The organism is Acinetobacter sp. CFCC 10889 (assembly GCF_003268395.1).
Classification (GTDB): Bacteria; Pseudomonadota; Gammaproteobacteria; order Pseudomonadales; family Moraxellaceae; genus Acinetobacter.
On record NZ_LQXQ01000024.1, the window covers coordinates 1 to 57,671 of the forward strand.

The 57,671-nt window shown below is 37.2% G+C and carries 49 protein-coding genes and 2 pseudogenes (1 of these 51 running past the window's edge); 28 read left to right on the forward strand and 23 right to left on the reverse strand.

Going from position 1 to position 57,671, the window contains the following annotated elements:
- Positions 1-125 precede the first annotated feature (125 nt).
- Both AVJ19_RS10705 and gloB read right to left on the reverse strand, forming a co-directional pair.
- Positions 126-329, reverse strand: coding sequence for a hypothetical protein (locus AVJ19_RS10705; RefSeq protein WP_065991968.1), 204 nt, complete (start codon positions 327-329; stop codon positions 126-128).
- A 523-nt stretch (positions 330-852) separates the two neighbouring features.
- Positions 853-1,584, reverse strand: coding sequence for a hydroxyacylglutathione hydrolase (gene gloB, locus AVJ19_RS10710; protein WP_111859753.1), 732 nt, complete (start codon positions 1,582-1,584; stop codon positions 853-855).
- 215 nt (positions 1,585-1,799) lie between these two features.
- On the opposite strand from gloB, the gene AVJ19_RS10715 reads away from it, so the two are divergent.
- The 7 genes from AVJ19_RS10715 to AVJ19_RS10745 all read left to right on the forward strand — a co-directional run bounded on the left by AVJ19_RS10715 (position 1,800) and on the right by AVJ19_RS10745 (position 10,115).
- Positions 1,800-4,313, forward strand: coding sequence for a TonB-dependent receptor plug domain-containing protein (locus tag AVJ19_RS10715; protein ID WP_111859700.1), 2,514 nt, complete (start codon positions 1,800-1,802; stop codon positions 4,311-4,313).
- A gap of 16 nt (positions 4,314-4,329) precedes the next feature.
- Positions 4,330-4,722: a DUF4951 domain-containing protein gene (locus tag AVJ19_RS10720; protein ID WP_111859701.1), complete on the forward strand. Its 393-nt coding sequence runs from the start codon at positions 4,330-4,332 to the stop codon at positions 4,720-4,722.
- A gap of 190 nt (positions 4,723-4,912) precedes the next feature.
- Positions 4,913-6,670 carry a GspE/PulE family protein gene (locus AVJ19_RS10725; RefSeq protein WP_111859702.1) on the forward strand — a complete coding sequence of 586 codons (1,758 nt, stop codon included), beginning with the start codon at positions 4,913-4,915 and terminating at the stop codon, positions 6,668-6,670.
- A gap of 179 nt (positions 6,671-6,849) precedes the next feature.
- Positions 6,850-7,251, forward strand: a complete 402-nt coding sequence (locus AVJ19_RS10730; RefSeq protein WP_111859703.1) for a NirD/YgiW/YdeI family stress tolerance protein — start codon at positions 6,850-6,852, stop codon at positions 7,249-7,251.
- Positions 7,252-7,379: 128 nt separating this feature from the next.
- Positions 7,380-8,039: a response regulator transcription factor gene (locus AVJ19_RS10735; RefSeq protein WP_111859704.1), complete on the forward strand. Its 660-nt coding sequence runs from the start codon at positions 7,380-7,382 to the stop codon at positions 8,037-8,039.
- A 14-nt stretch (positions 8,040-8,053) separates the two neighbouring features.
- A complete protein-coding gene (locus AVJ19_RS10740) occupies positions 8,054-9,409 on the forward strand; it encodes a sensor histidine kinase (protein ID WP_111859705.1) in 1,356 nt (451 codons plus the stop codon).
- A 394-nt stretch (positions 9,410-9,803) separates the two neighbouring features.
- Complete coding sequence (locus tag AVJ19_RS10745; RefSeq protein ID WP_111859706.1) at positions 9,804-10,115, forward strand: hypothetical protein; 312 nt, start codon at positions 9,804-9,806, stop codon at positions 10,113-10,115.
- 153 nt (positions 10,116-10,268) lie between these two features.
- Here AVJ19_RS10745 and hemP read toward each other — a convergent pair whose 3' ends face one another.
- Positions 10,269-10,439 carry a hemin uptake protein HemP gene (hemP, locus tag AVJ19_RS10750; RefSeq protein WP_111859707.1) on the reverse strand — a complete coding sequence of 57 codons (171 nt, stop codon included), beginning with the start codon at positions 10,437-10,439 and terminating at the stop codon, positions 10,269-10,271.
- Positions 10,440-10,576: 137 nt separating this feature from the next.
- Here hemP and AVJ19_RS10755 point away from each other — a divergent pair, with 137 nt between their 5' ends.
- A complete protein-coding gene (locus AVJ19_RS10755) occupies positions 10,577-11,479 on the forward strand; it encodes an NUDIX domain-containing protein (RefSeq protein ID WP_111859708.1) in 903 nt (300 codons plus the stop codon).
- A 47-nt stretch (positions 11,480-11,526) separates the two neighbouring features.
- Here the strand turns inward: AVJ19_RS10755 and AVJ19_RS10760 are convergent, their stop codons facing one another.
- Both AVJ19_RS10760 and mrcB read right to left on the reverse strand, forming a co-directional pair.
- Positions 11,527-12,045: a tetratricopeptide repeat protein gene (locus AVJ19_RS10760; RefSeq protein ID WP_111859754.1), complete on the reverse strand. Its 519-nt coding sequence runs from the start codon at positions 12,043-12,045 to the stop codon at positions 11,527-11,529.
- 76 nt (positions 12,046-12,121) lie between these two features.
- Positions 12,122-14,521: a penicillin-binding protein 1B gene (gene mrcB, locus AVJ19_RS10765; RefSeq protein WP_111859709.1), complete on the reverse strand. Its 2,400-nt coding sequence runs from the start codon at positions 14,519-14,521 to the stop codon at positions 12,122-12,124.
- Between the two features lie 427 nt (positions 14,522-14,948).
- Here mrcB and AVJ19_RS10770 point away from each other — a divergent pair, with 427 nt between their 5' ends.
- Together AVJ19_RS10770 and AVJ19_RS10775 are read left to right on the forward strand one after the other, a co-directional pair.
- Complete coding sequence (locus AVJ19_RS10770; protein ID WP_111859710.1) at positions 14,949-15,863, forward strand: NAD(+) kinase; 915 nt, start codon at positions 14,949-14,951, stop codon at positions 15,861-15,863.
- Between the two features lie 2 nt (positions 15,864-15,865).
- Positions 15,866-16,132 carry a YeaC family protein gene (locus tag AVJ19_RS10775; protein WP_065991988.1) on the forward strand — a complete coding sequence of 89 codons (267 nt, stop codon included), beginning with the start codon at positions 15,866-15,868 and terminating at the stop codon, positions 16,130-16,132.
- A gap of 62 nt (positions 16,133-16,194) precedes the next feature.
- Here the strand turns inward: AVJ19_RS10775 and AVJ19_RS10780 are convergent, their stop codons facing one another.
- Positions 16,195-17,190 (reverse strand): glycosyl transferase family protein, encoded by a 996-nt coding sequence (locus tag AVJ19_RS10780; protein WP_111859711.1) that lies wholly within the window; start codon positions 17,188-17,190, stop codon positions 16,195-16,197.
- 422 nt (positions 17,191-17,612) lie between these two features.
- On the opposite strand from AVJ19_RS10780, the gene AVJ19_RS10785 reads away from it, so the two are divergent.
- Positions 17,613-18,959, forward strand: coding sequence for a dicarboxylate/amino acid:cation symporter (locus AVJ19_RS10785; RefSeq protein ID WP_111859712.1), 1,347 nt, complete (start codon positions 17,613-17,615; stop codon positions 18,957-18,959).
- Between the two features lie 318 nt (positions 18,960-19,277).
- The gene (locus tag AVJ19_RS10790) at positions 19,278-20,420 is read left to right on the forward strand and encodes an acyl-CoA dehydrogenase family protein (protein WP_111859713.1); all 1,143 of its coding nucleotides are present in this window, start codon (positions 19,278-19,280) and stop codon (positions 20,418-20,420) included.
- Positions 20,421-20,523: 103 nt separating this feature from the next.
- On the opposite strand, the gene AVJ19_RS10795 is transcribed toward AVJ19_RS10790, so the two are convergent.
- Positions 20,524-21,573 (reverse strand): NADP(H)-dependent aldo-keto reductase, encoded by a 1,050-nt coding sequence (locus tag AVJ19_RS10795; RefSeq protein ID WP_111859714.1) that lies wholly within the window; start codon positions 21,571-21,573, stop codon positions 20,524-20,526.
- Positions 21,574-21,755: 182 nt separating this feature from the next.
- On the reverse strand, positions 21,756-22,460 hold the full coding sequence (crp, locus tag AVJ19_RS10800; RefSeq protein WP_111859715.1) for a cAMP-activated global transcriptional regulator CRP: 705 nt from the start codon (positions 22,458-22,460) through the stop codon (positions 21,756-21,758).
- 149 nt (positions 22,461-22,609) lie between these two features.
- Between crp and AVJ19_RS10805 the strand changes: the two genes are divergently transcribed.
- Positions 22,610-23,029, forward strand: coding sequence for an OsmC family protein (locus tag AVJ19_RS10805; protein ID WP_111859716.1), 420 nt, complete (start codon positions 22,610-22,612; stop codon positions 23,027-23,029).
- A gap of 219 nt (positions 23,030-23,248) precedes the next feature.
- Here AVJ19_RS10805 and AVJ19_RS10810 read toward each other — a convergent pair.
- A pseudogene (locus AVJ19_RS10810) lies at positions 23,249-24,050 on the reverse strand (peptidoglycan DD-metalloendopeptidase family protein).
- 136 nt (positions 24,051-24,186) lie between these two features.
- Positions 24,187-24,570 (reverse strand): winged helix-turn-helix transcriptional regulator, encoded by a 384-nt coding sequence (locus tag AVJ19_RS10815; protein WP_111859717.1) that lies wholly within the window; start codon positions 24,568-24,570, stop codon positions 24,187-24,189.
- Between the two features lie 213 nt (positions 24,571-24,783).
- Between AVJ19_RS10815 and AVJ19_RS10820 the strand changes: the two genes are divergently transcribed.
- Positions 24,784-25,485, forward strand: a complete 702-nt coding sequence (locus tag AVJ19_RS10820; protein WP_111859718.1) for an SDR family NAD(P)-dependent oxidoreductase — start codon at positions 24,784-24,786, stop codon at positions 25,483-25,485.
- A gap of 44 nt (positions 25,486-25,529) precedes the next feature.
- A pseudogene (locus tag AVJ19_RS10825) lies at positions 25,530-26,083 on the forward strand (flavodoxin family protein).
- A gap of 133 nt (positions 26,084-26,216) precedes the next feature.
- Here the strand turns inward: AVJ19_RS10825 and AVJ19_RS10830 are convergent.
- The 3 genes from AVJ19_RS10830 to AVJ19_RS10840 all read right to left on the reverse strand — a co-directional run bounded on the left by AVJ19_RS10830 (position 26,217) and on the right by AVJ19_RS10840 (position 29,802).
- Positions 26,217-28,163, reverse strand: coding sequence for a family 2A encapsulin nanocompartment cargo protein cysteine desulfurase (locus AVJ19_RS10830; RefSeq protein WP_111859719.1), 1,947 nt, complete (start codon positions 28,161-28,163; stop codon positions 26,217-26,219).
- A complete protein-coding gene (locus tag AVJ19_RS10835; protein WP_111859720.1) occupies positions 28,138-29,070 on the reverse strand; it encodes a family 2A encapsulin nanocompartment shell protein in 933 nt (310 codons plus the stop codon). The genes AVJ19_RS10830 and AVJ19_RS10835 overlap by 26 nt, the downstream gene beginning before the upstream one ends.
- Before the next feature lie 243 nt (positions 29,071-29,313).
- Positions 29,314-29,802, reverse strand: a complete 489-nt coding sequence (locus tag AVJ19_RS10840; protein ID WP_111859721.1) for a rhodanese-like domain-containing protein — start codon at positions 29,800-29,802, stop codon at positions 29,314-29,316.
- 372 nt (positions 29,803-30,174) lie between these two features.
- On the opposite strand from AVJ19_RS10840, the gene epsC reads away from it, so the two are divergent.
- Together epsC and clpB are read left to right on the forward strand one after the other, a co-directional pair.
- Positions 30,175-31,083 (forward strand): serine O-acetyltransferase EpsC, encoded by a 909-nt coding sequence (gene epsC, locus AVJ19_RS10845; RefSeq protein ID WP_111859722.1) that lies wholly within the window; start codon positions 30,175-30,177, stop codon positions 31,081-31,083.
- Between the two features lie 356 nt (positions 31,084-31,439).
- Complete coding sequence (gene clpB, locus AVJ19_RS10850; protein ID WP_111859723.1) at positions 31,440-34,019, forward strand: ATP-dependent chaperone ClpB; 2,580 nt, start codon at positions 31,440-31,442, stop codon at positions 34,017-34,019.
- A gap of 655 nt (positions 34,020-34,674) precedes the next feature.
- Here clpB and trmB read toward each other — a convergent pair.
- Positions 34,675-35,391 (reverse strand): tRNA (guanosine(46)-N7)-methyltransferase TrmB, encoded by a 717-nt coding sequence (gene trmB / locus AVJ19_RS10855; RefSeq protein ID WP_111859724.1) that lies wholly within the window; start codon positions 35,389-35,391, stop codon positions 34,675-34,677.
- A 127-nt stretch (positions 35,392-35,518) separates the two neighbouring features.
- Complete coding sequence (locus AVJ19_RS10860; RefSeq protein ID WP_111859725.1) at positions 35,519-36,472, reverse strand: ribonuclease Z; 954 nt, start codon at positions 36,470-36,472, stop codon at positions 35,519-35,521.
- Positions 36,473-36,688: 216 nt separating this feature from the next.
- On the opposite strand from AVJ19_RS10860, the gene AVJ19_RS10865 reads away from it, so the two are divergent.
- Positions 36,689-38,233: a hypothetical protein gene (locus AVJ19_RS10865; RefSeq protein ID WP_111859726.1), complete on the forward strand. Its 1,545-nt coding sequence runs from the start codon at positions 36,689-36,691 to the stop codon at positions 38,231-38,233.
- 65 nt (positions 38,234-38,298) lie between these two features.
- Positions 38,299-39,891, forward strand: a complete 1,593-nt coding sequence (gene rtcR, locus AVJ19_RS10870) for an RNA repair transcriptional activator RtcR (RefSeq protein ID WP_111859727.1) — start codon at positions 38,299-38,301, stop codon at positions 39,889-39,891.
- 31 nt (positions 39,892-39,922) lie between these two features.
- Here rtcR and AVJ19_RS10875 read toward each other — a convergent pair whose 3' ends face one another.
- From AVJ19_RS10875 to AVJ19_RS10885, 3 genes are all read right to left on the reverse strand, one after another.
- Entirely contained in the window at positions 39,923-40,540 is a 618-nt protein-coding gene (locus AVJ19_RS10875) for an FMN-binding negative transcriptional regulator (RefSeq protein ID WP_111859728.1), read from the reverse strand.
- 89 nt (positions 40,541-40,629) lie between these two features.
- The gene (locus AVJ19_RS10880; RefSeq protein WP_111859729.1) at positions 40,630-41,880 is read right to left on the reverse strand and encodes a TerD family protein; all 1,251 of its coding nucleotides are present in this window, start codon (positions 41,878-41,880) and stop codon (positions 40,630-40,632) included.
- A 205-nt stretch (positions 41,881-42,085) separates the two neighbouring features.
- Positions 42,086-42,718 carry an alpha/beta hydrolase gene (locus AVJ19_RS10885; protein WP_111859730.1) on the reverse strand — a complete coding sequence of 211 codons (633 nt, stop codon included), beginning with the start codon at positions 42,716-42,718 and terminating at the stop codon, positions 42,086-42,088.
- A 120-nt stretch (positions 42,719-42,838) separates the two neighbouring features.
- On the opposite strand from AVJ19_RS10885, the gene yaaA reads away from it, so the two are divergent.
- From yaaA to AVJ19_RS10900, 3 genes are read left to right on the forward strand one after another with little or no spacing between them, the layout of a single operon-like run.
- Positions 42,839-43,618 carry a peroxide stress protein YaaA gene (gene yaaA, locus AVJ19_RS10890; protein ID WP_111859731.1) on the forward strand — a complete coding sequence of 260 codons (780 nt, stop codon included), beginning with the start codon at positions 42,839-42,841 and terminating at the stop codon, positions 43,616-43,618.
- Between the two features lie 23 nt (positions 43,619-43,641).
- Positions 43,642-43,899 (forward strand): hypothetical protein, encoded by a 258-nt coding sequence (locus AVJ19_RS10895; RefSeq protein WP_111859732.1) that lies wholly within the window; start codon positions 43,642-43,644, stop codon positions 43,897-43,899.
- Between the two features lie 56 nt (positions 43,900-43,955).
- Positions 43,956-44,576 (forward strand): metal-dependent hydrolase, encoded by a 621-nt coding sequence (locus AVJ19_RS10900; protein ID WP_111859733.1) that lies wholly within the window; start codon positions 43,956-43,958, stop codon positions 44,574-44,576.
- Positions 44,577-44,612: 36 nt separating this feature from the next.
- Here AVJ19_RS10900 and AVJ19_RS10905 read toward each other — a convergent pair whose 3' ends face one another.
- Positions 44,613-44,855: a hypothetical protein gene (locus tag AVJ19_RS10905; protein ID WP_111859734.1), complete on the reverse strand. Its 243-nt coding sequence runs from the start codon at positions 44,853-44,855 to the stop codon at positions 44,613-44,615.
- A 417-nt stretch (positions 44,856-45,272) separates the two neighbouring features.
- Here AVJ19_RS10905 and AVJ19_RS10910 point away from each other — a divergent pair, with 417 nt between their 5' ends.
- Positions 45,273-45,728 (forward strand): hypothetical protein, encoded by a 456-nt coding sequence (locus AVJ19_RS10910; protein ID WP_111859735.1) that lies wholly within the window; start codon positions 45,273-45,275, stop codon positions 45,726-45,728.
- Between the two features lie 14 nt (positions 45,729-45,742).
- Here AVJ19_RS10910 and rlmKL read toward each other — a convergent pair whose 3' ends face one another.
- Positions 45,743-47,947: a bifunctional 23S rRNA (guanine(2069)-N(7))-methyltransferase RlmK/23S rRNA (guanine(2445)-N(2))-methyltransferase RlmL gene (gene rlmKL, locus AVJ19_RS10915; RefSeq protein WP_111859736.1), complete on the reverse strand. Its 2,205-nt coding sequence runs from the start codon at positions 47,945-47,947 to the stop codon at positions 45,743-45,745.
- 201 nt (positions 47,948-48,148) lie between these two features.
- On the opposite strand from rlmKL, the gene AVJ19_RS10920 reads away from it, so the two are divergent.
- The 3 genes from AVJ19_RS10920 to rpmE all read left to right on the forward strand — a co-directional run bounded on the left by AVJ19_RS10920 (position 48,149) and on the right by rpmE (position 49,943).
- Entirely contained in the window at positions 48,149-48,757 is a 609-nt protein-coding gene (locus AVJ19_RS10920) for a LysE family translocator (protein WP_111859737.1), read from the forward strand.
- Between the two features lie 111 nt (positions 48,758-48,868).
- Positions 48,869-49,210, forward strand: coding sequence for a hypothetical protein (locus AVJ19_RS10925; RefSeq protein ID WP_111859738.1), 342 nt, complete (start codon positions 48,869-48,871; stop codon positions 49,208-49,210).
- Between the two features lie 505 nt (positions 49,211-49,715).
- A complete protein-coding gene (gene rpmE / locus AVJ19_RS10930) occupies positions 49,716-49,943 on the forward strand; it encodes a 50S ribosomal protein L31 (protein WP_111859739.1) in 228 nt (75 codons plus the stop codon).
- Between the two features lie 108 nt (positions 49,944-50,051).
- Here the strand turns inward: rpmE and AVJ19_RS10935 are convergent, their stop codons facing one another.
- The 3 genes from AVJ19_RS10935 to epmB are packed head-to-tail and all read right to left on the reverse strand — an operon-like array spanning position 50,052 to position 55,072.
- A complete protein-coding gene (locus AVJ19_RS10935; RefSeq protein ID WP_111859740.1) occupies positions 50,052-52,292 on the reverse strand; it encodes an EAL domain-containing protein in 2,241 nt (746 codons plus the stop codon).
- Positions 52,274-54,028, reverse strand: coding sequence for a GTPase (locus AVJ19_RS10940; protein ID WP_111859741.1), 1,755 nt, complete (start codon positions 54,026-54,028; stop codon positions 52,274-52,276). Before AVJ19_RS10940 ends, AVJ19_RS10935 begins: the two co-directional genes overlap by 19 nt.
- A gap of 27 nt (positions 54,029-54,055) precedes the next feature.
- Positions 54,056-55,072, reverse strand: a complete 1,017-nt coding sequence (gene epmB, locus AVJ19_RS10945; protein WP_111859742.1) for an EF-P beta-lysylation protein EpmB — start codon at positions 55,070-55,072, stop codon at positions 54,056-54,058.
- A gap of 375 nt (positions 55,073-55,447) precedes the next feature.
- On the opposite strand from epmB, the gene efp reads away from it, so the two are divergent.
- A complete protein-coding gene (gene efp, locus AVJ19_RS10950) occupies positions 55,448-56,017 on the forward strand; it encodes an elongation factor P (protein WP_111859743.1) in 570 nt (189 codons plus the stop codon).
- A 327-nt stretch (positions 56,018-56,344) separates the two neighbouring features.
- Positions 56,345-57,671, forward strand: the 5' portion of a protein-coding gene (locus tag AVJ19_RS10955; protein ID WP_111859744.1) for a carbon starvation CstA family protein. It continues 776 nt past the right edge of the window; only the first 1,327 of its 2,103 coding nucleotides appear in the window; the start codon lies at positions 56,345-56,347; the stop codon falls past the right edge of the window.

Genomic DNA, 57,671 nt, shown 5'->3' on the forward strand with positions numbered 1-57,671 from the left:
TATTCAAAAAAGAGCAGGGCTGATAAGTCTTGCTTTTTTTATATCTAAAAAATGACAAAAAATTTTAGGCATCTGAAGTAGATGCCTTTTATATTTATTTAAAGCAATAAAAAATATTTAAAATTTTACGCTTTTAAATGATCTTCAAATTCTTCACCTAGTTGGAAAGCCAAGTTGTTGCCTGCAAGGTCGCAAGTCACTAAACCATATTCTTTTTTAAAGCTAAATGTAAAGCCTTTGCCATCTGCTAAATTTTTTACTGAGTATCCAAGTTTTTCTAACCAAATACGAAATGCAATCAGATTCTTAGCTTTAACTACCTTTTTCATGGAAGGCTCTCCTTAATTCCTGTCTATAAAAATTAATAGGGATGACTTGCAAATTTTTAAAGGGGGAAATATTGAAATATTTTTTTTTATAGCAATTTTTGATCAATTTAGAAAATGACTTTTTTAAATATCTAAGCTAATTTTTTATCAGAGAAAGTTTATTATGAAGCTTAAGTTTTTAAAAAATATGAAATTATTAAAAGGGTGCTTTAGAAGTTTAAGCCAAATTTGAGATAATTTGTCTTGTACTTTTTGCAGTTAAATTTTTCATCAATCTGTAAGAAAATATATCATGATGTTTATAAATTCAGCATTATTGATCAATATAATTATGGGAATAAAAATATTGTTCCATTAGCATCAGTTTCAATTTATATGTAGCAGATTTCCATACATTTGAAAAAGACGAATACCTCATTCAGCTCGTACTGTGCTGCTATAGGAATGTAAAAGCAGCACGGCATTCAGTTGAAGCTGGTAAATAAATAGGCTGTGGTGGTTTTAAACGCATGGATTTATATAACTAAAAATTATCTTTCATGGCACGAATTTTGGCAAACTCCTCAACACTGTCTACACGTAAGAATGGATTGGTTTCCAATTCGAGTTCAATCGTACTTGGCAGCGTAATTTCGCCTTGTGCACGTAATTGGCGAACTTTTTCTGCACGTTGTTGCAGTGCTAAATTATCAGGTTCAACATGTAAGGCAAATTCTGCATTCGACAAGGTATATTCGTGTGTGCAATATACTTTGGTACGTGGTGGTAAGGCTGCCAAACGGTTTAAAGAATGATAGAACTGCTCAGGTGTACCCTCAAACATGCGTCCACAGCCCATGGCAAATAAGGTATCACCACAAAAAACACTGTCTAATTTATCAATAAAATACACAATATGCCCCAGTGTATGTCCGGGAACTGCAATAATTTCAATATTTAAGCCGTGAAATTCAAATTGATCATCATGTTGTAAAGGATGGTTGATAAAAGGTAGATGGCTGAGTTCATCTCTTGGTCCATAGACTGGTAGATTTTGTGTTGTAATGAGGGCTGGAACACCCCCTACATGATCTTTATGCCAATGGGTGAGCCAAATTTGGCTTAAATTGAGTTGATTTTCTTGGCAATAGTCTTGTACCAAATGAGCCTCAGTGGGGTCAATGACCACAACATCACGGCTTTCTGTATGTTCAAGTAACCAAATATAATTTTGTAGTTGATTTTTAACATCAATGACATGAATTTTAAATGACATTTTTTGGCTTCCCTTGCTATGGTTGATTTGATTGTATGTAAATTTAATTGTGAATGGTAGCCAAAGCATATTTGCTTTTGATATTTGCAGAATTTTTGCAAGAATCATTTTGCACAACAAAGCGTTAGTTTTTAAGCAAACGCTCCAGTTACATCTTGTAATATTTCAATAAATATAAATAATAGTGATTCTTATTTAGGTTTACCTATTTTGTTATGCCATTTTCACATTCTCCTATTTCCTTTGCTGTGGCAATGGCTTTGGCTTGCACAACACTTCAGGCAGCAGAGCAATTCAATCTAAATGAGCAGGATATTGCTCAGTTAGCGCCTGTGGTATTGCAGGCAAATCCAAGTTTTGTGGTGGGTAAAACGCAGTATTCTAAACAGGATTTAGAAAATACACCGAATACGCAAAAAACCATCACGGATTTTTTAAAAGTAAATCCAAATGTGCAATTTTCCAATGAGGCATTAGCGGCAGGCAAATCAGGTGAGCTGTCTGCGGCAGATGTCAGCATCAATGGTGCATTATTTTATGACAATAAATTTTTGCTCAATAATGTCAATATTGGCAATGCGCTAAATCCTGCGGAAGGTCAGAATGACACAGCAATAGATTCAATAGGTGGTCGTTCTTTGTCTGCAACAGTAAATACGGATTTGCTTTGTGGGCTGGAAGTTTTAGACAGCAATGTCAGCGCTGAATACGGTGAATTTGCAGGTGGTGTAGTCAAGGCGAAAACTTGTGCATCGCAAACTGAAGTAGGTAAGATTCATGGTTCATTAAGTTATGATTTTACCAGCAGTGATTGGAGTAAATATCATTTTATTGATGATGATGAATTTGAGCTTTTTGCAGATAATAATGATGCAAGTTATCAAAAAGCTTTTAATAAGCAAGGCATCAGCAGTAGTATTTATGGCAAAGCCAATGAGCAACTAGGCTTAAGTTTATCAGCATCAAGACGTTGGTCAGACATTGATTTGAACGCAAAGCATTCAGCACAAGAAAATACCTCACAAACTCGTCAAGCCGATAATATTGCAGCCAATATTTATTATGATTTGAATGAAAATAATCAGTTAAAAGTCGGTATGTATTACCAAACTGAGGACAATAAGAAAAATAATCCATCTTTGGCAAATAGCTCATTTCAATCACAAAGTGAAAATTTAGCTTTGGATGTTGAGTTTGTACATGATTTTGATTTAGCAAAACTTACTCAAAATTTGGTTTTACAATCACAAAAAAATGCACGTGATGCACAAAGTACCGAAATGCTGGTGTGGAATACATCGCCTGGCAAAGACTGGGGAACGGCAACACTCGCTTCTGAGGGTGGGTATGGGGATTTAGAAACCAGTCAAAAGAATTGGCAATACAATTTAAAATCAGAATTTAAAGCTTTTGAATGGGTAGGTATACAACATCAAATCAAAGCGGGTGCGGGCTATGCACATTATGCCGCCGATTGGCAGCGTCTTGATGATGCCTATATGTACTATATGCCAAGCAAAGCCAATGGTGGTTTAGGGACGAGCAGTTGTACTTTGGCGAATGGAAGTATCGATCCACACTGTGATTTAAGTTATAGCAATGGCGATGTTTCTGGGCAATATTTAGCGAGACGTAAACATTATCAACAAGGTCAAATTGAGTTACAGCAAGACCGTTGGCATGCATTTATTGAAGATGAAATGAATTGGAATAATCAAGTGAAATTGCGACTTGGTTTAAGGCAGGATTATGACAGTTTATCCAAGAAAAATACTCTAGCACCACGCAGCAATATTCAATTTATGCCGTTCGCTGATGATCGTTTAAGTTTAACAGTGGGATGGAATCGTTATTATGCCAATAATGCTTTTGCTTATGATTTACAAGATGGAAAAAATGCACTAAGCATTGAAGAACGCCGTAATAGCATATTACAAGATTGGAAAATCAGTACATCAAGTACATCTGCAAATACTGTTCGTAGCCAGCTTGATGTGCCTTATAGTGATGAAACGGTTTTTGCGTTAAGTGGTGTATTGGGTAATTGGCGTTCGCAACTGAAATTTGTAGATCGTGAAAATAAGGATCAAGTACGCAAAGATAAAATTGATACAACAAGTCTCGATTATATTTACACCAATCATGGGAAAAGTGTTGCAAAAACCTACACCTTTCAACTTGATAACTTACAACCGATTCAATGGTTCAATAGTAAAAACCGTTTTAGCTTAGCGGCTGATTATAACGAAATTGAGCGTAATTTTAATCATTATGATGATTCAATGTATAACGAAGATGTTTATATTGAATACGATGGTAAGGTCATCGCCAATATCGAAAAGCCTGCTGATAACTTTGCTCGACCTTGGACGATTCGTGCCATGTGGGATATTAAGTTTGATCATTTGCCTGTAACGTTTAGCAACTTTTTACGTTATCGCTCTGCCTATGATGTGATGAATAAATCCTCGATTGCCAAAGCAGATCGCTATGAATATCAAGGGGAAATCGTCAAAAATCGCTTCGATCCTGAACACTTAGCTGCTGCATTTTCTTGGGATACACGTGCCAGTTATGCGCTGAAATTAGGACGAGATTATGATTTAAATCTTGGCTTAACTGTGAACAACGTTTTTGATCGACATAATAAATATTATGACAGTGCAAAAAGTCGGATTCTCTCAGAAATAGGTCGTCAATTCGTTGTCGATATTACGTTAAAATTTTAATCACGAGACTTTGAAAATGAAAATATTTCCACTTATTTTGCTTAGTGTATGCGGACTAAGTGCTTGTTCAACTTCGCAAACGCAACAGCAAAATACGGTGCAGAAACAATGTAAAGTTGATGAGAATATTCAGCGTCATGCGATTCCAGCAACACCAAATAACATGAGTTTACCTGTATTTGGACAAGGCGTTATTGGTTGGGCAACAGGTGAAGAGGGGGCAAAACAGCGTTTACAGAGTGTTGAAAAGCAAGATATTGCAAGCTTTAAAAAACAGGGGGTGACTTTGGCAATGCTACAAGAGTGGCAAGCATTTTATGAAAATGAACAGAAGCGGAATCCATGTAATCCCACTGCAGCATATCGTGCGCAATTGATGCAGAAAATTGTGATGTTGTGGACTGAGTAATCTCGATATTTTGCCATCAGTCAAAGTTAAAGGCATTTAAGGTAAGACATTTAAAATATTGTAAATTTAATAAAGATAGATGTTGTATTGGATTTTATAAAAATTAAACATCTGCTAGAAAAATATGATTGGATTAACCTCATCACAAAGCATTATTTGTTATAGTGAGTGCATGATTGGGGAAACAATAATGCAATTTAACTTTGAAATTGATACCACTTGGTGTTTAGAACAACTATTAAAAGATCAACGGATTACAGAGCGTGACAAACTGTTAGTGCAAACTACACATCGGCAACGTGATCAACTGAAATGGCATCCATTACAATGGATTGCGAGTTTTAATTTAACAGATCAAAAAGAAGCACCAAAACGCTTAACTTTAAATGTGTTATGCCAATGGTTGGCGGATAAAAACAATTTACCATTGTATATCATTGATCCATTAAAAGCTGATGTGGCAAATTTAACAGCGATCATGTCACAAGAGTTCGCTTTGCGTAATCGCATTTTGGCGGTGGAAATTCAGCCTGATCAAGTGCTGATTGGAACAGATCAACCTTTTATTCGTGATTGGATACAAAATCTTGAAAGCAGTTTAAAGCCGAAAAAAATTCAACGGGTATTACTAAACCCTGAGCAATTACAACGTTATTTGGTGGAATATTACCAAGTCAGTCGTGCAGTTATTTCCTCTCAAAAGTCAGGTGCACATCAAAAAGAAAATAAGGGTGTAGAAGCACTTTTACAGTTAGGCGATACGCAAAATCCTGATGCTAATGATCAACATATTGTAAAATTGGTCGATTGGGTTTTACAGTTTGCTTTTGAACAACGTGCCAGTGATATTCATTTAGAACCTCGTAAAGACAATGGGAAAATCCGTTTCCGTATCGATGGTGTTTTACATACCATTTATAACATGCCTGCAAATACTTTAACTGCAGTAATTTCTCGAATTAAAATTTTAGGACGTATGAATGTTGCGGAAAAACGTAAACCGCAAGATGGGCGTTTAAAAACCCGTACACCCAAAGGACAAGAAACAGAGCTGCGTTTAGCCACATTGCCAACTGCTTTTGGTGAAAAATTGGTGATGCGTATTTTTGATCCCGAAGTGTTGGTACGAAGCTTTAAACAGCTTGGATTCGATGGAAAATTACTCCAAGATTGGCATGCTATTACCCAACATAGTCACGGTATTATTTTGGTGACAGGACCGACAGGTTCGGGGAAAACCACAACCTTATATTCCTCGCTGAAACAGCTTGCCACCGAGCAAGTCAATGTCTGTACCATTGAAGATCCTATTGAAATGTTAGAGCCAAGTTTTAACCAAATGCAGGTCAATCATGGTATTGAACTGGGTTTTGCTGATGGTATTCGTGCATTGATGCGTCAAGACCCTGACATTATCATGGTGGGGGAAATCCGAGATTCGGATACTGCCAATATGGCGATTCAAGCAGCTTTGACAGGTCATCTCGTATTGTCCACCTTACATACCAATGATGCGCCATCAAGTTTGACCCGTTTACATGATTTGGGGGTGCAGCCATTTTTAACTGCCGCAACCATTTTAGGGGTTTTAGCACAACGTTTAGTTCGTCAACTTTGCCCACATTGTAAACAGGAAACGTTTATTAATGACCAAGAATGGAAACATTTAACATTTGGTTATCAGCTGCAAATGCCTGATTTTGTGTTCAAAGCAGTGGGCTGTGAAGAATGTCGGCATACTGGTTATCAAGGGCGAGTCGGGATTTATGAATTCATGCCAATTAGCTTAGAGGCGAAACAAAAAATCTCAGCCAATGCGACACTGGATGAGTTAAGGGCTCAAGCCAAACATGAAGGCATTGATCCGCTACGTATTGCAGGTGCACGGAAAGTGTTAGAGGGATTAACGACTTTAGAAGAAGTACTGCGAGTTGTGCCGTTGAATTGATTGAAATAATTTTATCATTCATTTCTATATTTATTTTTGATTGGTTTTGTTGTTCATCAAACATTGTTTGCAATCACCGTGCTTATGTAAAAAACGAATAATTTTGAATTCCTCAGATTCACCTCATCTTCATTTGTTTAAATAGCGTTATCGAAACAAATGAACTTGAGGATTGAATCATGAAATTGATCACAAAAACGGCTTTGCTTACAACTTTATTTGCAACCACTACATTTGCAATCGCCAATAATACGGCACTTAACAATGCTGCTATAAATAACACTGCTGTAAATAGTACAGTCAACCAAAGTGCCTTGTATTCGCCAAGCACAGTAAAACAAGCATTAACATTGAAAGATGATACAAAAGTGCAGTTACGTGGGCATGTCGTTAAAGCAATCGGTGATGAAAAATATCAATTCCGAGATCAAACAGGCACGATCACTGTAGATATTGATGATGATTTATGGAATGGAAAAGCCATCTCAGCAACAACACTGATCACAATTTCAGGTGAAGTCGATGTGGATTATCAGCCGACCAAACGTGTGGAAATTGATGTGGATGCAGTAAAATTCTAATCTGTACAGATTCAATGATAAAAACCACATGAGCAATCGTGTGGTTTTTTCATATGCTTTTCTATACAGCGATCAGCTGTAAATACATGTTAAATTATTTCATTCACTGAGCAAATAGAGCCTAAAACATGCGAATTTTGTTGGCGGAAGATGATCGTTCACAAGCTGAAAGTATAAAAACATGGTTGGAAATGGATGGCTATGTCGTGGATTGGGTCGAGCGTGGCGATCATGCGATTTTGGCTGTTGAGCAACATCAGTATGATTGTGTGTTGCTTGATCGTGGATTGCCCAACAAAAGTGGCGATGAGATTTTAAAAGCCATTCAAAAATCAGCAATTTTACCACCTGTAATTTTTATTACAGCTCGGGACAGTATCCAAGATCGTGTACAAGGTTTGGATTTGGGGGCAAATGATTATTTGGTAAAGCCTTTTAGTTTGGAAGAATTATCTGCCCGAGTTCGTAGCCAATTTCGGCAAAAGCATACGCATGGACAAGATCATTTAACCTTTGCAAATTTAAGCTTGGATGTGCAAGGCAAAACGCTCACGCAAGATGGACAACAGGTAAATTTGACAGCAAAAGAGTTTCAGATTTTGTATAAATTAATGCAAAAAACCGAGCAGATCGTGACACGTGAACAGCTTGAAGAATCACTTTATGCATGGGGGGATGAAATTGAAAGCAATGCCATCGAAGTCTATATTTATCAATTGCGTAAGAAAATCGGCAGTCATTTGATTAAAACCATACGTGGTATGGGCTATCGTATGAATCAGCCATAATTGGTATTGAAATAATGAAAAATCAAAATGTTAAAGTCATTTCTTTACAGCAAAGACTGATTAAAACTGCGATGCTTGGTTCAATATTTGCAGGATTAATTGCATTGTTGAGCTTGCTTGGTTTTTCAATTTATCAAACGATGTCAGTACAAGACAAAATTATGGATGAAATTTCTGACATGCTGTTGGTGTCAGATTTAAACCATTATTCAGGTACGCAATTAGATGAATTGAGTGAAGAGTTTGATATTCAATATCAGCTTAAATTTCAACAACAAACTTTAACCCAATCCACTGAATTTGAATTAAGCGATTTTCAACAGGTTCAACATTTGACTGACACTTCTGAATATGGCTTTTTTTGGGCAAATTCACAACTTTGGCGTAGCCATTATGTTGAAAAAGAACAAGGAAAAATCACAGCATGGGTCGTACAACCCTTAACACAACGTTTTGAACATGTATGGCAAAGTTTTTTGATTTATTCAGGTGTTTTAATTTTTTTGTGGTTATTACAATGGTTGATTTCACATTTTTTAATCAAAAAACAGTTTCGTTATTTTCAGTCATTATCACAAGAAATTTCTGCTAAAAATGCCCAAGATTTAGCCCCGATTCAAACACAAAATGTAGAATTTAAAGAGTTACAACCTTTACTTAATCAGTTGAATTCATTATTGCAGCGTTTAGATCAATCCTTGATGGCAGAACAACGTTTCACTGCTGATGCATCACATGAACTGCGTTCACCACTGTCTGCGATTCAAATGCGTTTGCAGGTATTAAAGCGGCAATATCAAAATCTGCCTGAATTACAGCCTTATTTGGATAATATTCAACAGGATGTGCAACGAGGGACGCAAGTGTTGGAAAATTTATTATTGCTTGCACGACTTGATCCTACTCAAGCATCTCAATTGCCGATGGAAAGCGTTAATCTAAGGTTGATCATTGAAGAGGTAATGCAATCTTTTGCTGTACATCTACAACAAAAACAACTGCAATTACAGGTGAAATATCAGGATTTTAATCATACTGTAAATGCAGAACTGTTCTCTATCGTAATCAGAAATTTAATGGACAATGCAATTCGTTATACCCCTGTAGGCGGATGTATCGTTTTCACAATGCAGCATGACTTAAATAGTGAAAATGTCATAATGATTGTAGAAAATTCAGGTGACAATCTGAACGAGGATGTGATTGCCCAATTGGGGCAGCGTTTTTATCGTGTTTTGGGGACGAAAACACAAGGTTCGGGTTTGGGCTTGTCTATTGCAAAAAAAATTATGAATTTACATGGAGGGGCATTGGTATTTTCAGTGTCAGCATTGGGTGGTTTAAAAGTTGTATTAAAATTTGATCAATAATATTTCTATCAATAAAACCTTTTATTAATAACTGATGTTACGCAGTAACATCAAAATCATAGATCGAACCTCGATAAAAAGATGATACGCGATAATGTCATCCGCAATTGTTTGAGGCGGGACTAATTCTGATTAGGAATGTTTCTGCGATTATTTTGATAAATTTTGGTATTCGGCGAGTTTTGCGGTGAGGAGCAACGCTCCGCAAGGTGGTTTTCTTGCGAAGCTTCGCTTCTCATTTTGCCGAAACAAAAGTGTGGTCGAGCCGAAGGCTAATCCTGAAATCAAAACTTCTGATGTAAGACTCCGTCAAGTAAGCTTAAAGCTCTTTAAAAAAAGATGCATTTCTTTTGAAGTGCGTAACATCAGTTAATAAATAAATTATGGATTTGTAATGACACTAGAGGACATTATTCAAAATAGTGCAGAAAGTGAGTTGCTTTCAGTTGAGATCGTTGCAAAACAAATTGTTTTTAAAATCTATCATGATGGCATGGATCGAATGTTAAGCTTAAAATTGCCTCATATTTCATTTTATTCAACATTTAGCAATCAAGCACCTGAAGTTTGCTTCATGAATATCGAAAAAATCGCTTCGAAACTCACAGTCAAGAACGGTGTCTATGTTGCCGCAGAAGATTTTCCTACTTTTATGTCAGAAGTAAGACAAGGCTTGCATCTCGCTTATGGTTTAAGAGTGAGTTAATATATTTATATTTTTCAATTAATTGGGAGTTCTAGAGTGGTTGTGCCATTAAAAAGCTTAGACAATGTAGAATATGCTTGGACTTAAAAAAGCAGTATGCGCTGATTCATACTGCTTGTTCCCACAATTTTTGTTTTATTAAATTATTGTTTGTTATTTGGTTAAAATAAGACGATTGTTACGTGTTAGGCGTAAACGGTATTCTTCACCTGCATGCATGATACGGATTTCACGTCCGAGCGCAAATAAATTGTTAGAATGTAGCATAGGCAATGCATTGCTTGATTCATTGTTACGTGTAAATAAGCTAAAAGGTGCGTTCATTGTTGTTACTCCGTGTGGGACGTCATCTAGTGATTTAAATGATAATCATTATCGAATAGACCTGTCAACGATAATTATTATTATTTTCAAAAAAAATTGATTTACTTACATTCTGTAAAATATGCTGTGGAAAAGTTATGACAAAACCAGTGGTAAATGTGGCAATTGCGTTGTTATTCCATCAAACAAAAGTATTGGTGGGGTGGAGAACAGCAGAGCAGCATCAAGGAAATAAGCATGAATTTCCAGGGGGTAAAGTCGAAGATGGAGAAACACCTGAACAGGCATGCCGTAGAGAGGTATTTGAAGAAGTTGGTGTAGACATTCAAAACTGGCATATCTTCGATGTGATCTGTCATGAATATGACGATATTATTGTAAATTTACATTTGTTTCATGCCGAAGTAGATATAGAAAAATTGGAAAATATTCAATCGCCGTGGGCATGGTATACACGTGATCAACTTACAGCATTGAATTTTCCAAAAGCCAATAAAGCCATCATTGCACGTTTATCTTGGCAGCATTTGATCAAGATTTCAGCGCATATTCAGGATATTGAACAGTTAAATCTCAATAGTTTAATGTACTGGCGTGTGGATGAACTACTTGTTGAAGACCTACAATATTTAATGCAACTAGAGCCAACAAAATTGGCACGTGTAATCATGAATGTTGATCTTTGGCAAAAGCTACCAGAGCAGATTAAAGATCAAATATTCACAGTACATTTCAAACAATCTCAAGTGATGCAAGCACAGCAACATGATTTAAATATCAGTGTGCGTTGTATTGCGGCTTGTCATGATTTGCCATCTTTAAAAAAAGCGCAACAGCTAGGTTTTGAAGCGTTGTTATTGAGTCCTGTTTTGCCCACACAAACACATCCTGAAAGCCATGCTTTAGGATGGGAGAATTTTGCACTATGGGCAAAAGAATGTGCTGTTCCTGTGTTTGCTTTGGGAGGAGTGAAGCCTGAGGATTTAGTGTTTGCACAACAGCATTTTGCTTATGGTGTTGCAGGAATTCGGGCGTTTTGATTTGATTAGAAAAATAGATTGAAAAGTAATTATTAAAAGATCAAGGCTTAAAGTGCCTTGATCTTTGCTTGTGCTTCAGCAATAGCTTTTGCATTTTGTTGCTGTTGGGCGGACTTTAAAATAGCACTCCATAATTGCTTACGCATTGCATCACTTTGTGCGAAACTCAAACCACGTCTTGCAAGCGATTCGGCATTTTTTGCTTGATTTTTATGATTGGCGATTAATGCTAACCATAAATAAGTTTCCGCAGACTGTGGTGCTAACCGTTGTGCTTGTAATGCAAAACTTTCAGCCTGATCCCATTGACTTGCACGAAATGCTGTTTCCGTTTTTTTAATCAACTGATTAAAAGCAGGAATGTTATGTCCATCATCAAACTGTTGTGGCTGAGCTTTTTGTTCGGGCACAATCACTTGCATGGATTCACGTTTGATCTCTGGGCGATCATAGGGAATAATTTTTACTCCATCAGGCGTTTCCACTTTTGGTTTTGGATTTTGTGGTACAGGTTCAGGCTTTTTACCTGATCCTGTTTGAATTGGATTTGACTCACAACCTGCCATAGCCAAGACGATGGTTAACACAGCAAGATATTTTATTTGCCTAGTTTTGGGTTTAGTGATTTGCATAACAACACTCTTAATTTTGATAACGACCACTTGAAATCACACGACCTTGACCATTTAAATCTTGATCCATGTTGCTTTCACTTTCACGAATGTAATTTTCAATACTATCGTTGGAGTTGTCTGCAGGTGGGTTATTTTGCGTATCAGGAATGTAAGTAGGCTCAACTTGATAATGTGGCATACCACATGCTGTTGCTTGACGTGGTACAGAGTTACGTAATAAAGGAATATACATGGCACCACTACAACCTTGTGCTGAAAGTTGACCGCTTTCACTATCGATCCATTGCCATTGTACATTGTCTGTTTGGCGAAGATTGACTGGTTTTTGGCGCAATTGCTTCATGACATTGGTCCATACAGGTAATGCACCCGATGAGCCTGTTAAGCCTGTGACTTTATTATCATCTAGTCCGAGCCAAACCACTGCCAAATGATTGCCTGAATAGCCTGCAAACCAAGAATCACGAGTATCATTGGTCGTACCTGATTTACCTGCAAGTTTTAGCTCAGAAGAGAGGCTAGCATAAGCGGACTGACCCGTACCCGATGACATGACTTGTTGTAAACCATAATTCAAAATATACGCAGCCGATGGATCAATGGTTTGTTGTACATTTAAACTATAACGTTCAAGTAAACGACCATCAGCATCTACAACTGAGCGAATCGCTTTGGTTGGGTATTTAAAACCGCCTGTGGCAAAGTTGCCATAAATGCTCATCACTTCCATTGGTGACATATCCACTGCACCAAGGAAAATAGACGGGTAGTTTGGAATATTGGACTCGACACCAAACTTGGTGAGTTGGTTTTTAAATGTTGATAAACCAAACTCTTGTCCTAAGCGTACTGCTGATAAATTATAAGAGCTAGCCAATGCTTGCACCATGGGTACATAACCATGTCCACCACCACTATAATTTTTTGGTGTCCATGATTTATTACCATCTACAGTAATGCTGATTGGGCTGTCTTCAATTTGACTTGCCCAAGTATAGCGACCTGATTCTAAAGCACTTAAATAAATCACAGGTTTTAGCAACGATCCAACTTGACGTTTTGCATCAATGGTACGGTTAAAACCTGTAAAATCTTGGGTCGAACCTACTGCGGCAATCAGTTCACCATTTTCAGGTTGTGTAACTAGAACAGCACCTTGTAAATTCTTTAAACGAGATGGATTAGCACGAGATAAACGACTTACAGTGTCACGGAAACTGTTTTGTACTTTGGTTTGAGCAATTGGATCAAGTGTGGTGAAGATACGCAAACCTTGATTGGTTAAATCAGATTCTTGGTATTCCTTTTTCAGCTGACGGCGCACGATGTCTAAAAAGTCAGGGAATTTTGAAGGTCCTGTAGTTGGTTTTTTCACCACATTTAACGGACGAGCAGTTTCACGCTCATATTCTTCTTGGGTTAAATAGCCCATCACTAACATATTATTTAGGACAATATCACGGCGTTTTTTTGCACCTTCAGGATTTTTCCAAGGATTGTATAAGGTTGGACCTTGTACTAAGCCAACAAGATAAGCTTGTTGTGCGATATTTAGTTCACGTAAAGGTAAACCAAAATAAAACTGCGATGCTAAACCATAACCATTGATTGAATAGTTGCCATTTTGCCCTAAATTTACTTCATTTAAATAAGCTTCTAAAATTTCGTCTTTGTCATAATGAAACTCAAGTAACAAAGACATAAATGCTTCATTTACCTTACGTTTTAAAGTTTTTTCAGGTGAAAGATAAAAGTTTTTAATAAGCTGTTGTGTGAGGGTTGAACCACCTTGACGCTTACCACCTGTGACATTGCTGACGATAGCACGTGCAGTACCACGGAATGAAATGCCATGATGATGATAAAAATTACGATCTTCGGTTGCCACTAAGGCTTCAATCAATGTTTTTGGAACTTTATCAAGTTTAATCAGTACACGGTCTTCATTATGCTGTGGGAAAATACCACCCACCAACATGGGTTCTAAACGTGCAATACCTGTACTTGATGGTTTAGTCGCTTTGATGTCTGCAACAGTATTGTCATTAAATGAAACTTGTAAAATTTGCTCAGGGTCTACACTATCGCCATAGTCAAAACCACGTGTATGGACATAATAGCTATTATTTTGAACGACATAACTACCTGATTTATCATAGCTATCTTTTTTACTGTAGCCTAAAAGTTTCAATTCTTGTTCAAAATCATTGGCAGCGACAGGTGCATTGGCATAAAGTTCTAATGGACGTGCAAAAACTTTGGCAGGAATATCCCAGCGATTTCCCTCAAATTTATCTCGAATAATGGTGTCTAATCGAACCAAATAAATGCTAAAAGCTAAAAATGCAGCAATAATGAGCACACAGAAAATTAGTGCAATGATGCCTATTCCACGTTCTGACTTCATAAAAATATGCAAAAAACCTGAGAAATTTTGTCAATCATGCGAAGCTTTTTCAGAATTTGCAATAATTAAACTGTGAAATTAAGCAATTTCACTATGAAACCATGCAATAAATTGTAAAACAACAAATTTAAGTCAATTTTTTGTGAAAAATGAATGATTTTAAAATATAATAATTTTTTCTATATAAGATTTTGAAATTTAAATATATTATTTATATTTCGTGTGAGTGCTTTTCTTACATTTTTGATGATTCAGTTAAAATTGCAAAATAAATAAAGCATTGCAATAAAAGTTTAAGCCTTGATATTTAATATGTATAATTCATTGTGTAGTTTAGAATTACAATACAATCTAAAGAAATGCTTTGCGGCGATTTTGCTTTGCACGATTTGCATGCAGTTTTGTTAGGTTGTTATAAAGGAAATTGATGAACCCAACACATATCTCGTCAAAAGCATTTAGAAATATTGGTCTGATTGGTCGCCCTGATAAATCCTCGGTGGTCGATACCTTGTGTCTGATCCATGATCACTTGCTCGGCTTAGGTTTACATCCAGTTTTTGATTCTGAAACAGCAGAATTAGTCCCTTATACCAATACGCAAACGGTCAGCCGACACTTGTTGGGCGAGGTTGTGGACTTAGTCATCGTCGTTGGTGGCGATGGTTCATTGCTACATGCTGCACGAGCTCTGGTCAAATACAGCACACCTGTACTGGGTGTCAACCGAGGGCGCTTGGGCTTTTTAACTGATATCAAACCCACTGAAGTGATCTTTAAATTAGATCAAGTGTTAAAAGGTGAGTTTCAAATTGATCGCCGTTTCTTATTGGAAATGGAAATTCGCAGTCAAAATCAAGCGATTTATGAAGCGATCGCACTGAACGATGTAGTATTACATTCAGGTAAGTCTGTACATATGATCGACTTTGACCTGAAAATAGATGGTCAATATGTCTATCGTCAACATAGTGATGGCTTGATTGTGTCAACGCCAACAGGTTCTACGGCTTATGCGCTCTCTGGTGGCGGTCCGATTTTACATCCAAGTATGGATGCGATCGCTTTAGTTCCGATGCATCCACATACATTATCTTCTCGCCCAATCGTGGTGGGTGGACAAAGCGAAATTAAAATTGAAATTCGGGAAAACCGTGTTTTACCAATGGTGAGTGCTGATGGGCAGAGTAGTGTTTCATTAAATGTTGGTGATTGTTTGCATATTCGTAAACATCCCTTTAAATTAACACTCATACATCCACCAGGTTATGACTTCTATATGGCATGTCGTACCAAATTGGGTTGGAACCAAGATTTTGATTCATTGCAACAGCAGGATTAATCATGAATATTGAACAAATGCTTTCTATGCTTGACGCAGATGTCGTAGCACGTTTGAAAACTGCCGTTGAAATTGGCAAATGGCCAAATGGTGTAGTCTTGACCAAAGAGCAACGTGAAATCTGTATGCAGGCTGTGATTGCTTGGGAACATCAAAATTTAGATGAAAAGGAACGTTCAGGTTATATTGATAAAGGACATAAGGAAGAAGGTGAAGAATGTGATTCTCATGTACCTGAACCTGAATTTAAACCGATTCGTTTTGTATAAGTAAGAAAAGGACGAGATATTCGTCCTTTTCTTTTATTAAAATACAGCTAAAAATATCAAACTTAAAAGCGTGTATTCCACAATTCTTCGGCTTTGAGCATTGCCTCAGTATAGTCACTGACAGCACCCATGGTATAAAGTGCAATACCCATGGTCTCAATCACTGCCATTTCACCATATTCATGTTTTTGCTGACCGAGCCATACTGCTTTAAAAACCTTTAACTCTAGTTCTTCTTCAGCAGGGCTACGGTTGTCGGTCAGTTTAGGCAACTCATGTTCATATAGTTCGCCATTTTTAATTCCACAAATTAAGGTCTTGGCATCAGGATTACGCTCAAATTCACCACCTTCACCTTTAATCACTGCACTATTTTGATAGCCTAATTTAAATGCAGAATGTTGATGTGAACTGCGATAAGCAGGGTGGAAAATGGCTTGCATAGTGGCTTTGGCATTAAAAGGATTAATTAAACGTGCCAAGGTATGGATCGGTGAACGCAAGCCCATGACATTTCTTAAGCCGATTAGATCACTTAAAATTGGAGAAATCACATGCAAGGGCAAAAATGCAAAATTATGAGCAGTGAGTTGCTGTGCAACGTCATTTTCATTTTGGCAAATCGAATAGCCTAAGTATTGCAGAACCTGTTCAGTATATACTCGGTTAATGGTATGTCCTGAAGCACCATGCATCACTACTTTATAGCCATGCTTTGCTAAAGTAAGTGCTGAAAGTAAAAACCAAGGGAAATGTTTACGCTTACCTGCATAAGATGACCAGTCCAAATCAACTGTTAGAGGCTGGAAAGTCAATTGGTCTTTGGTGGCTTGGACAAAGCCTGCTAACTCATCTACAGACTCTTCTTTGACACGTAGCAACATTAAAAAAGCGCCAAGTTGCACATCCAAAACTTCATTTTTTAAAATCATGGAAAATGCTTGATAGGCTTCCTCATAGGTCAGGGAGCGTGCACCATTTTTCCCTTTTCCAATAATACGAACGTATTGGGCAAAAGGATGTTCAAAATCTTGATATAGATTACGTTTTGTATTCATAAACGGCTGATAAAAAGTTAAAAATACTTAGAAAATACTATGACATAAAAAATATAGAAAGGCTGCAAAGATCTGCTTCTAAGACTAAGGTCTAATATTAAATAGGTTAAAAATACACCGAATTTTACATTTTTTTCAAGTTATCACGATTATTTTTTATTAGAATTAATATGTTTTATTTTTAAATCTCCTGTTCTCTTAACATTTAAAAGTATTTTTTTATTGCTTTTAGATCTTAATCAAGACATATAAAAATTTTTAATGATATGAATTTTCTGGAAAATGCCATTTTCTAGGGGATTTTTTATTTTTAAAAATTGGTCTTTATCAAGTTTGATGAGAATGACTTGGCTGTGTTTCTGTTAAGGATCACTACAAATAAAATATTTCTGCGATCAGAAATATCGAAAGAAGTTATCATTATGGCTAAAAAACCTTTGTATAAATCACTTTATTTTCAAGTGATTGTTGCCATTATTGCAGGTGTGCTTGTGGGGCATTATTTCCCAAGTACCACACAATTGGTCGATGGTGTTGAAAAACATATTCCAGGTATTGGTGAGCAATTAAAACCACTGGGAGATGCTTTTATTCGTCTAATTAAGATGATTATTGCACCTGTTATTTTCTGTACAGTGGTCAGTGGGATCGCGGGTATGGAAAGTATGAAATCTGTTGGTAAGACAGGTGGTATTGCTTTACTGTACTTTGAAATTGTATCTACCATTGCGCTATTGATTGGTTTATTGGTCATCAATATTGCGAAACCCGGTGTAGGCATGAATATTGATCCTGCATCTTTGGATACATCAGGTATTTCCAAATATGTTGAGTCGGGTGCATCCCAATCAACTGTTGATTTCTTGATGAATATTATTCCAAATACAGTGGTTGGAGCATTTGCAGAAGGTGAAATTTTACAAGTTTTACTCTTTGCGATCTTATTTGGATTTGCTTTGCATAAATTGGGTGATGCAGGAAAACCTGTATTAAAGTTGGTTGATCAAATTGCACATGTGTTCTTTAACATTGTGAATATGATCATGAAACTTGCGCCAATTGGTGCTTTTGGTGCGATGGCATTTACCATTGGTAAATATGGTATTGGTAGTCTTGCCCAACTTGCGCAATTGATTATTTGTTTTTATATCACTTGTTTGTTGTTTATTTTCCTTGTGTTAGGAACGATCAGTCGTATCTGTGGCTTCAGTATTTTAAAAATGATTCGTATGATTCGTGAAGAATTGTTGATTGTGCTTGGTACATCATCTTCAGAATCGGTCTTACCACGAATGCTGAAAAAATTGGAAATTGCAGGTTGTGAAAAATCAGTTGTGGGTTTAGTTATTCCAACGGGTTATTCATTTAACTTAGATGGTACGTCTATTTATTTGACGATGGCAGCAATTTTTATTGCACAAGCGACCAATACACAGCTTGATGTATCTCATCAAATTACCTTACTTGTGGTGTTGTTGATTTCATCTAAAGGCGCAGCAGGGGTGACAGGTTCAGGCTTTATTGTTATGGCTGCAACTTTATCTGCTGTAGGGCATATTCCTGTTGCAGGTTTGGCATTGATTCTTGGGATTGACCGTTTCATGTCAGAAGCACGTGCTTTAACCAACCTCGTTGGTAACTCATTGGCAACAATTGTTGTTGCAAAATGGGTGGGGCATTTGGACAAAGATAAGTTGCATTATGCACTCAATCATCCTGAAGAATTAGATAAACAAATGCTTGAAGATACCGTTCAAAAGCATGCTTAAATATTGACGTTTAAGCGCTAGCCATTTTACTGAGATGGCGCAAACCGCAATATGATGAATGTCATTGTATTGCGGTTTTTTATATCTTACTTTAGCTATAACGGAGTATTTAGAAAAATATACCATTTATAGCTATTGTTTATTTTTATTTATGAATAACTTAGACTAAAAATATCTTAATTTTATACAGTGGATCAAGTGTGTATTGACATAATTAACCTCATGCTCTCGTCATGAAAAGTCATGACATTCAAATTAAAACTCAGATAAGATTAAAAAGAGAATTACCCAAGAATAAGCCCAAAAGGAATAACCAAGATGTTGGCATATGATGCAGATTTAGAGCTCTTTAAAGATAATTTCAAACGTTTTATGAATGAAAACGTTGCACCTCATTATGAACAATGGGAAAAAGAAGGCTTAATGCCACGTTCAATGTGGAAATTATTGGGTGATAATGGTTTTCTTTGTGTAGATGTACCCGAAGAATACGGTGGTTATGGTGTACCAACAGAATATTCTTTAATGTTGGTAGAAGAGTCAGCACGTGCAGGCTATGGTGCACTCTCTACAGCGATTTCATGTCACTCAGAAATTGCAGCACCGTATATTTTAAATATTGCCAATGAAGAACAAAAACAATATTGGCTGCCGAAAATGGTGGCGGGTGACGTGGTTGGTGCGATTGGCATGACTGAACCAGGTGCAGGTTCTGACTTACAAGGCATGCGCTCATCTGCGATTTTGAATGGTGACCATTATTTGTTAAATGGTTCTAAAACCTTTATTTCCAATGGTCAACATGCAGACTTGGTTGTTTTGGCAGCAAAAACTGATCCGCAAGCACGTGCTAAAGGTGTTTCGCTTTTACTTGTAGATACACATTTGGAAGGCTTTAAAAAGGGCACAAACTTAGACAAGATCGGCTTACATTCACAAGATACTTCTGAATTGTTCTTTGATAATGTCAAAGTACCAGCCAATCAACTTTTGGGTAATGCAGGACAAGGCTTTGCTTATTTGATGCAAGAGTTACCACGTGAGCGTACTGCGATTGCTGCAACCGCTTTGGGTGCGATTCGTGGTGCGATTGATGTAACAACGCAATATGTACAAGAGCGTCAAGCCTTTGGTCAAAAAATTGGCAGTTTCCAAAATACTCGTTTTGTTTTGGCTCAGGCGAAGATTGATGAATTGGCAACGGCAGCATTTTATAACCAAAATCTCGCTTTATATAAAGAAGGTAAGTTGGATGTAGAAACCGCAGCAGCATTGAAAAGTTTTAGCTCAGATATGCAAATGAAAGTAGCAGACAGCTTACTTCAGCTATTCGGTGGTTATGGTTATATGACTGAATATCCAATTTCACGTTTCTTTGTGGATGCACGTATTCAGCGTATTTACGGTGGAACCAATGAAATCATGAAAGAAATTGTCGCACGTGGAATTTTAGGGCGTTAAGAGCATATTTTCATTGAAATAAACATAAAAAGACTTCCGAGGAAGTCTTTTTTATTGATTTAAAATGAAATTAAAAATAAGTAAAGTATTGATGTGTAAAAGATCAAGGTGCAGGATTGGGTTGTTGACGGTGAATATCTTCAACACCCTGTAAAATTTCATCTGATAGTGTCACTTCAAATGCAGCAATATTCTCTTTGAGTTGTTCTAAATTGGTCGCACCAATAATAGTGCTGCTTACAAAGAATTGTTGTTTGATAAATGCTAAAGCCAATTGGGTTAAGCTTAAATTGTGTTTTTCTGCCAATAGTGCATATTGTTCGGTTGCCCATTCACTTTCAGGGTTGCTATAGCGACTAAAACGGCTGAATAAGCTGATTCGTGCATTGGCAGGACGAGCGCCGTGACGGAATTTCCCTGTTAAATAACCAAAAGCTAAAGGAGAATAGGCTAATAATCCAACTTCTTCATATTGTGCAATTTCTGCCATACCAATTTCATAAGTACGATTCAGCAGATTGTAAGGATTTTGCACACTAACCACTTTTTCTAACCCCAATTTTTCTGCTAAATGTAGAAATTTCAAAGTTCCCCAAGGTGTTTCGTTGGACAAGCCAATATAGCGAATACGCCCCTTTTTTACTTCCTTTGATAACGCTTCTAAGGTCTGTTCAAGTGGGGTAATGTCTTGCTTGTTGAATGCATCGTCATTACTGTAGCCTAATTTGCCGAAAAAGTTGGTTGGGCGCTGTGGCCAGTGTAATTGGTATAAATCAATATAATCGGTCTGTAAACGCTTGAGAGAGGCATCTAAGGCTGTTGTAATTTCGCTTTCAATAAATTTGGTCTGACCATCTCGGATATGACTTCCACCTTGTTGTGGCCCTGCGATTTTGGACGCGAGAAAGAGTTTGTCACGTTGGCCATTTTGCGTGATCCAATTGCCAATCATCTGTTCAGTTGAACCTTGAGTTTCTTGTTTAGGTGGTACGGGATACATTTCGGCAGTATCCCAAAAATATAAGCCTTGATCCAAAGCATAACTCAGTTGCTCGAAAGCTTCAGCTTGGGTATTTTGTTCACCAAAAGTCATGGTACCTAAACAAATTTCTGGAACAAGAATACCTGATTGACCTAATGGATTCAGTTTCATTGGGATTGTCCTTAAATATTTTTTTGTTGCATATATGCAGTTGAATAGATGTATTCCGCTTCAATATCATAGCGTGTGGAAATTATTTTAATCACTGAATTATGTATAAGTATTTCTAAATTTTCGCTTAAATAAAAAAAAGCAAATCCTAAGATTTGCTTTTCATTGATGCTCAAAATGAATTATTCGTCATCTTGTTCATCATCAGAATATGAAGATTCTTCTAAAGATGAATCAAAAATTAAAATGGCTTTGCCATCAGTTTCGATCATGCCTTGCTCTTCAAGTGTTTTAAGAACGCGACCAACCATTTCACGAGAACAACCCACAATACGGCCAATCTCTTGACGAGTGATACGGATTTGACGGCCATTTGGTAGAATCATTGCTTCAGGTTGTGCTGAAAGATCAATAAGACAACGTGCAATACGACCAGACACATCAATAAAAGCAAGGTCTGTCACTTTACGCGTGGTATTTTTTAAACGTCTTACCAATTGTGCAAAAACAGCGTAGCTTAAATCTGGGTATTGTGTACTGACTTCGTGGAAATTTTCATAAGAAATTTCAGCAATTTCACATACATCACGTGTTCTTACTTCTGCGGTACGTTGTGGGTTTTGTTCAAATAACCCCATTTCTCCGAAGAAGTCCCCAGGATTGAGATATGCAACCACAATTTCACGATCATCATCTTCACGTAGAATGATTGATACCGATCCTTTTAAAATTAGATACAGCGATTTTGACTCTGAACCCGCATCAACAATAGCCGTACGTTTCGGAAAACGATTGATGTGAGCACGCTTGAGTAAAGCTTTGACAGATTCAGGCAATTGTCCTGGTGACAAAGCGTCTGTACTAAGTTGTGCTAAATTAGAAGACATGCTAAAAAATTCCAAATTGGATAATAACTAGATCATAAATCTAAATTGAACTCGTCACATAGAAGCGTAAGAGATGAAATTCCTTATCAACTCATTTTATGCTAGTGTACAGTACACTATAAATTTATAGCTTTTTTTAGGTAGTTGCAATGCAAACTAGCGTACATTGGTTAGAGAATGTTGCTTTTGAAGCAAAATCGGAAAGTGGACACCAAGTTGTGATGGATGGTTCTGCTGAATATGGTGGAGAAAACCGTGGTCCACGTCCCATGGAACTTATTTTAATGGGACTTGGTGGCTGTGCTTCCTTTGATATTGTGACGATATTAAAGAAATCTCGTCAAGATGTGACAGATGTTGTATGTCAGTTGAAAGCTGATCGTGCTGATAGCATTCCTGCAGTATTTACTAAAATCCATTTACACTTTGTGGTGACAGGTCACGATGTAAAGGAAAAACAAGTTGCTAAAGCTGTTGAACTTTCTGCTGAAAAATACTGTTCTGCGAGCAAAATGTTGGCAGATGGTGGTGTTGAGATCACTCATGACTTTGAAATTGTCGCAGCTTAATTCTTAGAAAAATATAAAAGCCAAAATTGATTTTGGCTTTTTTTATGGCTAAATTTTGATAATCTGAACTTTAAATCAGAGTATATTGGTCGACATTCGATATGCTAAAAATTGATGAAAATCACTAAAATTCTCATCATCCAAAATACTTTCATTTAAATTATTACAAAATGTGTCTGATTAAGATTTTTTTAATAAAAGGTACATTATTTGTTCAAGTTAAGGGCTTAGGAACAGTTGTGGATCAACACGGGCATTGTTCAAACTCATTCCCCAATGTAAATGTGCACCTGTAACACGACCCGTTTTCCCCACTAAGCCTAACACTTCACCTTGGCTCAGTTTTTGACCTTTAGTGACGTTGATCTGACTGAGATGGCAGAACATACTGATCAAACCTTGTCCATGATCAATGAGAACAGTTTGTCCGTTAAAAAAATAATCTCCTGTACCCACCACAACCCCTGCAGCAGGAGCAATGACTTTTTGACCCACAGGTGCAGGAATGTCTAAACCTGAATGTGGTGCTCGTTCTTCACCATTAAAAAAAACGTTTACGACCAAAAGAGTTGCTGAATTTACCTGCTGTTGGGCGGATGAAACGTGGAAAATCTGTCCATTGCGCAGGTGTAAAAGAGGTGTAAATATCATTTTGCTCTTTGGCTTCACGTGCATAACGATCTAGTTGTTCTTGTTTAGGATTGACATAGTCTTGATTTTTGACTGTTAGGCGTTGTTGTGCATATTTATAATCTTTTACATCAATTTGGATCGGTTGGCTGTTGGTTTGTAGCTCTAATGTGCCTACAGGTGTGGAAAGGGGAATGCCAAATACTGCATAGCGTTGTGAATTGGGCTGCGTGACTAAGACAGGTAGTCCATTGTATTTTACTTCAGTGACGTTTTGCGATAAAGGAATGACGGCAATACCGCCTGCTCGGCGAGCGTCTTGAGGTAATGCAAAGATTTGTGTTGTGGTTAGTAATCCGCACAAAATCAATAATTTTTTCAGAGCAAACATAGGTCTTCTTCATATTCAGTTTGGAATATTATGAAGTGTTTATTGTGCTGTGCTCAAGATCAGGATTGTGAATACAAATAGCCTAAGCATTGTTGAGACTACAGATGAATAAATGTTTTGATTTTACATATTGATGTTAACTTTCAGGGATCGCTTGTGATGCATCAAACAGGCGCTGCGCTCGAATCACATGTTGCATATTCTCCTCCGCCCAATTTTTAAAAACCAAAGCCGTTCCTGCAAATTCAATTCCAAGTGGTGTCAGTGCGTATTCAACTCGAATGACATTATTTTCATGAATCGTGCGGGAAATAAAACCATCACGTTCCAAAATTTTTAACTTTTGAGATAACACTTTTGGAGAAATACCTGTGAGGCTTTTTTTTAGCTCATTAAAGTGCTGTGATTGACCATGTAGTTGGTAAATGATCAGAAGAATCCATTTATCTGCAAATTTATCAAAAAAAGATCGTGCAGGGCAGTCAGGATGAAAAATATTAAAATTGAATGCCTTAGTCATAATTCAATCCTCTGTAATAACCATAATTCACAATAAATCTTCAGTTGAGTAACCAGTTACCAAGTGGTAACTAATTGATACTTAGTTTCAAAAGTATATCATAAATCTATTCTTTCATATCAGTTCCTAAAATTGATCAGTGCAGCATTTTCATTTGAAACTGAAGAGTCGTTTGAGATGTCGTAGATCAAAATTTACAAGAGTGCAAATACAATGAAAATAACAGATGCTGTGGTTTTTATAACAGGTGCCAATCGTGGCTTAGGGCTTGTACTTGCCAAAGAAGCGGTACAACGTGGTGCGAAGAAAGTCTATGCAGGTATGCGTAATACGCAAAATTTTAATGAGCAGGGCATGATCGCTGTACACGTTGATGTTACCGATCCTGAGTCAATTCAAAAAGCTGTGGCTGAATGTAGTGATGTCAGTATTTTGATTAATAATGCAGGCATTGCACGTCTGAATCAAAGCCCTGTAGATGCTGAAATTGCTGCAACTACACGTAAAGTTTTAGAAACCAATCTATATGGCATGATCAATAGCACGCAGCAATTTTCTCCCGTGTTATCCGCTCAGCCTGAAAGTTATATCGTCAATATCTTGTCCGATGTGTCTTGGCAACCCAGTACATTTTTAGCCAGTTATGCCATGTCTAAAGCTGCGGCATGGTCTTTTACCAATAGCACACGACAATGGTTTGCCAAATCTAATTTGCATGTGATGGGTGTCCATGTTGGTTTTATCGATACTGATCTGACGCAAACACTAGATATTGAAAAAGTTTCACCGAAAGTCGTTGCTGAACATATTTTTGATGGGATAGAGCGCAATGCTTTTGAAGTGGTGGTTGGTGAGTCAAGTCAGCAATTGAAGCAGGGACTGACAGCACCGATTCCAAGTTATATCAGCCTTTAATTTTACATTCTTTATTTTTATTCAACAGATCAAGAGGTTTTCACATGTCTAAAGTCGCAGTGGTTTATTATTCAGGTTATGGTCACACTAAAGTTGTGGCTGAAAATTTTGCCAATGAAATTCAGGCAGATTTAATTGCGATTGATCAACAGGGTAATATTTCTGAACAGGAATGGACAACTTTAGATCAAGCCGATGCAATTGTTTTTGGTGCACCAACTTATATGGCTTCTACGCTTGGCAGTTTAAGAAATTTGCAGATGATTCTTCAAAACGTTGGTTCATTCGTGCTTGGCAAGATAAAATTTTTGCAGGCTTTACCAACAGTGGCAGTATCAATGGCGATAAGCAAATGACACTGATTCAGTTACAGGCGCTTGCTTTGCAACATGGTGGTATTTGGGTCAGCTTGGGTATTCTGCCTTCCAATAAGAAGTCTGCTGCTCGTAATGATATTAACTATATGGGAAGTTTTGGTGGTGCGATGGTACAAAGCCCAGCAGATGCTTCAGCAGAGGAAATTCCACAAGGTGATTTGGATACGGTACGTGCTTATGCACAACGTGTAAAAACGATTACAGATAAATTTGTGGGTTGATCAAACAGTTTTTATGTTGTTGGATGCTGACTTTCAAAGCATTTTGAACAAAGTAAAATACATTTCCAAATAAAAATCACATGCTGAATCAATTCAGCATGTGATGGTTTTTTATGATTCATCAATGGTTCAATTAGGATTTATACGGCTTGGCACGACGCAGTTGATGCAATATTGAAACCAATAAATCAATCTCCTCAGTCGTATTATAAAATGCAAGAGAAGGGCGTACAGTGCGTTCTACACCAAAACGGCGCAAGATTGGTTGCGCACAATGATGTCCTGTACGAACCGCAATGCCGTATTGATTCAGTACTTTACCCACTTCTTCCGTTTCATAACCTGCGAGGGTAAAAGACATCACACTCGCTTTATTCAACGCAGTGCCGATCAGACGTAAACCTGAAACACTTTGCAATGCGTGTTGTCCATACTCAAGCAGATCATGTTCATAACGTGCAATATTATGAATACCGATACTTTCCACATATTCTAATGCTGCACCTAAACCGACTGCATCAGCAATGTTTCCTGTGCCTGCCTCAAATTTATTCGGTGCAGGTTGGTAAATCACATTGTCAAAAGTCACGTCCTGAATCATGTTACCGCCACCTTCCCAAACGGGCATGCTGTCGAGCAATTCGGCTTTGGCATAGACGGCACCGATGCCTGTAGGACCGAAAACTTTGTGCCCTGAAAAGACAAAGAAGTCGGCATCAAGTGCGGTGACATTGGTTGGCATATGTGACACAGACTGCGCACCATCAATCAATACACGTACCCCTGCGGCATGCGCCAAGGCAATAATTTCTTGCGTCGGTGTTACAGTTCCCAAAGCATTGGAGACTTGGGTAATGGCAACCAATTTGGTTTTCGGATTGAGTAGTTTAATAAACTCATCAATGCGAATCTGCCCCGTATCATCTACAGGAATAACACGTAATTTTGCCCCAGTTTCTTTGGTGAGTTGAAACCACGGCACAATATTGGCATGGTGCTCAAGATTGGATACGATGATTTCATCACCTGCACCAATATTTTGCTTACCCCACGATTTTGCAATCAGGTTAATGCCTTCAGTCGTACCACGGACAAAAACAATGTTTTGTGCAGAGGGTGCACCAATAAAACGGGCGACCACATCACGAGCATGTTCATAAGCATCGCTTGCACGTGCCGCAAGTTCATGCGCTGCACGATGAATGTTGGAATTTTCATGTTCATAAAAATATGAAATTCGATCTATCACCGCTTTAGGTTTATGTGTGGTTGCTGCATTATCCAACCAAATTAATGGTTTACCATTCACACGTTCTTGCAAAATCGGAAAATCACGACGGATCTGCAAAATATCAATCGGTTGATGATTTTGTGCAGTGGCCGGGATTTGCAAATTTTGCTCACGCTGAAACTGTGATTGCTCAACACTTGGCGCAGAAGCAAAATAATAGCCCGATTCAGTAGTCGCAGGTTTGTCATTACGATCTTTGAGCAAGCCTTTGAGTTGATGATCATCGACAACATGATAGTCATCAAAAGCAAAAGGGTTACGCAATACATCACTTGGCACTGTTGCTTGTAGCGCATCAGGCTTTGGAATGTCTAGAAAGTAATAGGCAGATTGTCCCTGCGCCGTATTTTGTTGCGATATTGCAGATGCACTTGGTGTTTCTGTTGTAGCAGAAGGCAAGTGAATCCGATTCGATAACGCAGATGGATCAGGATTGTGCGCACCGCCAATCACAGGCGCTGAAGATAAAATTCGACGCTCAGGATGATCTGCGGTTGGATCAGCGAATCGTTGTGTCGCACTTGGATTCAAGCTGCTTTGTTGCACCACAGCAGGCACACGACCACTCAATGCCGCAATTGGATCTTTCGGCTGTGGTGGATGGCTGATGCCATTGCCCGTTGCATGTTCAGGTAAATCCAAATTTAAACCTTGTGCATTCTGCTTGGGCAAAGCAGAGAAAAACTCTGCTGCCAATTGCGTAAGCACAGATTCACTGATCGGTGCATCCGCTTGTGCAGATGCTGTATCAGTGGGTAATGAATTACTTGTAAGTGCTTGGATAGTCATGGTATTTATCAACCTCCACGTCTTCAAGTACAGCCAAAGCATCTTCGGTCAGTACCGCCAAAGAGCAATATAACGAGATCAGATAAGATGCAATTGCATTGCGGTTAATCCCCATGAAGCGTACAGACAAGCCAGGCGCTTGTTCACCTGCAAGACCTGGCTGGAATAATCCGACCACACCTTGACGTTTTTCACCAACACGTAACAGGATGATTTTAGTTTTACCATCTTCCACAGGAATTTTATTCGATGGAATCAGTGGAACACCACGCCATGTGATGAACTGAGAACCGAATAGGCTAACGGTTGGAGGTGGCACGCCACGACGGGTACATTCACGACCAAACGCAGCAATCGCATCAGGATGAGCAAGGAAGAAGCCCGGTTCTTTCCATACTTTGCGTAGTAAGTCATCAAAATCATCAGGCGTTGGCGCACCTGTCAAGGTTGAAAGACGCTGACTATCAGCAACACTTGCCAATAAACCATATTCAGGGTTATTGATCAGTTCGCTTTCCTGACGCTCTTTAATGGTTTCAATAGTTAAACGTAATTGTTCTTTGATTTGATCATGCGGGCTACTGTACAAATCTGAGACACGGGTATGAATGTCTAAAACCGTTGAAACACCATTGAGAAAATATTCACGTGGGTTAAGTTCATAGTCCACAAAAGTTTGCGGTAAAGTCGCTTCATCACGTTGTGTACACGCCACCTGAATATCATCAGTATTGCTGACTTGGTTGACACGATAAATACCCGCTTCTACAGGTGTCCATTGTAATAAATGTGTTAACCAACGAGGCGTAATCGTCGAAAGCTGAGGAACGGTTTTGGTTGCATTGGCAAGCTGACGGGCAGCCTGATCACTTAACGATTGGCGGGTCACTTCTTGGTTTTTAGCCATGATAAATCCTGATGTATGTGTAAATAAATTTGTTTTTTAATAAGTATGAAAGTGTAGAACGCGGTGTTTTTCGATACTCCTTTGTACATGTTTGAATGAAAGTTGATATTTATTTTCATTTTTTAAAATATATGGATGCTAAAATAATTTATTGGATTTACTCCACAATATCCTCCAATTTTTTATGATTAAAAAATGAAATTTTGTGAAGTAAAAAGCTAAACTTATTCCAAAAAATGAAAATTATTCTTGTCGCCAAGGCAATTGGTGAAAACGCCAACCATTAAAAGCGCCACGATGATTGTCTTCATCTAAATCACCTTCAAAGCCTTGTTCAATGTTGTAAATATTTTCAAAGCCTGCATTAAACGCCACATTTGCCGCCGCAGCCGAACGCTTACCACTACGGCATAAAAGTAGAATCACTTTGTCTTTACCGACTTTTGTTTCGAGTTCTTTGGCAAAACGAGGATTCCGATTCAGCGCTGTGCCTGTCGCCCATGGAATGTGAATGGTGTCTTCGACATAGCCCACAAATTTACGTTCTTCATTGGTACGTACATCCACAATCACCGCATGATCTGCCTGAAATAAAGCCCAAGCTTCATGTGGCAAAACAGTGCCAGTAAATTCAAGATAATGATCTTCAACTCGTTGTTTTGCATCGGTAAAGATTTGCTGAATCTTATTGTCATCCAATTTTGGAAGTTCAATCTTAGTTGCACTATTCATGTTACACACCTGAATCAAATCCTGAATAAAGCAGTTTTTAAGCTAAGCTTTACAGAATTTGAAATAATCTATTAGAGAAGTTGATATTAAATATAATGATTTTTTATATTCTGAAAATGAATAAAAATTGAATTGCTTATTCTTATTTGAGGAAAAGAAGTTTTTATGATTCTGAATTAGATATAGCGCTGTATTTAATCATGGCATCGACTGCATCTGTGACTAAATGCAAAATTCAGATATGGATATATCAACAATGTTTATCTAAAACTTGGTAAATAAAATAATATTCTCTACAAGATTTGAATAAAGAATATTGAATTTAATATTTTATTCATATAATGATAAAAGAAATCTCATGCAGGCAATCTAATGACCCAATGGAACATTCAAAATATCGTCACAGAGTTACAGCAAGCGCGTAATGAATGGCGTACACAGCAGAAAAGTCTAAAAGATTTTGGTGGGCGAGAGTTGCCTTCAAAAGAAGAAATTAAAAAAATCATGAATGATCTGTGTGGGATTTTATTTCCAATGCGCTTGGGACCTCATGACTTACGTCAGCAAAGTGAAAATTTCTATATTGCACATACACTTGAGAAAACATTATATGCTTTGCGAGAGCAGGTGAAGTTAAACCTGAGCTATGATTATAAATATAAAAAACAACAGGAAAATGCTGAAACTGCGGATATTCTTGCACAAAGTTTAGTGACTGAATTTGCTGAAAAATTACCTGAGCTACGCCGTATTTTGGATACGGATGTGATTGCAGCCTACGAGGGTGACCCTGCGGCACGAAGTGTAGATGAGGTTTTGTTGTGCTATCCGGGCATACTCGCCATTATTTATCATCGGATTGCGCACGAGTTTTATAAAAAAGATTTGCCATTATTGGCTCGTTTGATTGCTGAAATTGCGCATTCTAAAACAGGGATTGATATTCATCCCGGTGCGCAGGTCGATCAGGGCTTTTTCATTGATCATGGCACAGGTGTAGTGATTGGTGAAACCTGTGTGATTGGTAAGAATGTCCGTATTTATCAAGCAGTCACTTTGGGTGCAAAGCGTTTTGAGGTGGATGATGCAGGGCGTTTACAAAAGGAATATGCACGTCATCCGATTGTTGAGGATAATGTGGTGATCTATGCAGGGGCAACGATTTTAGGTCGTATCACCATTGGGCAAGGTGCGATTATTGGCGGAAATGTGTGGATTACCCAAAGTGTACCTGCCAATAGCGCTGTGTCACAAAGTTCTGCAACCAAATCGCAGGTTTAGTTGTATATAAATTTAAGATGAATGAGTGAGGCTGATCAAATGGCAATATTTGTTCAGCCTTTTATAAATTCACGTTTAATGAATATTAACATTTTTCAGATTCTAAAATTGTCCAATAAGGCTTAGTCTAAATACTAAGTTGATCAATAATATAAGGACATTTCAAAACATATATTTTTCTAAAGTACTGACTTGAAAAAAGTTGAATCAGCACAGATATTAATACTGAAATCTATTCTGACTGAAATGGTAAGTTTTTGAAAAATATGTAAAATAATTTAATTTGTCTATTGAAATCCGACCAAGCGTTCCCATTTATTATTCAAGTACAAAATTTGTTGTGAGGAATAACAAGAATGCGATTTGAAAAATTTACCAACCGCCTACAGCAAGCCTTATCAGATGCCCAATCTTTAGCGATGGGGAATGACAATACCGCGATTGAGGGTATTCACATTCTTTCCGCTTTATTGGAAGAGCCATCGAATCTGAGTTTATTGCAACAGTCAGGTGCAAATCTTCCTGAGCTGAAAACGAAGCTGCAAAAGGCAATTAACGATGCACCGAAAATCGGAACACCGACAGGGGATATTAACCTTAATCCTGAAGCGGTTCGTGCGCTTAACTTAGCAGACAGTTATGCACAAAAGGCAGGTGATGAGTTTTTATCGACCGATTGGGTGATTTTGGCACTTGCTGAAACAGGTGCGACCAAAACATTATTCACAAGCGTAGGTGTGACGACAGACAAACTGCGCAAAGCGATTGAAAATATACGAGGTGGTGAGCAAGTGATGGCGAATAATCATGAAGATCAACGTGATTCGTTAAATAAATATACCGTTGACCTGACTGAACGAGCATTGTCAGGCAAGCTTGACCCTGTGATTGGTCGTGATGAAGAAATTCGCCGTACCATTCAGGTTTTATCACGCCGTACCAAAAATAACCCTGTGTTGATTGGTGAACCGGGTGTGGGTAAAACTGCGATTGTTGAAGGTTTAGCACAGCGTATTGTCAACGGTGAAGTGCCTGAAAGCCTGAAAGGAAAACGTGTTCTTTCACTTGATTTAGGTTCTTTACTTGCAGGTGCAAAATACCGTGGTGAATTCGAAGAACGTCTAAAAGCGGTTCTGAAAGATTTAGCTAAATATGATGGTGAAATCATCCTGTTCATTGATGAGTTACATACACTTGTGGGTGCAGGTAAAGGCGACGGTGCAATGGATGCGGGCAATATGCTCAAACCTGCATTGGCACGTGGTGAATTGCGCTGTGTCGGTGCAACGACTTTAGATGAATATCGTCAGTTCATTGAAAAAGATGCGGCACTTGAGCGTCGTTTCCAAAAAGTTTTGGTCGATGAACCAAGTGTGGAAGATACCATTGCAATTTTACGTGGTTTAAAAGACAAATATGCAACGCATCATGGTGTACAGATTTTGGACTCAGCGATTATTGCAGCAGCGAAAATGTCGCATCGTTACATTACAGATCGCCAGTTACCTGATAAAGCGATTGATTTGATTGATGAAGCTGCATCACGGATCAAAATGGAAATTGACTCAAAACCTGAGCCATTAGACCGTTTGGATCGTCGCTTAATTCAATTGAAAATGCAGTTGGAAGCGGTAAAAAAAGATGCGGATTCTGTATCCAAAGCTGAAGTTGAACATCTCGAAAAACAAATCGAAGAAGTTCAAAAAGAGTATAGCGATCTTGAAGAAGTGTGGATTGCTGAAAAACGCTTAGTCGATGGTACTAATCAGGCACAAGTTGAGTTGGATAAAGCCCGTACAGCCTTTGAAAAAGCACAACGTGAAGGTGATTTGGCAGAAGCAAGCCGTTTGCAATATGGCGTGATTCCTGAGTTGCAAAAACGCTTGAATGAAGAAGAAGTTGCGGAAACCAATGAAGAACCGAAACTGATTCGTACCAAAGTCACTGAAAATGAAATTGCGGAAGTCGTGAGTGCTGCAACAGGGATTCCTGTCTCGAAAATGCTGCAAGGTGAACGTGAGAAACTTCTTCACATGGAAGAATTCTTACATAACCGTGTGGTTGGTCAGGACGAAGCTGTGGTTGCGGTGTCGAATGCAGTGCGTCGTTCACGTGCAGGATTATCTGATCCGAACCGTCCAAGTGGTTCATTCTTATTCCTTGGACCAACAGGTGTGGGTAAAACTGAATTGACCAAAGCCTTGGGTAATTTCTTATTCGACAGTGATGATGCGATTATCCGTATCGATATGTCTGAATTCATGGAAAAACACTCAGTCAGTCGTTTGGTGGGTGCGCCTCCGGGTTATGTGGGCTATGAAGAAGGTGGTGTACTGACTGAAGCGGTACGTCGTAAACCCTACAGTATTGTATTGTTTGATGAAGTTGAGAAAGCGCATCCTGATGTATTCAATATTCTCTTACAAGTGTTGGATGATGGTCGCTTGACGGATTCACAAGGTCGATTGATTGACTTTAAAAATACCGTGATTGTGATGACATCGAACTTAGGTTCAAGTGATGTTCGTGAGCTTGGCGAAGGTGCGACGGATGAAGAAGTTCGTGCGGTGGTAATGGGTGCGGTATCGCAACATTTCCGTCCTGAATTTATCAACCGTATTGATGAGTTAGTTGTATTCCACTCATTGAAAAAATCGCAGATTCGTGGCATTGCCGATATTCAATTGGATCGTTTACGTTCTCGTTTAGCTGAACGTGACATTGGATTGAAAGTTGATGATCAGGCTTTTGATATTCTGATTGATGCTGGTTTTGATCCTGTTTACGGTGCGCGTCCATTGAAACGTGCGATCCAGCAACAGATCGAAAATACTTTGGCGCAACGGATCTTGGCAGGTGATTTTACTGCGGGCGATACAGTTTTAATCAGTGCTGAAGATGGCCATCTTGATTTTGGGAAACTGAAATTGAGTTAATGACGTCGTTATTCTCTGAACATGCAATAAAAAAGCCAATCACTTTCGGGTGATTGGCTTTTTTATTGCTGCTGATTTAATTTTTAACTTGTTATGGAATGACTGCTACATCGAATTTTTGTTAAGTTTTTATTTTTCCTAAAATATAGAATAATTCAAGTATGATCATGATAGGTGTCGTGATAAAAAGTAACAGTCGTATGATCAAGTAAAGAAAAATCATTAAAAAAGAATTTAAAGTGAATTTAGGAAAATCATGTGTGAAAATGATAAAGAATATGGAGAGTGTGAAAGATGAAATTATGATTGCTAGAAAAGCTCTCATTGAATAGAGTCTAATTTTTTTCATTAGATAAAACAGAATATTAGAGAAAATTATTACACTGATTATAAATAAAAAAACATGCTGTATGATGATATGTCTATGCAAATAGTCATAGCTATAAATAAAACCAAGAACAAGTTGTATATTAACTAAAATCCACGCTATTTTTTTCATATAAAATTTATTTTTTAAATTTTTTATGTGGGCTTGATTCTTATTTAATCATGTAATGTTTATAAAATCAGTCGCTATTTGAATATGTATAATGAAGTCATACAAAAAATAAAAAAGCCAAATCATCTGATTTGGCTTTTTTCGAGATCTTAAAATTTAGTTGATTTTCTTGAAAATAAAATCATTAATTTTGTGACCCGCTTCGATACCACGACGTTCAAATTTGGTTTGTGGACGCCATTCAGGGCGAGGATAGCTATTGCCTTTGCCTGCAAGATTTTCTAAACGTGGACGATTATCTAACACATCAAGCATCCACTCAGCATATGGTTCCCAATCCGTTGCAGCATGGAATGTACCGCCGATTTCCAATTTTTCTTCAACCAATGGCATACGATCATGAGAAACAAAGCGACGTTTAAAATGACGTTTCTTTTGCCAAGGGTCTGGGAAATATAACTGTATGGTGTTAATACTGTTATCAGGCATTTCACGTAAAACTTGGATCGCATCAGCATCTAAAACACGTAAGTTTTTAACTTCAGCGACACCTGCTTCGTAAACGCATTGTGCAATACCAGGAATATGAACTTCGATTCCAACAAAGTTACGCTCAGGATTAGCCTTTGCCATAAGTACTAATGAACGTCCCATGCCAAAACCGATTTCTACAGTTAGAGGACGTTCAGGGTGTTCAAAATGCTGACGTAAGTCGCCTACAGGATATTCCAAAATCATTTCACGATGTTGTTCAAGCGCAGTCGTTTGTGAAGTATTTAGAGGTGAAGATCTACGCATGAATGTCACAATTTCACGGTGTTCTTGCAAATTATCCAAGTCTACAACTTGCACTTCAATTTGATCGTTCGACATAAGTTCGCGGATTACTAAAAATTCAAAAAGCGTATTTTAAGTCCTCTACTTATCAAGTCAAACTTTTTTGTCATTTCCCATGCTGAAATGCTGAGATTTAAAAAAGTAAAAGGGAATGGCATGTAACTTAAACAGCTTTGAGTTGCCCTAAAGCATCCAATTCAAACACTTTTAAATCCTCAGCCATAAACAGTTGCCCTGTATAAGAGTGTTTGGCTTCTTGTTCTAACAAGGCGATCTCTTTTGCATCATGATAACGTGGGCTAAAGTGCGTCAAAATCAAATTGGGTAAATTAACTGATTCAGAAAATTCTGCGACCATTTTCGCTGAACTGTGCATCGGGTTTGCACCAACTTTTTCTAAAGTTTCCTGCGTATAGGTACTTTCGTGGATGAGCAAATCTGCATTTTCACAAGCTTGATGTAATAATTCAGGTTGATCATTATCCCCTGAAACAATGGCTTTGACCTGTTGGGTGGTGATTTCAACAAAATCCTGTGCTTGTAAAGTTTCACCATTCCATTCGATATTTTTGCCTTGTTGTAAATCGCCCCACAGTTTACCTTTAGGAATAGACAAAGCATTTAAAGCATCGACATTTAGCTTTTTCTGTTGTTGTATGACTTCAATGGCAAAAGCATAGCTCGCCACCCGATGATGCAAAGTATGGGCTGAAATGGTGAGTTCAGGATTAATCTGAATCGGCGCATTTATCGTTGCGACATCAATAAAATGGATTTCATAGGGTAAATAAAGCTCAGTCAGTTGCATTGAACTTGCAAGCCAAGCCTGAATTTCTTTCGGTGCAATCAGTGTCAGTGTGTCTTTACGTCCATTCATGCCTGCACTTGCGAGTAGACCAAGTAAACCATAGCAATGATCGCCGTGTACATGGGTAATGCAAATGGCTTTTAAATTTTGCAAAGTCAGATGGGTCTGTTGAATACGATGCTGTGTGCCTTCGCCTGCATCAATCAAGATCCAATCTTTATTTTTGCTGTGTCGTACGGCTAAACCTGACACGTTGCGGGTCAGCGAGGGTACACCTGAAGATGTCCCTAAAAATGTAAACTGTAACATGGGAAATAAAACCTGATTATTTTCAAAATGTTTGTTATCAAATCAATATTGTTGTGCAGAAAACCAAGAAGAATCCATCAAGAAATGTCGTTGCAGACGGTGATGGCGCAAAAGGAGAGGAAGTTTTGTGCAGGTGAAGTATAGCATTTGGATATTTCTAATGCTAATTTTGCATTCAATAAAAGTTGATCTCAAAAATCATAACAAGGAAAAATAATGCCAAATACTGATGTCGCTACACCTGAAGCAATGCAAAAAGCCTCAAATTTGTTGGAAAAACTTTTACAGCAACAGGATTATTTTAATTCTGAAAAAATGGATGAGATTCAAATTTTAAGCATTGGACAGGCAGACTTTTTTGAGGTGAAGGCTTGGCAAGATTTATTAAAAAATCAAAAAGATATTGGTATTTATTTCACTCATTTCCTGAGTTTTTATTTAGCGAATCATCGGGTTATATCAGAGCTGTATGAAGGGGAGCTTAAAAACCAAACGCAAAGAATAGAGCATTTTTTTGAATTAAACCCTCAGCTTTTTGATTTGGAAAAGACAATAAATCAAGATGAAAATTTAAATGCATTAAATGAAATCATGTTTGAACCACAACTAGACGAAGTAAAGAGTTTAGAGAAGTTGGCAATTTTAAACTATTGGTTACACGCATTTTCACCTTTTGCGGAGCAAAATGTTCCTTTGGTTTGGCAGGGTTTTCAGGCATTTCCTTTTGAGATTTTTCCATTCGTTGTGCACATTTCGGCTAAAAATTTAGATCCTCAAGACATCGAATATTTTTATGATTTATTTACTGCACAAAAACTTGATTTTGCAATAGGAGGTTCTCGTCCAACTGATTATATTCAGCATTTTTATGATCGCTTTCCTGCACTTTTATTGGAGATTCCAAAGCGCTTTGCTCAAACAGAATCAATTCATTTTAAAGTAAAATTATTAATATGCTTGGCGCATCGTAAAAATGAATTATCCGAACCTTTACAACAGTTTATTTTAGACACCTTTATTGGATCTTCTCAAATACAGCAGAAAGAAATTTTTGATGCCTCGTTACATGCACTTAAAAAATGCCAAAGTATTGAAATTCCAATAGATGTGATGGATCAACTTAAAGCTTTATTGCATGAGCAAGAGATATGGTATTTCCCTATGGTCGCCATGCAGGTCTTAAATGATTTAGGAGTGCGAGAGAATTGGTTTAAACAACATTTGCTAGAGGCTTTGGATGATCCTTATGGTTATGATGGAGAAACACCGCAAGGTGCAAGTATTGAAATTTTAACAAGTTGGGGGACTGAGGGTTTATATGCTACGGATAAAATCACTCAACTTTTACAGCAAGCCATTCAAGAAAATGATCAAGAATCGATTGCCAATTTAACCGTGTATATGGAGGCTTATCCACAATTGGCATCACATTTTCAGCCGATGTTATGGCAATGGATCGTGCATTTGAGTGAATTACCTGCTGATGAATGTTGGATTGAAGGCAAAACCCTGCAAACATTTTTACAGCTAAATGTGGGGCTAGCATGGCAACCGAATCAGGCACAGTGGCAAAGTTTAGAAAGAGTGATGTGTGAGTTCTTGGAATATATTTTACCTGAAGATCGAGAAGCATATTTTGATTTATTATTGGAAAATCCTCAGATAAATCCGCAAGATGTGGAACATTTACGCCAATTTATTATAGCAAAAGATACAGAAAATCAATTGCTCATGCAACAAGAACAGGAAAATGCAGATTAAATTGCATTGAAAGCTATCTTTTCGCTATATTAAATACATTGAAACTATAAAATTTTATAGAAAATATGCAAAAGTCTAAAAAAACAGTGGTCATCGGTTTTGTGGGGTCGACTTTAGATCAAGGCAAAAAAGAAGAGCGATGGCAGCGTTGGCGTCCAACCATGAGTTTGCTGATGCATGAAGATTTATTGGTTGATGAATTGGTGCTTTTGCATGACCGTCGTAGTGTAAGTTTAATTGAGCATCTCAAAAAAGATGCCGCACAAATTTCGCCTTCCACGCAGATCACAGGACAACAGGTCAATATCCGTGATCCGTGGGATTTTTCCGATATGTATGGCGCATTGTATGACTTTGTAAAATCCTATCCATTTGATACAGAAAAGAATAATTACTATCTGCATATCACCACAGGCACACACGTTGCACAAATTTGTTGGTATTTACTGATAGATGCACATTATTTACCTGCTAAATTGATCCAAAGTTCGCCCGCAGGCAAGCAACAGCCCGAAGGTGAATATCGCATTATTGATTTGGATTTATCCCGTTATGCGGCTTTAACACAGCGTTTTGAAAATGAACAATCTGCCAATTGGCAACAACTCAAAGCCAATATTGCCACGAAAAATAAAGACTTTAACCAACTGATTCAAGAAGTTGAATTGGTTGCAACTCGCTCAACCGCTCCGATTTTAATTATGGGTGCAACAGGGGTGGGGAAATCGCATTTAGCCAAACAAATCTATCAACTGAAAAAAGAAAAATTTCATTTAGAAGGACGTTTGGTCGATGTCAACTGCGCGACTTTATGTGGTGATGGCGCAATGTCGGCGTTGTTTGGACATATCAAAGGTTCATTTACAGGTGCAGCCAATGCCCGTACAGGCTACTTAAAAAGTGCCGATGGCGGGATTTTATTTTTAGATGAAATTGGCGAATTGGGGCTCGATGAACAAGCCATGTTACTCAAGGCTTTGGAGGATAAATCCTTTTTTCCTGTTGGTGCAGACAAAGAAGTTCAGGCAGATTTTCAATTGATTGCAGGAACCAATAAAGATTTACGAACAGAAGTACAGGCGGGACGTTTTCGGGAAGATTTGTGGGCACGTTTAAATACTTGGACTTTCTTTTTGCCTGATTTAAAACATCGCCGTGAAGATATTGCACCGAATATTGAGTTTGAATTACAGCGTTTTGCCATGCAACAACAGCGCCAATTGCGTTTTCATAGTGATGCTTTGGAAAAATATTTAAAATTTTCGCAATCTTCTGAAGCGACATGGCAGGGTAATTTTCGTGATTTAACCGCAAGTGTAACCCGAATGGCGACTTTGGCGAATGGTGAACGGATTGGTTTGCTTGAGGTTGAAGCAGAGATAAAACGCCTACAACGCTTATGGCAATTGCAGACTGAACCTGAAAAAGTCTCCAATTTAACCACATTATTCAGTACAGAACAGTTGGCGGAAATCGATGAATTTGATCGGATTCAGCTTGAAGGGGTGATTAATGTCTGTCAGCAGTCAAAATCAATGGCAGATGCAGGCAGACGTTTATTTGCTATTTCCCGTGAACAACGCCAAAGTACCAATGACTCAGATCGAGTCAAAAAGTATTTGGCGAAGTTTGGTTTAACATGGGCGGATGTAAGCTGATTTTAATTTTATGATTTTATTGAAATAAATCTTATTTTAAATTAAGCATTGCTTGTGCTAAATCACCTTGATCACGTGCTTTAAGGCGCTCAATCACTGCATTAAAATCGGTTGGCTCACGATTTTGACTGAGTTTGGATTGGGCTTGAATGTGCATAATCTCAATTTCAAAGACCACTAAATCTTCAAGTAATGCTGATAGATAATCTTTAGGTGTATCGGACATTTTCCATGCTTGTTCACCATTGGTTTTTTGTTCTTGTATTTTGGTCAGCATTCCGACAGCAGCAAGTTTAGACTTCTGATCATCATAAAATCTGAGTGTGCCATGTACATGAACAGCTTGATAATTCCAAGTCGGTACTTTCTTATGATCAATGAATTTACTTGGATAATCATTGGCAGAAATATAAGCATCTTCACCTTTGAAAATAGCAAGAACATTTTGATTTTCAGTGATTAGAGCATACATTTCATTGGCTTTAGCAATATGCCCAATGAGTATGTTATCTGATTTAAAAAGTAAAGGAATATGATTGGCAATCAGACCTTGATGGGTGTGTGCAACGATGGTTGCTAAGGGATAATCTTGAATAAGGCGTTGAATTTCTTCAGGACGTACTTCTTGGAATTCAGGTGCAATAAACATATCGCTTCACTTTTGAATAGGTTTGTTTTGGGTATTGATGTGAATATTTCCCCGAGTAAAAGACTTGAGGAAATATCCGTCTAAAATGATTATTTAAACATGGGTTCGCCATCAACCTTGATATCGACAGTGCCGTCTTTTTTCCAAATAATACGTGGCGTATTTTCACTAAAACGACCACTGGTCATGCCAGAGTGTTGCAGGGTAATGCCTTGTTCATCAATAATCGCAACACCAATCACGTAGGTATAAACAAAACGACTTTTGGCTTTGGCAGACACACTTGAGTTAAAAACACACTCCACCAATTGATCGCCATATTGCATCCGCATCTTTGGTTGTAATGAGGCAATCGAAACCACACCATTACTGACTGCAGAATATACAGAAAAGACCAATGCGACTTTGCCACCAAGTTTATTGGCAATATCAGGATGAACCAAAACCGTTTCTTTTCCAGGCTGAGAAATGGATGCACCTGTAATATCACCCTGATGCTGAATAAAAGGATGGCTTTCTAAAGCACCTTGCTGTGATGGGCACCACACATAACCCATTTGATTTTGATTTTGTAGCATGAAGCCTACACGTAAATCTAAATCATCATTGTCACTACGCCCATCACCATTGTCGACCCAAATAGCTTCAATTTTCAGATATTCATGATTGTTTTTATTGAGGTTAATCCGATGGGATTGCCCCGTTTTTTCCAATTGAATTTTATTTAAATTCAGGCTGCTTGAGCTAGATGTTGTGGGTTTTGAAATGGATGGGGCAGGGGGTGCTACGGGCTGTGGTGTTACGGGTTGAGTTGGCTCATCTTGTGCAACTTCACCACCAAAATGTTCAACCAATGCTGCTAAACCACCATTAAATCCTTGTGCCACAATACCTAAACGCCAAACATCTTTAAAATAGACATCAGCAAGCATAATGGCTTTTTCTTGGTTAAAAAGTTGCGGTTGAATGGCAAATGTCGCGATAACTTGCCCTTGTGGGTTTTTGATGTTGACTGTGCCACCTTGAATTTGTTGCATCGTTGCATGTGCATCATCAATTGCAGCACAAATACTAAAACGTTGAATTTGCTTTAAATCGACCAAATTAAGTTGAAAATGAAAGTTTTGTTTCGGTTGAGCTTGCCAACGTACTGCACCATCAGGTGTGATAGGTTGATTATAAAACACCATAAAAGCTTCATCACTGAGCTTTTGATTGGCATCTAAACCAAAACATGAAAGATCAATATTAAAAGAGGCTTGAATATCGACTTCGATGCTAAATTCTTGTTGCAGATTAAGCTGTTGTAATTGTAATTTTTGACCCTGTTGTAGTTGCATTGCGAAATATTTCCTATATTTATCAAAGTATCATCTAAAAATGAGATAGAAAATGATTGGTTTTAAGTCATGAAACCAATCATCTCAAAGTCATTCAACAATATGATATTTATCATGATTGTAGAAGTAATTTTATGCAAATAATTGTTTTTTAATGTGGAAAGCGAGATAAAAAAGATCGCAAATTCAAAATGCTGTAGCAACATTATTCAACTTTTAAAAAACGAGCAATCGCAATATTTAATTGTTTTAAATATCCAGTAAAAAAATGATTTGCACCTGGCAGGATTGTGATTAAATGTTTTTGTGGCGTTGCCCAAATGACTAAGTCTGCAAGTAATGTAATTTCATCTTTTTCGCCATGAATAAATAAAATATCTCCGCTCAAATTTGGCGTTTTATACTCACGAATGCCACGTACACGAGCTGTAGGTAAGCCACATAAAATCATTTGTTTGGGTTGGTTTTTTTCGGCAAGTTGCACATAACATTTGGCTAATACATGTGCACCAAAACTAAAGCCACCAGCATAAAAACTTAAGTTAGGATGTAAATTTTGGATATGCTGAATCACAGCTAAAATATCATCAGATTCACCAAAACCATCATCATGCGTACCTTCAGTTTGTCCCAAACCACGAAAATATGGACGATATACAATGCAGCCAAGTTGGTTGAAAATTTGTGTTAATAAGGTTGGAACTTTATGTTGTGGTGTGCCGCCTTGTAGTGGATGTGGATGACAGACAATGGCATACGCTTTAACTTCACCTTGTGGTATATCCACTAAAACGTCGATACTTCCTGCTTGACCTTGGATGAGAAGATGTTCAGACATGTAACTTCAATATTTACAAAAGTGATTTATTTTAACGATAATTTGCTACGAAAAACACAATTCGCATAAATACAGTGCAACTGTTATATTGTTTAGGTTAATTTTTGAAGTGAAATCTTTATGCTTGTCCTTATTTCTCCTGCAAAAACATTAGATTATGAAACAGCTTTGCCAACAGATCAGCATACAACACCAAGACTATTAGCACAGTCTGAGCAGTTGATAGAAGTTTGTCGAGCTTTATCTGCATCTGAAATCGCAAGTTTAATGAGCGTCAGTGAGAAAATTGCCAGTTTGAATGTAGCACGTTTCCAAGATTGGACACCTGATTTTAATTTTTCCAATGCACGTCAAGCTATATTTGCCTTTAAAGGTGATGTTTATACGGGATTGGATGCTTATCATTTATCTGCAAAAAATATTGAATATTCACAACAACATTTACGGATGTTGTCAGGGTTATATGGGGTATTGCGTCCTTTGGATTTGATGATGCCGTATCGTTTGGAAATGGGCACAAAGCTGAAAAATACAGCTGGTCATAATTTATATGAGTTTTGGGGCAGCCAAGTCACCGATTTGATTAATCAAGATTTACAACAGGCGGGTTCAAAAATCTTGGTGAATTTGGCTTCTGATGAATATTATAAATCGGTGAAAGAAAGCAAAATTGATGCTGAAATTATCAAACCTGTTTTCTTAGATCAGAAAAATGGCAAATATAAAGTTATTAGTTTTTATGCGAAAAAAGCCCGTGGTTTGATGGCACGTTTTATTATCGAAAATCAAATTGAAAATATTGAAGCTTTAAAAACTTTCAATACGGATGGTTATTATTTTGATGCGGAGAGTTCACTCCAAGGCGAGCTAGTCTTTAAACGAGATGAACAAACGGCTTAATAAATAAAGAACTGGGACATACAATGGAAAAAATTTTAGATCATGCTATTTCTTTAGCTCAAGTTAAAACAGATGGTATATATACAATACCAAGAAGTTATGGTGTATATGTATTACCAAATCAGCAATGTGGGAGCAGACAATATAGATTTGGTAATCACCCTATACGACAACAGGAACTTATCCATGAGTTTGGAAATTGCGAGCTCTATCAAAATGTTGTTTTTCTTCAACGAGAGCATGCTCAATCTCTTGCAAAACTTTTAAATAATGGAGCATAGATAAATATGTTTGGATTGGTTTATTAAAACGATGAAATCAATGAGGAATATGTCCAATGCACAATCATATTGAAAAATTTCAGCAATATTGGACACGATTCTCTGAGTCGATCAATTTAAGATCTGTGCAATCAGAATCATTATTTTCAATTCTTTCTTATAGCTATGTCGGTAATTATTATCATACCCATCAACATATTGTGGAATGTCTTGAATTATTTTATGACATAAAAGATCAACTCAATGACCCGATCGCAGTTGAATTAGCCATTTGGTTTCATGATGTAATTTATGACCCACAAGCATCTGATAATGAGGAACAAAGTGCCAAATTAATGCTTGAACATTGCGTAGGTATTTTAAAAAAAGCTGAACTTGAAAAAGTCGCACGATGGATTATTGCTACTAAAAAACATCTACCTAGTAAAGAGCATGATTTAAAATATTTACTAGATATTGATTTAGCAATTTTAGCAGCTTCACCACCACGTTTTGCTGAATATGAACAGCAGATTCAGCAAGAATATGGATGGGTTAGTCCTGAGACTTATCAAGTAAAAAGGGCAGAAGTTTTGACACAATTTTATCAACAAAAACCCTTATTTCAGACTCAATATTTTCGACAAAAATTTGAAGAAGCTGCAAAAAATAATTTGGCTCAAGTTTTAAACTTTTGATTTATATTTAATTCTATTTCACCCTAAATTATAGGATTAATTTAATTCATATATTTTTTCTAAATGGTCAAATTTATGCAAAATATTTAAGGCAATTTTTTCTCCCGTTGCCCAAGTTGCTTGGTTGCTTTGTAGATCAACATCAATAATATCAAGCTCTTTACATAAAATGCGTTCACTTTCTAAAGTAATATATTGTGGTGAATTTTGTTTTAAGCATTTTGCGATATAGTGTTGAGTATTGTTATGATGATAAATATCTATAATTTTAAAACGCATGATTTCCCCTATATTGATTTAAAAATCAAAGATTACTTTAGAATCAAAATAAAACTTTATCAATTGTTAAATATGTCAAAATGACAATTAAAAACGATAAATGCATAACATATTTGATTTTTTATGCAAATTAAGGTTGCACTCTTGTGTTTTTGAAAAAGTTAAATTTATATAAATACAACAATTTATTTTGGTTTTAGAGTTGAAATTGCCTGTGATTTAAACAGATATGTTGCCCTTGTTAAAGCTAATTCAAAAATCAAAAATGGTTTAAATATATTAATTTATATAAGTTATTGAAAATAATATTATATTTAAAAGTACAGGTTATCGGGAAATCATAATTTAAGCTTGTTGCACTGAGTAAAAATTGTTAAGTTGAATTGGAAAATAAAAATAGATGGATAGGAATTTAAAATGAATCGCTGTGTAAAGTTATTCGGTCAAAAACATATACCATGGATTGCGGGTATTTTATGTGCTGCTATATCTACCTCATCATTTGCAATATCACCTCTAAAAGACGATGCACTAGCAAAAGATGAAAACTATGTAGGTACGATTACACCTGTTGTGATCACTGCGGTAAAACGAGATGTGCAAGCGCCTGTTGAACAGCAAAAGCAGATCAATCATCAATTGGCAGCAAAGCAAGCCAATGAAAATAAAAAAGAGCATTTGGCTTATGTTGTGCTCAATAATCACGAACAACAACGTCAGGAAGATGCTTATCAAAGTCAAAAAACAGAAAAACGACCATCATTGCCGAATACTGCAAAAATGGTCGAATATGGTACAAGTCTGCACAACAATACAGTTACAGTCACTACAGCCGATAAAGTGACGATTTATGTGAATCCTGATGCACGTTAAAACCTGTAAAAGCCTTAGTTTGGAATATGCGTAATTTTCCAAGCTCTGTGGATTTTTTGATTGCGTTTAAAATCTAAACCAATGGTTTCATTGCTGATTTCTTGTACATCATAGATAGCTTCAATTTCCTCATCCATTTCAAAACCACGATAGTTGTTTGAGAAATATAAAGTGCCTTGTGTCGTTAAACGGTTCATTGCACGTTTAATGAGAGAAATATGATCACGCTGTACATCAAAAGTACCATAGAACTTTTTCGAGTTTGAGAATGTTGGTGGATCGATAAAGATCATGTCATATTGTTCATGACCTTCTTTTAACCATTCAAAACAATCACTGGCAAAGAATTGATGTTGTTCATCAGCATGATCAACAGTTAAGCCATTTAACACAAAGTTTTCTTTTGACCAGTTTAAATATGTATTAGATAAATCGACACTGGTTGTACTTGCTGCACCACCTAAAGCTGCATGTAAACTTGCAGTAGAAGTGTAACTATACAAATTGAGGAAATGTTTGCCTTTCGCTTCAGCAGCGATACGTAAACGCATTTGACGATGATCGAGGAATAGACCTGTATCTAAATAATCCGTTAAATTCACCAAAATTTTGGCTTTGCCTTCTTGTACGATAAAGCGTTTAGAAGCAGTACTTTGTTTTGAATATTGGGTTTTACCTTCTTGACGCGCACGGGTTTTGATAAAGATTGCATCACGACCCAAGCCTGTCACTGCACGAATCGCAGCTAAAGCTAAGTTAAAACGCTTTTTAGCTTTTTCTGGATCGATGGTTTTGGGTGGTGCATATTCTTGCACATGTAGGCGTTCACCATACAAATCTACAGCAACATTAAAGTCAGGTAAATCGGCATCATATAAACGTAGGCAATGAATATCTTCTTTAGCTGCCCATTTTTTCAAAGTTTGCATGTTTTTTTGCAAACGGTTGGTGAAGTCTTCTGCACCTTCAATTTTTTCAAATTGTTGAGGTTGCCATTCAGCAAGGAAAGGTTTGACTACGGTTGCAGGCTTGATATCACCAAAACGAATATAAATTGGTAATTTACCATTCATTAAACGTAAAATTTGCGGATGATTAAAGGCAAGCACATCGGCTTGTTCAACTGCAGCAGCGATTACCGCAGCATATTGATTTGGAAAATTCTTTTGTAAGAGTGCAGACAAACCTAAATAGAGTGCACGATTTGAGGCTTTTTCACCTAAACGTTCGCCATATGGTGGGTTGGTGACAACAAAAGATGTTTTGCCTTCAGTTTTAAAGTCAGGCCAATCTGCCAAAGTACGTTCTTCGATTTTAATTTGATCTAAAACTGATTCAAAGCCAGCGGCAATGATATTTTGCTTTGTTGCTTTAACTGCTTCCCAGTCCGCATCATAAGCATAAAATTGCGGTAATGGCTGAGCTAATGCTTCTTTATGACGATCTGCGGCTTCCGCTTTGATCTCCATCCAAAGATCATGGTCATGACCATTCCAACCTAAGAAACCAAAACGGCGTACTAAACCTGGTGCACGATCAGTCAAAATCATTAAAGATTCAATGATAAATGTACCTGAACCACACATTGGATCAAGAATAATATCAGGATGACGCTGTTTTAATTTGGCTTTTTGTAAGATTGCAGCAGCAAGGTTTTCTTTAATTGGTGCATCCGTCATATAACGGCGATAGCCACGTTTATGTAAAGAATCACCTGACAAATCTAAGCAATACGTATGTTCAGTTTTACCTGCTAAAACATATAAGGTAATTTCAGGTTGTTTAATATCAATGCTTGGACGTTTACCTACAGCTTCCATGAATGAGTCAACAACACCATCTTTCACACGTAGCGTAGCAAATTGAGTATTGACTTTAATATCACGTTCTACATGTAAACGGATCGCAAAAGTACTTTGTGGCGCAAAAATTAGTGACCAATCAAAATTGATTGCCCCTTCATAAAGTTCCTCAGCGACATCACGTGCATCATGGGTAAAGTCTAGTTCATGTACATGGATTGGGGTGAGTACACGGGATGCCAAACGTGACCACATACATACACGATATGCTTGCTCAAGTGTTCCTTTAAAGATCAGGCGACCAGGAAAACGTTCAACATTTTCAACGCCTAAACCTTCTATTTCTTCTTGTAGTAAGGTTTCTAGTCCATCCGCACAGGTAACCCAATATGTAGAAAGACGTGGTTTCGAATTCATGAACATTTCCAAAGACAACAAAGCAATCGCATATTTTAACGTATTTTTATGACGAAAACTTAGCGTTTGCGCTCAGTATTGGGATTTATTTAAAAAATCAGAAATGTAAAACGGATTGGATGGTTTTTATTTTATACTTTTGCTTGAAAAATGTGCTTTTAGCCCGATTAAAAAATTAATTCAAAAAATGAAAATATAGAAATGTTCAGTCTGTTATTTGCAATGGCAACTTTTTCACTATCTATGTCGATTTCTCCTGGTCCAGTGAATTTGACTATTCTCAGTAGTAGTATGAATTATGGTGTGAAAAAAACCTTTGCATTTATTTCAGGTGCGACAATAGGTTTTACTTTATTGCTTGCTGCTGTGTGTTTTGGTTTATATCAAGTTATTGTGAATTATCCCGTTTTATTGGATGCAATTACACTTTTAGGTACAGCATTATTGGTGTGGATTGGTTGGAATATTTTGAGTGCAAAGGGTGAAAAAATCCAAAAGTTTGAAAAGGATCAAGCTCAGATTCCAAATTTTATGCAAGGTGCTTTGATGCAGTGGTTGAATCCTAAAGCATGGATTGCTGCTGTTTCAGGAACTGCTTTATTTTCTGCATCGCATAATCAATTTTACTTGGCATTGTTTGTATTGATTTATTTTGTGGTGTGCTATTTGTCTTTATGGATTTGGGGTGTTGCAGGTGAAAAAATGGCAGATTTTTTGAATGTGGGAAATCGTGCGAGAGTGTTTAATATCATCATGGGTGTTGTTTTGATTGGGATTTCTTTGCAGATGTGTTGGCAGCATTTTATCTAAAAAAATCAAATAATTGTTTTTGGTATGTTTTTTGCTCCTCAGAATATATTCATTCAAAGCTAAAAATAGAATGAATGGTCTAAAAACTTTTTTAATATTTGGGGAAATTAAATGCAAGAACATATTGTTGATGAATATCGTGCAAATAATTTAACATTTACTGTGGCAACACGTTTATATAATCGTTTTAGACGAGTATCAGGTCGAGTGATTGATGTAAGGTATCTTATTGAAAATAAACAGTATGCAGAATATGTGGTAGAGCAAACGATTGTGAGTGATGACTTAGAATTAAAAGAAATTTCTGAACAATTATTAAAACTTATTCACCTTGAAATTACCCCACTAAAAGCTTTAGAGGATGAACTTTATGATCAATATGCTGTAGAGGTTACAGAAGAAGAAATTTATAAAGCACAAGTACGCCATCACTATATTGGTGCACTAAGATAGTTTTTTTGCATGAAAATGATTCTAAATTTCAACTCAAAAGTCACTATTTTTTGATAATTTAAGTAACTATAGCGTGCTTAATCACTTATTTAAATAATCAAAACAATGATGAAATAGGCGATGACTAAAGAATATGCAAGAAGACAAACTATTTATTGAACAGTACACATTATTGCAAATCTAGAATATTTGGTTGATGTTGTGATGAGCGACTTTTTATTAAATTCTATAGAAGATATGGAGTCTATTACAATAGCGCACAGAACAGTAGAATAAATAGGCGAAAGAGGATTAATCGGTTTATTAATGATATATTTTCAATTATAATATTGCCCACTTGTTGTGCTTAGCTCTGACGCTTATAGTCTCGGTGGGCTCAAAAGAAATGGTCTGTTATGGTGTTAACCTGTTGAATTTTAATTTATTCAACCTTGCCTTAGTATTAAAACTGAGAGTGGTTAATTGCGATGACAGCGAAACCTTTCTTAACTTAGGAGAATCGACCATGCGCGCCGATATTCACCCAAAATACGAAAAATTAGTTGCTACTTGTTCATGTGGTAACGTAATTGAAACTCGTTCTGCTTTAGGTAAAGAAACGCTTTATCTTGACGTATGTTCAGCTTGTCACCCATTCTATACTGGTAAACAGAAGAATGTTGATACTGGTGGTCGTATCGATAAATTCAAGCAACGTTTTGCAGGTATGTCACGTTCAGTTAAACGTGGTTAATCCTTCGTTGCAAAAAAGAACGGGCTTTTTAGTCCGTTTTTTTATACCTATTTTTTTGTGTTTTATAAAATATAAAAAAGGGCTTATATGTATAAGCCCTTATCTATATTATTGATCTTGCACATCAGTGAGTTGATCCAATTTCTTTTGGAAATAATCACCTTGTAAGAAACGTGCTTCGACATTCCATGCATTCGCAAAAGCATTCATATCATCTAACTGAGTCAATAAAAATTCTACAGGTCTGATTTCCATATATTTATCAATCATTTCTTGTAGAGATTGCATCGTGGTATCTTTATCTAGCATACGTGTATATTTTTCATCTAAGGTGAAATGGACGATATCACTTTGCTTTAAGATGGCTTCACTTGAAATTGTAGAGCCAAAACGACGGACTGCAATATCAGCACCATATTCACGTAAAATAGAGATATTTTTCTGCGCTTCAATGATATTTTTAGCGATGTCTTCTTCATCAAATTGTAAAATAATCGGATGCGTTGCTCGACTTCCTACAATTGTAATAAGTTTCGAGATTAGCTCTGGGAATTGTTTGTCATGGAATAAAACATGACGATTTAAATTAACAACAATTTTCGCTGTAGGATATTGATGGATAAAGTTATGCAGTTGCTTACATGCTTCAACCAAAATCCAGCGGTCTAATTTAATTGAGAGTTCAATATCATCATCAAGTTCAATTAAATTACTAATTTTTTTCCATTGATTTTCATAAATAAAGCCACTAGTGACTTCATAGGTATAAAGATTGGTATCTTGTTTGTCATACAGTTGTTGATATTTAATACGAATTTCACCTTGCTCTAATTTCTCAGTGATTTGGCGTAAAATCGGAGAATCAGTAAGATTTACTTGTATAGGAGCTGCTGCTTCTACAGCAATAGTTGGTGTTGGTATCGTAATGCTTGGTGTTGGTATAGCTTCAGCTTCTAATGTAAGTGTTGCAGGTTCGATCGTTGCTATAGGGGCGATTTCTTCTAATTGCATTGGTGCAAGTTCAATGTGTGCTTCTTGTAAAGAGGCACTCATTTGCAAATCAGATTCAGATTGTTGTGTGGACAAACGGGAATTATAGGCTTGGATCACTAACTCTGAAAAATTTGCTTCATTAAACTGTTCGGACTGAATCATTGCGTAACCAATTTTTAGATTAAATTGATAACTTTGCTGCTCAATCTCAACAAGTTGTGGTTTTTTTAAAACATTTAAATTAGAAAGGCGAGAGTCTAATAAAGAATCAGAGCCTGCTTGCAACAAAATACCATAGATTCCAGTGTCAATTTTAAGCACATTTTGATTGGTCTGTTCTTTAATAAAGCTTTGTATCCCATTAAAATAATCAGAAATATTTTGCCAAGATAAATTGAACACAGCATCAGGACATTGGGCTAGGCTAAAGACAATTAATGCATTGGCCTTGGCAGGTTGATCAAGCAGAGCGCGATGAATTTGTGAAAAAATAGCAGAGAGATTTGAATGATTGGTTGTGATTGTACTCGCATCATTGGCTTTTTGTGTGCTTTGTGATGCCATTTCAATGGTGAGATGTAAGGCATCTGCTTCTAAACCTGGCAAAAACTCAATTTTTAAAGGATTTTGAGTTTTTGCATTTTGATTTAAGGTTTGAATATCAAAACGTGCATAATCAAATTGTCCTTGTGTGATTTTTTTAAACCGATTTTTAAAATCATTTAAATCTGTTGGTTGTAAAATATCTAACACAGGTAAGCCAATAATATCGTCTTCACTATTTAAGCCAAATAGTTGTAAATATTCAGGGTTTGCTTGCGTATGTATGCCTTCTTCAAGTACAGCACAGGCTTTATGTTGTTCTTCAACTAAGCTTTGTGCTTGGGTTTTTGCATTCTCTAAGTCATGTAATAAATGCTGCTTTGACTGAAGTGTGCGACTATAAGATAAAGCACGTACTAAGCTGATATAACAATGTTCTGGTGCTTGTAAATCGATAATGTCATAAATACCTTTATGAATAAAGTATTCATATTGTTCAGGTTTATATTCTGTAGGTTGGAGTAAAATGACAGGAATATTGACTTGTTCAGAGGCTTGAATCAAGGTGATGGCTTGTTCCATTTTTAGGTCATAAGCACGTCCAAAGATAATCAAATCCCAAGAGGTATTGAGTTGTTTTTCAAAGCTTTTCAAGTCATCAAGCAATAAACCTTGTGCCAAATGTTCTTTGCTTTCAAATAACTGCATGAGGGCGTTATATCGAATTTGATTATCATCAATAATCAGTACTCGTGTTTCGGAGAGTTTTAATTTCTTAGATAATAATAAATTTCTCACTTCAAAGTGTCCCATAAGTCATGATGATTTGAATCATTTAATTGTTGTTGGATAAATTGGTCGATCAATACGTGCTCTTCATCATTGAGCAGCTCAAAATCAAATTGTACAAAGCTTTGAGAAATAAACAAAGATTTTAGTAGATAAACCTTAATTTCTTGATGATTAAAACGTAAATAAAGTGCTTGTTGCTCTTTAAAGTTAGGGAGATTTGGTAGGATTAAAGATAATTTATTTTGTTCATCTTGCTCAGTTTGCACCAATAAGCAAGGCTGGTAACTATAGCTACTGATTTCAGATGGAACTTTGATGGCACATGGATAAATATCCTGTGATAAGATTTCCACCCCAACCTCATAGCTTTTATTTTCAGCTTGCTTGATCCAGCGAACAACGGCACATTTCCATTTATTTTGTAATGTTTCACTGACTAAAATGAGTTCACCTGTACGTAGATTTTTAGGTGCTTCACCTGACCATGCAATACGATAACCACTGATACTAATATCGAGCACTTCAGTTTGATAAATTTGCTTTACTTCACGGTCAATTTGTTTAATTTTCTGTGTTTGTGAAGCATTATGAGAGCTATTTGCAATACTGCTTTGAAGATTTGCTTCAGATCTAAAACCGAAATTTTGATTGATTTGTAGTGTTTCCTCAAAACTCTTCGCATTGGATAAATAAAAATGCGCTGTTTGCAGGGTAAAACAAATTTGTAGTTGTGCAGAATATTCATAACGTTCGTGTTGACGTTCAGAATGCGTACCTAGTACATTTTGTACATGAAATTTTAGTGCAGAAGACAGGTGGTCTTTTTCGTTTTTAGATAAATAAGCTGATTCATTTTGAATCGTATCATTAATGTGTTCAAGCAATTGCTGGGTTGAAATAAATACATTGGGCTTAAAGTCTTCATGGTGCTGACGATTATAGATCGGCGCATGATCTTTACTTGTGTCTACAATATAACGAGAAAGAGAACTTTCACGTGGTAAGATTTGTGCCAATTTCGCCCAATCCAAACTACATTCATATAATGCTTGAATTTCATTTGGACGAATTTGATGTGTGTTAAAGGCATCTAATAATAAGACTTGGGCATAAGCTTGTTGAATGTTTTGTACTGAGAAATGTGTACCTTGTAAATGATTAATATTAATCAAGAGTTCATCATTTTTTAGCGCAAGTTCATAGAGATTATGAATGCTCTGCCATTGATGAGAAAGCGCAGGGCTGTATAACATTTGTTGTTGGGTTAATAATAAGCCAAGTTGTTGCAAAGCATAATAGCTGGCTAAAATTCGTGCTGTTTTAAAGCTACGGTTTTGTGCAAATTTTAAAATAGAATATTTTTGTTGTGTTAATTGCTGTGAGCTACGATGTGCAATATTGACATAAATTTTGGCAAAAAAAGCACGCATCAAAGTCGTCAGTTCAATGATGTGTTCATTACGATCTGAATGTGATAAACCTTGATCTAGAAAATATTTTTCTAAACCAATAAGTACATTTTCAATACTTGGATGTAAGACTTGTAGCAAATCAAAACGCAAAGTTTCTGTGCAGTTTAATTCTGCAATTTCATACATCGCATTTAATAATGCTTCGGACGTATCTCCGAGCTTCATAATCGATAAGCCTGACACCCATTGGTGTAATGCCTCTACTGAAGCTGCGGAAAAACTCAACTGTTCACGATTTAAAACCGTTGAAGCGTGGAAGATGTTGGAAATTTCCTTATTTATCATACTTATATTGAACTCATTTAAAGAAATCTAAAAAGTGACAGCCCCGAATAGCGGTGTTTTATTTTTCTCTCCCGCAATCTCTCGAACCAACTTAGGAACTAAGTATCCTGGTAAATTGGCAAGCAGATCTGTATAAATTTGATCAATCGTATTTGCTTGTAAATCAAAGTGATGTGCACCTTTGACTTTGTCAAGCACATGTAAATAATACGGTAATACACCCGCCTCAAACAAGCGTTGACTGAGTTCAACTAAAATCTCTGCTGAATTATTCACACCTTTGAGCAAAACTGATTGGTTTAAAACCAAAATTTGCTGTTGAACGAGTTGTGCAAGTTTGCCACAAGTTGTTGCATCAAGTTCCGCAGCATGATTTGCATGCACCACTAGAATGACACGTAGCCGACTGTTTTTCAATAAGTAAGTCAGCTCTTCATCGATTCTTTCTGGAATTACAATCGGAACACGTGAATGAATTCTCAAAATTTTAATTTGTTGCAAAGACGCTAGCCGTTCTAGCCATACTGCTAATTTACGATTGGACAAAGTTAGCGGGTCGCCACCACTTAAAATCACTTCATTGATGTCAGGATGATCAAGTAAATAGCTCTTGATCTGTTGCCAATCATCATTTTTTGGCAAATTTTCTTGATAAGGGAAATGGCGACGGAAACAATAACGACAATGGACTGCGCAAGCACCTGTTAAAGTGAGTAAAAATCGAGATTTATATTTATGTAATACACCTGCAAGCTGATTGGCTGCTTCTTCACCCAAAGGATCAGTGACAAATCCTGCATGTTCTTCTAGCTCAAGATGATGTGGTAGGACTTGTAATAACAGTGGATCAAGCGGATCAGATTTTTGCATTTTTGCAACAAAAGCACGTGGCACACGTAATTTAAACTGCTCACTGGCTAAAATTGCCCCAGATAACAATTGCTCAGGAACAAGTTGTAAAATATCGAGCAACTCATTGGGATCGGTAATTAACTGACTCATTTGAGATTGCCAGTTTTGCTCTTGGTATAAATAGTTTATCATGCCATATACTAATTGAGAGAGTTTGGGGTCAAACACGATTTCGCATCGTGATGCTGCATAAGACCTTGAAAATTGATGTAAATGTGCAACAAATCAAAGTGTCACTGCAAATTTTACATCCTAGCAATGGTTGATTTTACCGTGAACGAGGCAAAGGATAAACAGGGTTTATCTTCGTCTGTATGCATGATGATCAGCCAGTTTTGCGATGTAACAGGACAATTTAACATTGCTTCATGACTACTTGCTCATTTAGAATATTCTAAAATGACAATTTTAGCTTTTGTTAGGCACTTTTTTTGTTGTTGTACGTTCTCTAATGCAGCTTGGACTGTATTAATAGATTAAAGATTAAAGTTTGGAGTGAGCCTTTTCATGGCCTATTATTCTACAAATGATTTCAAGTCAGGCCTTAAAGTCATGCTTGACGGTAACCCATGTTCAATCATGGAAAATGAATACGTTAAACCAGGTAAAGGTCAAGCGTTTAACCGTGTAAAATTACGTAACTTACGTTCTGGTAAAGTTTTAGAAAAAACTTTTAAATCAGGTGATTCGTTAGAAGCTGCAGACATCGTAGAAGTTGAAATGGACTATCTATACAACGATGGTGAAATGTGGAACTTCATGGATCCTGTATCATTTGAACAGATCGCTGCAGATAAAACTGCAATGGGCGATGCTGCAAAATGGTTAAAAGATGATTCAAACGAAAAATGTACCATCATGTTGTTCAATGGTGTGCCATTAACAGTCAATGCACCAAACTTTGTGGTGTTGAAAATTGTTGAAACTGATCCAGGTGTACGTGGTGATACTTCTGGTGGTGGTGGTAAACCTGCGAAACTTGAAACAGGTGCTGTGGTACGTGTTCCATTATTCGTACAGCAAGAAGAAAGCGTTCGTGTAGACACTCGTACTGGTGACTATTTAGAACGTGCATAATAGTTGAAAAATAGACTATTATCGAAGGGGTGATGAAAATCATCCCTTTTTTATTGGATTACTTTTCAGGATGAAAATGATTCAGAATAAAATTGCCTAGGTAGATTGGTAATTTTTTGACAAAAGGAACAGATTAGTCGGTACACTCAAACAGTGCGTCATCATCTAGTCATGCTAGATGGGCATATTAAAACCAATTTGTATGCCAAAGTCGTAGATGAAAATAAAAAATCAAGGAGTAGAGTCACAAGGGAAAAGGATCACACAAACTGTATTACGTAAATAAAAACAAAGGAATTGCTTTTGTAATCAAGATGTGAGGTATGAATGGAAAATATTCAGAAAAAATCAGGACCTTTATCAAAACTGATTTGGGTCATCGTTGCGATCATAGGCGCAATCTCGTTTGGAATTTTAGCTGTAAGTCGGGGAGAGCATGTTAATGCAGTGTGGCTGGTATTAGCCGCAATCTGTGTGTATAGCATTGCCTACCGTTTTTATAGTTTATTTATTGCCAATAAAGTCTTTGAACTTAATCCCAGACGTCTGACGCCTGCACACCGTCTTGCAGATGGCTTGGATTATGTTCCCACCAATAAATATGTGTTATTTGGACATCATTTTGCAGCCATTGCAGGTGCAGGGCCTTTGGTTGGTCCGATCCTTGCGGCGCAAATGGGTTATTTACCCGGTACGATTTGGCTTTTGGTCGGTGTGGTACTTGCAGGTGCTGTACAGGATTTTCTGGTTTTATTTATCTCTACCCGTCGTGATGGTCGTTCACTCGGTGAGATGGCAAAACAGGAACTCGGTTCATTTGCAGGTGTGATCGTCATGCTTGGTGCTTTGGGGGTAATGATCATTATCCTTGCAGTATTGGCGTTGGTGGTGGTGAAAGCATTGGCACATAGCCCGTGGGGTGTTTTCAGTATTGCAGCAACGATTCCGATTGCTATTTTTATGGGCATTTATATGCGTTATCTCCGCCCGGGGAAAATTGCAGAAGTGTCGATTATTGGCTTTGTGTTGATGATGGCTGCCATTATTTATGGTGGTGATGTTGCTGCGCATCCATATTGGGGACCATTCTTTACATTAACAGGTACGCAGTTAACGTGGGCATTGATCATTTATGGTTTTATTGCTTCAGTTCTGCCTGTTTGGTTGTTGTTGGCACCACGTGATTATTTATCAACTTTCTTAAAAATTGGTGTAATTGCAGGTTTGGCAATTGGTATCATGGTTGCCATGCCAATGTTGAAAATGCCGTCTACAACGCATTTTATTGATGGTACAGGTCCTGTTTTTGCAGGCTCTATGTTCCCATTCTTGTTCATTACCATTGCCTGTGGTGCGATTTCAGGTTTCCATGCATTGGTATCCTCAGGTACGACCCCAAAATTGGTCGACAATGAAGTGAACATTCGTGTCATCGGTTATGGTGGTATGTTGATGGAATCATTTGTCGCAGTGATGGCAATGATTTGTGCAACTGTCCTTGAGCCTGGTGTGTATTTTGCCATTAATGCGCCTGCTGCGGTGCTTGGTACAACGGTTGAATCTGCTTCTGAAGCCGTGCGTAATCTGGGTTTTGTTGTTACACCTGAAGCCTTGACTTTACTTGCTAAAGAAGTTGGTGAATCGACGATTTTAT

Bases quoted from the DNA above. Each gene is read 5' to 3' on its own strand.
- AVJ19_RS10705 (WP_065991968.1), bottom strand. From the start codon at position 329: ATGAAAAAGGTAGTTAAAGCTAAGAATCTGATTGCATTTCGTATTTGG.
- gloB (WP_111859753.1), bottom strand. From the start codon at position 1,584: ATGTCATTTAAAATTCATGTCATTGATGTTAAAAATCAACTACAAAAT.
- AVJ19_RS10715 (WP_111859700.1), top strand. From the start codon at position 1,800: ATGCCATTTTCACATTCTCCTATTTCCTTTGCTGTGGCAATGGCTTTG.
- AVJ19_RS10720 (WP_111859701.1), top strand. From the start codon at position 4,330: ATGAAAATATTTCCACTTATTTTGCTTAGTGTATGCGGACTAAGTGCT.
- AVJ19_RS10725 (WP_111859702.1), top strand. From the start codon at position 4,913: ATGCAATTTAACTTTGAAATTGATACCACTTGGTGTTTAGAACAACTA.
- AVJ19_RS10730 (WP_111859703.1), top strand. From the start codon at position 6,850: ATGAAATTGATCACAAAAACGGCTTTGCTTACAACTTTATTTGCAACC.
- AVJ19_RS10735 (WP_111859704.1), top strand. From the start codon at position 7,380: ATGCGAATTTTGTTGGCGGAAGATGATCGTTCACAAGCTGAAAGTATA.
- AVJ19_RS10740 (WP_111859705.1), top strand. From the start codon at position 8,054: ATGAAAAATCAAAATGTTAAAGTCATTTCTTTACAGCAAAGACTGATT.
- AVJ19_RS10745 (WP_111859706.1), top strand. From the start codon at position 9,804: ATGACACTAGAGGACATTATTCAAAATAGTGCAGAAAGTGAGTTGCTT.
- hemP (WP_111859707.1), bottom strand. From the start codon at position 10,439: ATGAACGCACCTTTTAGCTTATTTACACGTAACAATGAATCAAGCAAT.
- AVJ19_RS10755 (WP_111859708.1), top strand. From the start codon at position 10,577: ATGACAAAACCAGTGGTAAATGTGGCAATTGCGTTGTTATTCCATCAA.
- AVJ19_RS10760 (WP_111859754.1), bottom strand. From the start codon at position 12,045: ATGGCAGGTTGTGAGTCAAATCCAATTCAAACAGGATCAGGTAAAAAG.
- mrcB (WP_111859709.1), bottom strand. From the start codon at position 14,521: ATGAAGTCAGAACGTGGAATAGGCATCATTGCACTAATTTTCTGTGTG.
- AVJ19_RS10770 (WP_111859710.1), top strand. From the start codon at position 14,949: ATGAACCCAACACATATCTCGTCAAAAGCATTTAGAAATATTGGTCTG.
- AVJ19_RS10775 (WP_065991988.1), top strand. From the start codon at position 15,866: ATGAATATTGAACAAATGCTTTCTATGCTTGACGCAGATGTCGTAGCA.
- AVJ19_RS10780 (WP_111859711.1), bottom strand. From the start codon at position 17,190: ATGAATACAAAACGTAATCTATATCAAGATTTTGAACATCCTTTTGCC.
- AVJ19_RS10785 (WP_111859712.1), top strand. From the start codon at position 17,613: ATGGCTAAAAAACCTTTGTATAAATCACTTTATTTTCAAGTGATTGTT.
- AVJ19_RS10790 (WP_111859713.1), top strand. From the start codon at position 19,278: ATGTTGGCATATGATGCAGATTTAGAGCTCTTTAAAGATAATTTCAAA.
- AVJ19_RS10795 (WP_111859714.1), bottom strand. From the start codon at position 21,573: ATGAAACTGAATCCATTAGGTCAATCAGGTATTCTTGTTCCAGAAATT.
- crp (WP_111859715.1), bottom strand. From the start codon at position 22,460: ATGTCTTCTAATTTAGCACAACTTAGTACAGACGCTTTGTCACCAGGA.
- AVJ19_RS10805 (WP_111859716.1), top strand. From the start codon at position 22,610: ATGCAAACTAGCGTACATTGGTTAGAGAATGTTGCTTTTGAAGCAAAA.
- AVJ19_RS10815 (WP_111859717.1), bottom strand. From the start codon at position 24,570: ATGACTAAGGCATTCAATTTTAATATTTTTCATCCTGACTGCCCTGCA.
- AVJ19_RS10820 (WP_111859718.1), top strand. From the start codon at position 24,784: ATGAAAATAACAGATGCTGTGGTTTTTATAACAGGTGCCAATCGTGGC.
- AVJ19_RS10830 (WP_111859719.1), bottom strand. From the start codon at position 28,163: ATGACTATCCAAGCACTTACAAGTAATTCATTACCCACTGATACAGCA.
- AVJ19_RS10835 (WP_111859720.1), bottom strand. From the start codon at position 29,070: ATGGCTAAAAACCAAGAAGTGACCCGCCAATCGTTAAGTGATCAGGCT.
- AVJ19_RS10840 (WP_111859721.1), bottom strand. From the start codon at position 29,802: ATGAATAGTGCAACTAAGATTGAACTTCCAAAATTGGATGACAATAAG.
- epsC (WP_111859722.1), top strand. From the start codon at position 30,175: ATGACCCAATGGAACATTCAAAATATCGTCACAGAGTTACAGCAAGCG.
- clpB (WP_111859723.1), top strand. From the start codon at position 31,440: ATGCGATTTGAAAAATTTACCAACCGCCTACAGCAAGCCTTATCAGAT.
- trmB (WP_111859724.1), bottom strand. From the start codon at position 35,391: ATGTCGAACGATCAAATTGAAGTGCAAGTTGTAGACTTGGATAATTTG.
- AVJ19_RS10860 (WP_111859725.1), bottom strand. From the start codon at position 36,472: ATGTTACAGTTTACATTTTTAGGGACATCTTCAGGTGTACCCTCGCTG.
- AVJ19_RS10865 (WP_111859726.1), top strand. From the start codon at position 36,689: ATGCCAAATACTGATGTCGCTACACCTGAAGCAATGCAAAAAGCCTCA.
- rtcR (WP_111859727.1), top strand. From the start codon at position 38,299: ATGCAAAAGTCTAAAAAAACAGTGGTCATCGGTTTTGTGGGGTCGACT.
- AVJ19_RS10875 (WP_111859728.1), bottom strand. From the start codon at position 40,540: ATGTTTATTGCACCTGAATTCCAAGAAGTACGTCCTGAAGAAATTCAA.
- AVJ19_RS10880 (WP_111859729.1), bottom strand. From the start codon at position 41,880: ATGCAACTACAACAGGGTCAAAAATTACAATTACAACAGCTTAATCTG.
- AVJ19_RS10885 (WP_111859730.1), bottom strand. From the start codon at position 42,718: ATGTCTGAACATCTTCTCATCCAAGGTCAAGCAGGAAGTATCGACGTT.
- yaaA (WP_111859731.1), top strand. From the start codon at position 42,839: ATGCTTGTCCTTATTTCTCCTGCAAAAACATTAGATTATGAAACAGCT.
- AVJ19_RS10895 (WP_111859732.1), top strand. From the start codon at position 43,642: ATGGAAAAAATTTTAGATCATGCTATTTCTTTAGCTCAAGTTAAAACA.
- AVJ19_RS10900 (WP_111859733.1), top strand. From the start codon at position 43,956: ATGCACAATCATATTGAAAAATTTCAGCAATATTGGACACGATTCTCT.
- AVJ19_RS10905 (WP_111859734.1), bottom strand. From the start codon at position 44,855: ATGCGTTTTAAAATTATAGATATTTATCATCATAACAATACTCAACAC.
- AVJ19_RS10910 (WP_111859735.1), top strand. From the start codon at position 45,273: ATGAATCGCTGTGTAAAGTTATTCGGTCAAAAACATATACCATGGATT.
- rlmKL (WP_111859736.1), bottom strand. From the start codon at position 47,947: ATGAATTCGAAACCACGTCTTTCTACATATTGGGTTACCTGTGCGGAT.
- AVJ19_RS10920 (WP_111859737.1), top strand. From the start codon at position 48,149: ATGTTCAGTCTGTTATTTGCAATGGCAACTTTTTCACTATCTATGTCG.
- AVJ19_RS10925 (WP_111859738.1), top strand. From the start codon at position 48,869: ATGCAAGAACATATTGTTGATGAATATCGTGCAAATAATTTAACATTT.
- rpmE (WP_111859739.1), top strand. From the start codon at position 49,716: ATGCGCGCCGATATTCACCCAAAATACGAAAAATTAGTTGCTACTTGT.
- AVJ19_RS10935 (WP_111859740.1), bottom strand. From the start codon at position 52,292: ATGGGACACTTTGAAGTGAGAAATTTATTATTATCTAAGAAATTAAAA.
- AVJ19_RS10940 (WP_111859741.1), bottom strand. From the start codon at position 54,028: ATGATAAATAAGGAAATTTCCAACATCTTCCACGCTTCAACGGTTTTA.
- epmB (WP_111859742.1), bottom strand. From the start codon at position 55,072: ATGATAAACTATTTATACCAAGAGCAAAACTGGCAATCTCAAATGAGT.
- efp (WP_111859743.1), top strand. From the start codon at position 55,448: ATGGCCTATTATTCTACAAATGATTTCAAGTCAGGCCTTAAAGTCATG.